Source organism: Proteus sp. fly-1089 (assembly GCF_040138965.1).
Taxonomy (GTDB): Bacteria; Pseudomonadota; Gammaproteobacteria; order Enterobacterales; family Enterobacteriaceae; genus Proteus; species Proteus vulgaris_B.
Genome location: NZ_JBEETS010000005.1, coordinates 173,015 through 230,685 on the forward strand (window position 1 = coordinate 173,015; position 57,671 = coordinate 230,685).

Below are 57,671 nucleotides of genomic sequence, written 5' to 3' on the forward strand. Positions count from 1 at the left end.
ACAACGTATTTGGCGTGTTGCTGAAAATTTAGAATACGGCATGGTGGGAATTAATACCGGTTTAATTTCCAATGAAGTGGCACCATTTGGCGGTATTAAACAATCAGGTTTAGGTCGTGAAGGCTCTGAACATGGCATTGAAGACTATATGGAGATGAAATATCTCTGCCAAGGATTATAAATAATCGCTATCCCCCCTATAAAAGTAAGTCAGCATGGATGCTACTGCTTTTTCCTTTACTATTTTCTCTTATTATCGAAAAAATCTAGCATTCCTTTGCTAAAGATTTTTTATTATTTTATTTTCTATTTATTTTACTTAAATCAGTGATAAAGCATGTCATGAACAATATCATCTGCTTTCATTGAATAAGGGTAATATGTTGGCCAGTTGCTTAATTCTTTAAGTAATTCATCTTGCGATGTATTGCCCATATATAAATGGAAGTGCTCTGCTTTCTCTGGTGCAATAATGTGGTCGCTAAATTGAATAAATTTGGGCGCTTGGCTTTTGGCATCATCACAGCGAAAAAGATAACGTACTCCTTTTTTACCTGATTCATAATGTAGAATACGATAACCATCATAGTGATATTCACAGCTATCTACGTTTTCACCACGATGGAATTCAATGATGTTATTTTCAATACCAATCATATCAATGTCTGTTTTATACCCTTGTGTGTAATAAGCACGATATTCTTCAATTGTCTTATCTTTTTTCACTTCTGCTTTTTTCTGTAAGACAATATCGAGTTCGCCACTATGAAGGTAAGGCTCCACTGATTGCCATACACCTTCCCAGTCACTCAATTGACGATTGAGAACATCCTTGTCCTCAAAAATTCCGTTAGCAGCATCGCGTTGTGCTTGTGTTTTTACTTTTTCATGATGATGCCCATGAGCTAAAACAGACATCGCACTACTCAACAATCCCATAATTAAAACACAAGAAAGTATCGAACTTTGCATAATCTTACCCCTGAACTGCTTTAAAACGTGGATTTGACTTACAAATCACATAAAGACGACCACGGCGACGCACAACCTTACAATCAGGATGACGCTGTTTTGCACTTTTTAATGAACTTAATACCTGCATTTTTCTTTCCTTTTTATTTAACAAAACGGCCAAAACGTTTATTAAAGCGCGCCACATTACCTTCTTGAGAATGTGTTTTTTGCTTACCGGTATAAAATGGATGAGATTGAGAAGAGACATCTAACGTGACATAAGGATACATCTGCCCTTCATACTCTACCGTTTTTTCCGTCTTAATGGTTGAACCAACTTTAAAGTAAGCATCTGCACTTGTGTCATGAAAAATGACAGTTCGATATTGTGGATGAATGCCTGGTTTCATATAAAACTCCAACTCATGTATGTAATGTTATAATATAACAATATTGAATTGCAGTAATGTAGCGCTTTTTAATTTCCTTGACCAGTTTTTTTTAGTCTGTTTTTTATTTTAGGAAAAAGTAGGTTGTTTTAGGTATGTACTTTTTAAGTGATATAAGTGGATTTTCTGGCCTTTTTTTATCCAGCTTTTCTATTTTCCGCTAGAGTTATACTAAGACGGCAAAACAAATAGGACATATTATGACTAATTGGCGCGATAAGCTTTTCAGTAAGTCACCTCTGTCTATCGATCTCAACATAGACTTTCCTAATGTTTTTCCTGCTTTTACTCCTTCACTTTTTTCACTATTAATTCCTTATGAAATAGGCGATGTACCTTTACCTGATGAATTAAATCTATTGTCAGAAAGCCACTTAAAAGAAAAATCAAATAATGAGTCTATTCCTTTCAGTTGGTCAGCAGGAGCTCGTGAAGGCATTATTCTGCATCAACGGATAGGTCGTGCGATCGAACAGCAACCTTCACAACAATCATGTGAGGAATTTGCCCTATCACTCTATAACGCCATCAAACATGTTGTGCTTTTACCCGATAAAGATCATATTACTTCTTTTTATGCAATTGCCTGTCAGGATAAACTCGCCCCGATAACTTATCTTTCCCAGTTGAACGAGCAAATAGAACAAGATGAAGCACTGTTTAAAAATGAGATCTATTTTCAGTTGATCTTATGGATCTTGAAACTGAGCCCTGATAAGAATCCAGTTAAAATCGCTTTAGGATTATTAAGATCATTTCGTGATAATACATCTCAACGTTTACTTTTATTGTTTGCTCTTCATCCTGAATTTACACTCTATGCTATTCGTTCACTAAAAAAACGCCTTCCCTGTGAAGAATTTGAGCCTTTTTTATATTCATTTGGTCAACGTACTAAGGGTTGGGGACGAATTCAATTTATTGAATATCTGCCAACAATGCTTTCGGTGAATAACCGTTATTGGTTACTCACGGAAGGCTATAAGAATAATGTAATGACAGAATATGTTGCCTATGACTGTGTAACGAAAGGCAAACTTTTAGAGATGCTCCATACGCATCCTTTAGATAACACACTGCTACTAGGTTGTAGTGATTTACTGCGTGCATTGCTTAATGGTGGCCCCGCAAAAGATATTTATGATTACATTGAAGGAGCTCAGGTTTGCAAAGCGTTTATTTCACAAGTCGATGTGCTGCCACCCAAAGAGCTAAAATTACTTCATTGCGTTTGTGAAATCGCTGATTTTGTACAAAATAGTGGTGAAGATTGGTTATTACTCGAAACATTAGGGTGGGATGACCATGGCCAACAGCAAATTATGTCTGTTTCACAAAATATTATTCAAAAACCAGAGTGGTCAACACTCATTATTGAAGCATTACAACATCCCTCTCGCTCAAAAAATTACCAAGCAAGTTTGGTTGCAAAATCTCTTCGTCTTGATATTTGGGAATTGCTTTTTTCACTGCAAAAAGATAATCCCAATGCAGACTGGTGGCATCAATTAATGCAAACAGATGCCTCTCATAAAATAGAAAGAGTAGTCAAACTTGCAGAACAACAAATTGAATTAACACAATTAAATAGCACAGATGATCCATTAATAGCTACTGACTCTGAATATCAACCTCATCATGCCGTTGAATACATTATGCAAGATCTTGGTGGTTTTCCCGGTATCGGCTGGTCACTCATCAAACGGCAGTTACGTAGCCCGACATTGCGTGATAGAAATATGGCGCTAAATGTTCTTTCAACTTGGTCTGATACTTTATTGCCTCATGATCTTTATGGTGAATTAACACAAGCCTTAACCATAGAAACCGATAAAAATGCTTATCAACGTATAAAGTTATTTTTAGTTAACCATCAAGGAAACGAAGAACATTAATGGTTAGAGTGAATAGATAATTCTGAAAAGAATTCAGGGAGCAGGTTAGGATCATGGTTCGTGCTAGTATGGCTACAAGGAATAAAAAAGATGTTACAGCAATTCATAATACTGATTCACAGATCAATAATGAGGTGAATATGGGCAAATTCCCTGGCTTACATCGTCGAGCAATACTGGTTATTGCCGTGGTTTTGTTGGTCGTATTTTTTTGGCCAACAAGTGAAAATAACGGTGAGCCACCTCAACCGTCATCATCGACGCAAGATCTTCCGGTACCCATTGCACCATCAGTCACTAGCGATGATCCAATTTATCAAGCACCGATCCCTCAAGCACAAGATAGCTTAGATGCCGATCAAGGAGCGGAGCTTCCTAATGAGAACTCAACGACAAACAATATAGATGAAGGTGTTGCTCAAACAACACAACAACAAGGTTCTGCTTCAATATCCGCACAAAAATGGCAAACATATACCATTAAAGAAGGGCAGACCTTAGCGCAGCTCTTTAGAGATAATCAACTTCCAGTAAATGATGCTTTCTCTATGGCAAAATCTGAAGATCAACAAAAATCATTAAGCCAACTACGTTCAGGGCAGGCAATTCGATTACAACGTAGTCCACAAGGTGATGTAAGTATGCTGGAAGTCACAAACAGTGCTGGCACAGTTATCACTTATACACGTTTAAGTGATGGTAGTTATTACCGAACACCTTAGTCAAAAATTGAGTTAAAAAAAACGCCAGCTAAGCTGGCGTTTTTCTTTATCAACATTCACTGTTTAATCAAAGATTATTCAGCAACGATGATAACATTCAGTTCAGCGAATACGTCACTGTGAACTTGGAAGTGAACTTCGTGGTCACCAGTAGTACGCAGAACGCCATTTGGCAGGCGAACTTCGCTCTTACACATTTCAACGCCAGCTGCAGTTACTGCATCAGCGATGTCACGAGTACCGATTGAACCAAACAGTTTACCTTCGTCACCCGCTTTAGAGCTGATAGTGACAGAACCCAGTGCATTGATCTTCGCTGCACGAGCTTCAGCTGCTGCTAAAGTTTCAGCTAATTTAGCTTCTAACTCAGCACGACGCGCTTCGAAAAACTCGATGTTTTTCTTAGTCGCAGAAACAGCTTTACCCTGTGGGATTAAATAGTTACGAGCATAGCCCGATTTTACGTTAACCTGATCACCCAGGCTACCCAGATTCGCTACTTTATCAAGCAGAATAATTTGCATTACCTTATCCTCTACAAGTCATTAATGGACTATATACCTATTACTGATGACGATCAGTATAAGGTAATAAAGACAGGTAGCGTGCGCGCTTGATAGCACGAGCCAGCTGACGCTGGTATTTTGCACGAGTACCGGTGATACGACTTGGTACAATTTTACCACTTTCAGTGATATAGTTTTTCAGCGTAGCGATATCTTTATAATCGATCTCTTGTACGCCTTCTGCTGTGAAACGGCAGAACTTACGACGACGGAAATAACGTGCCATATGGCTAGTCTCCAGAATCTATCAATTCAATCTGCTCGGCATGAAGCACCAATTTAAACAATCCATTTCGCGCCTGATGGCTACTAATGAATCCTGAAACGGTGATTTGGCTGCCGACCGTTATACTGTGAGTAACTGCTTGTAACGCTTTCCCGCTAGCAATAATGGGCATTCGACACCATGATTGTCTTTTTAATCCCGCCTCTTCTTGCATTGAACGATGTTCAATAACAAATTGACAGTGCGGGATCCCAGCGGGGCTAACTTTTCGTATTAATGCTTTGCACACTGTGCCAGTTAGCACCAAATGATTATTAGCCGTCACAGCACTAATTACTCTTCAGAATCCTCTGCTACATCATCAACTTCATCTTCTTCATCGAGGTCATCAGCGATATCACGACGGCGTTCGTCTTTTGCTTTAACCATTGGAGAAGCTTCAGTTACTGCGTGTTTAGTACGCATGATCATGTTGCGGAGAACGGCATCGTTGAAACGGAAAGTAGTTTCCAGTTCATCAATCACTTCCTGCGGAGCTTCAACGTTCATCAGAACGTAGTGTGCTTTGTGCAGTTTGTTGATTGGATAAGCTAATTGACGACGACCCCAGTCTTCTAGACGGTGGATCTGACCATTTGCATTAGTGATAGCGGTTTTATAACGCTCGATCATGCCCGGAACTTGTTCGCTCTGGTCAGGATGAACCATAAAAACGATTTCGTAATGACGCATTTGATATTGCTCCTTACGGATTTATCAGCCTCCTGTCAGGGTCAGTCACCACCCATGGAGGCAAGGAACTTGTTTAAGTTGTGACTGAAAAAATTGACGCGTAACTATACCCCCGCGACCAATAAAACTCAAGGGAGTATAGAGAATAAAATAAGCTAAGCGATTATTTCACAATAATACGCTGACGCATTGCTTCAAATAAGCAAACACCCGTTGCGACAGAAACGTTGAGCGAAGACACCGTACCCGCCATTGGAATACTAATAAGTTCATCGCAATGCTCACGCGTTAAACGGCGCATTCCTTCACCTTCAGCCCCCATCACCAAAGCCATAGGACCAGTAAGTTTGCTTTGATATAAAGTATGGTCTGCTTCCCCTGCTGTGCCAACAATCCAAACGTTCTCTTCTTGCAAAAAACGCAATGTACGAGCAAGGTTAGTCACTTTAATTAAAGGAACACTTTCCGCTGCACCACATGCGACTTTTTTCGCTGTAGCATTTAATTGTGCAGAACGATCTTTGGGAACGATGACAGCATGTACACCGGCTGCATCTGCGCTACGTAAACATGCGCCTAAATTATGCGGATCTGTTACGCCATCTAACACTAATAAGAAAGGTGTACCGACTTTAGCTAATAAATCGGGTAAATCTTGCTCTTGGTACTGACGACCAGGTTTCACTTTTGCAATGATACCTTGGTGAACAGCACCTTCCGTTTGGCTATCTAACCACTGACGATTAGCCACTTGAACTAAAATCCCTTGGGATTCTAATTCATGGATAACGGGAGTTAAACGGCGATCTTCACGCCCTTTTAATACATAAACTTCTTTAAATCGTGCAGGATCACGCTCAAGTAATGCTTTTACTGCGTGAATACCATAAATAATTTCTTCGCTCATAGCGGTGATTACTCATTAAAAAAATAAAAGGTATAAAACAGATAAAAGGCGGGGTCTCCGCCTTTTAAAAAAGAACTAGAAGAACAAATCTTATGCTTTATCGCGTTTAGCCGCGCGCTTAGCTTTCAGCTTTGCTTCTATCTTTTTGGTTTGTGATGATGCTTTCTTGCGCTTACTACTCGCTTTATCTTTGGCAACTTGGTCTTTTACAGCTCTGTCTTTGTTTGCATTACTTTTAGCTGATTTTCCTTTTTTAAAGGCGCTATCTGGCTCAAAGTTTTTATCTTTGCTTGCATCACGACGTCGAGACTTACTAGAACTTGCATTTTTCTTGTCTTTTTCGCCCTTTAAGCCACGAACTCGTGCTGTTTTACCAGGGTTACGCGCTGTGCGTGTTGTTGAAATTAAGGAGAAGTCGATAGTACGTTCATCCATACTGACGGCTTCAACTTTAACTTCAACTTCATCACCGAGACGATAGACTTGTCCTGAAGACTCGCCAATTAAACGCTGCCCCACATTATCATATTGATAGTAATCATTATTTAATGTAGAAACATGCACTAATCCATCGATAAATAGATCATTTAAGCGAACAAAGAAACCAAAGCCCGTTACACTAGTGATAATACCGGTAAATTGTTGACCAATTTGATCCAGCATAAAGTCACATTTTAGCCAATCAGCCACATCTCTTGTTGCTTCATCAGCACGACGCTCCGTTAAAGAACAGTGCTCACCTAATTGCAACATAGTATCCATATCACTATGGTAGCCGCCTGTTGGGGTCCAACGCTGTGAGCCGTGACCTTCTTGTTTAGCAATTTGATATTTAATTGCTCGGTGCAAGGCTAAATCAGGATAACGACGAATTGGCGAAGTAAAGTGCGCATAAGACTTCAATGCTAAACCAAAGTGTCCACGATTTTCAGGATCGTAAATCGCCTGTTTCATTGAGCGCAAGATCATAGTTTGTAGCATTTCACGGTCTGGTCGGTCTTCAACCTCTTTCATGACACGTGCATAATCTGCTGGTTCTGGTGTTAATCCACCCGGTAATGTTAAACCTAATTCATTAAAGACTGAACGTAAATTCAGTACACTTTCTTCTTTCGGTTTATCATGAATACGGTATAACGCAGGCTCTTCATTTTTCTCAACAAAACGAGCTGCGGCGATATTCGCTAAGATCATGCACTCTTCAATTAATTTGTGTGCATCGTTACGAACAACAGGCTCGATACGTTCAATACGGCGCTCTGCATTGAAGATAAATTTCGCTTCTTCAGATTCAAACCCAATCGCACCACGTTGCTCACGCGCTTTATCAAGCGCTTGGTATAACTCATATAGATGCTCAATATCTTTAACGATAGGCTTATAGTGTTCACGTAACTCTTCATCGCCTTGAATAATCTTCCACACTTTGGTGTATGTCATTCGTGCATGAGAGCTCATCACCGCTTCATAGAATTTATAAGAAGAGAGACGCCCTTGCTCAGAAACGGTCATCTCACAAACCATACATAAACGATCAACTTGTGGGTTTAGTGAGCACAGCCCATTAGACAGAATTTCTGGCAACATTGGGACAACTTGAGAAGGGAAATAAACGGAGTTTCCTCGACTACGTGCTTCTGTATCTAATGCCGTTTGTGGACGCACATAGTAACTAACATCAGCAATTGCGACCCATAAACGCCAACCACCGCCTTTTTTACGTTGGCAATACACTGCGTCATCGAAATCTCGCGCATCTTCACCATCAATTGTAATTAAAGGCAAGCCACGTAAATCAATACGACCTTCTTTGGCAGAATCAGGTACTTCTTCTTTTAAATCAGCAACTTCCTTTGTGACTTTTGCAGGCCAAGTATAAGGGATTTCATGAGTACGTAATGCGATTTCTACCGCAATACCCGTTCCCATCGTTTCACCTAAAATCTCAACAATACGACCTACAGCTTGAGTCCGTCGCGTTGGTCTTGTAGTGACTTCAACCACCACCACATTACCCATACGTGCACCCATGATATCTTCTTTAGGAATAAGAATATCAAAACTTAAACGGCTATCGTCCGGTACAACAAATCCCATACCAGATTCAATAAAATAGCGACCAACAATTTGGTTATTTCTTGGTTCAAGAACACGCACTACGCGACCTTCACGACGACCTTTTCTATCCATACCTAAAGGTTGCGCTAAAATCACATCACCATGCATGGTTTTTTTCATTTCATCTTGTGAAAGATAAAGGTCATCTTTTTGACCTTCCGCACGTAAAAAACCATAGCCGTCACGGTGACCGATAACCTTACCTTTCCATAAATCAAGGCGTTCAGGCAATGCGTAACACTGACGGCGAGTAAACACTAACTGACCATCACGCTCCATCGCTCTTAAACGGCGACGTAACGCCTCTAGGTCTTCTTCTCCAGAAATTTTTAACGCCTGCGCTAAATCTTCACGGCTCATTGGAGCCGTGCGTTTTTTCATTTCTTCTAAAATATATTCGCGACTAGCAATTGGAGAGGCGTATTTCTCAGCTTCTCTATCTTGAAAAGGATCTTTTGACATTATGACCTCCAAGCTATCAGATTTAATGAAATAGTAGACTCAAATATCTTCTAATAACAATTTATATAAGGAGCTATTGTTTTCAACTAGCTCTGCGAGTGTGTGACGGTCTAACTCTTTCAAAAACTGCTCAATCGCCTGATTTAAAACCAGTTTTAGCCGACAAGCTGGGGTAATGTGACAAAACTCAGCACTACAGTTTACTAATGAAAGTGGCTCTAAAGCACGGACAACATCACCGACAATGATGTCTGTTGCAGGCTTGCCTAAACGGATCCCTCCATTTTTACCGCGAATAGCCTCAACAAATCCCAAATGGCTCAGTTGATTAATAATTTTCACCATATGATTACGTGAGACACCATAAACTTGCGTCACTTCTGTGATGCTCGTCATTTTGCCTTCTGGCAGTGAAGCCATATATATCAATGCTCGCAATCCATAATCTGTAAAACTGGTTAATTGCACAATGACCTCTGAAAAGTGGTTTTCCCTATTAAATGTGTTAAGGGATAAGTAATTAGTAATGAGAATATCATTTTATTAAGCAATATTATGTTTAATTTTTGGACATTTAGCAAAGATATGCTCAAAAGTGAGTCATTTCCGTCTCTCACTTGACTACTAACAAAATAATAGCGACATCACAGGCAAAGAAAAAGCGATACTGTCGATTTTCAACAGATCGCTTTTCTATTTCTGGCGTTACAATAATAACATTGTCTTATTGTTTTTACTCATTACAGACAAAACAGAAGCAAAACCGAGTGTAAAGCTGTCTTATCTTATTATGTAACGTGTATTTTTGTCTTTAATTCACTAACAAACAGATACGAAAAAATCGCCCCTGTCATTTTCAGGGACGATTTTCACATCAAACCTATTTAATGCAAATTAAGCATCAAATGGATGACGGAGAATAATAGTCTCGGAGCGATCTGGTCCTGTAGAAACGATATCAACAGGAACACCAGTCAACTCTTCTACACGTTTGATGTAGTTCAGTGCTGCTTGTGGCAATTGAGCGTGATCTTTCACACCAAATGTCGTTTCGTTCCAACCCGGCATTGATTCATAGATAGGCTCAATACCTTCCCAATCATCAGCAGCTAAAGGCGTTGTATCAATCACTTCACCATTTGGTAAGCGATAACCTACGCACAATTTCACTTCTTTCAGACCATCTAATACATCCAGTTTAGTCATGCAGAAGCCAGACAGTGAGTTGATTTGAACAGCGCGACGAATAGCGATGATATCTAACCAACCAGTACGACGGCTACGACCAGTGGTTGCACCAAACTCTTGGCCTTTCTCACGCAGGAAGTCACCCACTTCATCAAACAGTTCAGTTGGGAATGGACCTGCACCGACACGGGTAGAGTACGCTTTGATAATCCCTAATACGTAACCAACATAGCGAGGGCCTAAACCTGAGCCAGTTGCCACGCCACCTGCTGTGGTGTTTGAAGAGGTTACATACGGATAAGTACCATGGTCGATGTCTAATAAAGTACCTTGTGCACCTTCAAACATCACTAACTCACCGTTTTGTGTTGCTTTGTACAGTAAGTCAGAAACATCAACAACCATACCTGTCAGAATATCAGCGATTGCCATGATATCGTCTAAGGTTTTTTGGTAATCAACCGGTTCAACTTTGTAGTAGTTCACCAGTTGGAAGTTATGGTATTCGATGATTTCTTTGAGTTTTTGTGCAAATGCTTTTTTATCAAACAGATCGCCAACACGTAAACCACGACGAGCAACTTTATCTTCGTAAGCAGGGCCAATACCGCGACCTGTTGTACCGATAGCTTTCTCGCCACGTGCTTTCTCACGCGCATTATCTAATGCGATATGATAAGGAAGGATTAATGGGCAAGCTTCAGACAGAAGTAAACGAGAGCGAACAGGAATGCCACGATCTTCAAGTTGGGTCATTTCCTTCATCAGTGCTTCTGGTGATAAAACGACACCGTTTGCTATGATGCTAACAACATTTTCACGGAGAATGCCTGATGGGATTAAATGAAGAACGGTTTTTTCACCGTCGATGACTAGAGTGTGACCCGCGTTATGGCCACCTTGGTAGCGAACAACATACTTAGCGCGTTCTGTCAGCAAATCGACTATCTTGCCTTTGCCTTCGTCACCCCACTGGGTGCCCAATACGACAACGTTATTACTCATTTCAAAATACACTCGGTTGCTTAAAAAAGGATTCTACCATCTCAAATCAAGAGTTACAGTAGATTTTATCTAATTATGTCATCCCCGCTTTTAAGCAATAGATTATCTTGCCATTGTCAATATTTTTGCCCGAAAAATCCGCACAACAAACATATTGTGACTTTCATCAACAGTTTTGATCGCAAAAATAGGAAGCAGAGTGACATAAAAGTGAAAATGGCGAAGAAGACGCTTCGGAATTGCCGAAGGTTTATCTTGAAATGCAATTTTCACTTTATACTATCCCAGCTAAAGCCATTTTGGAAACCATTAAGGGTAATTTTTCATCTTAATAAGCACAATTATTTATTTTGCTACTAAGTAATTCTTTTTATCTTATTGATATCAAAAAAAACCTCCACTTATTAAGGTGGAGGTTTTTTATTATTTATTCAGTCAACCTAATGCGTTTTAATTACTCTTCAATCGCACGCGCTTTGGTTGGTGCTTTCATATAGCGTAAGAAATCGCTATCTGGGCTTAACACCATGACGTCATTGCCGTCTTGATTAAAGCTCTTCTCATAAGCACGTAAGCTACGAATGAATGCATAGAAGTCAGGATCTTGGTTGAATGCATCAGCAAACAGTTTTGTTGCTTGTGCATCACCTTCACCACGAAGACGTAAAGATTCACGCTCAGATTCAGCTAATGTTTCTGTTACTGTCTTATCCGCCGCTGCACGAATTTTCACCGCTTGCTCTTGGCCTTGTGAACGGTGACGACGAGCAACCGCTTCACGTTCTGCACGCATACGTTGATAAATCGCCTCAGAAACTTCCATAGGTAGGTTGATTTGCTTGATTCGAACGTCAATCACTTCAATACCTAATGCCGCCATACTGTTCATATTGATAGCAGGAGCTTGACCTTTAGTTTCTTCAGCTACTTTCTTCGCTGCAATGGCAATTGCATCATCAGCAGCACTTGTATCTCGCGAAGGTGTACCTTCATTCAGTGCATTACGAACATCAATGGTTAAACGACCACGAGAATCCGTAATAATTTGATTTACGCTCATACGACCAATTTCAGAACGTAAACGGTCACTGAATTTACGACGCAGTAAAGTTTCAGCTTGCGTTGTATTACCACCACCTGTTGCCAGATAGTAAGTACTGAAATCACTGATACGCCATTTTAGATAAGAGTCAACTAATAAGTCTTTATTCTCACCAGATAAGAAACGGTCTTGCTGGATATTCATAGTTTGAATACGCGCATCCAGTTTTTTCACATTCTCAATGAATGGAATTTTAAAATGAAGACCTGGCTCATAAACAACAGGTTTATTTTCAGCATCACGAACAACTTTTGCGAAGCGTAAAATAATACCACGCTCATATTGTTGAACGACAAATACAGAGGAGTACAACAACGCTAAAATAATAACTGCAACAACAGCGATAACTTTACGCATGATTATTGTCCTCCTTGATTATTGCCGTAAGGCTGACCATAACCGCCATTATTACTACCATATCCACCATTACCATAAGTCGTTGTTGCTGGTTTTTGTGTCGGTGTTGGATTTACAGTTGGAGCTGGTGCGGGCATACGAGCCGGCGCCTCAAGGGTATTTGATGCACCCGATTGAGATGGCTGACGTAGCATTTGCTCTAAAGGTAGCACTAACATGCTGTTACCTTTATCATTTGCAATGACTTTACGTGTTTTCGATAGCACTTTTTCCATCGTTTCAATGTAAAGACGCTCGCGAGTAATTTCAGGAGCTGCACGATACTCAGGTAAGATTTTAGCAAAGCTAGCTACCTCACCCTCTGCTCTCATCACCACACTGGTTTTATACGCTGTTGCTTCTTCAATCATACGTTGTGCGTTACCTTTAGCTAACGGTAACACTTCGTTTTTATAAGCTTCAGCTTGACGAATTGTTTTTTGTTCTTCTTCACGAGCCGCAATTACGTCATCGAATGCCGCTTTTACAGCTTCTGGAGGACGCGCTACTTGGAAGTTGACGTCCACAATAGAGATACCCATATTATAAGGGCGGATAGTCTCTTCTAATTCTTGACGCGTCTGGTCACGAATTTCTGAACGGTTTGAAGTCAGAATTTTTTCCATTTCTGAACGACCAATAACACCACGTACAGCACTGTCAGTTGCTTGACCTAAGCTGTTAATAGGTGTTGTGAGGTTAAACAGAAATGTTTCTGGATCAGAGACAACGTACTGCACGTTTATCTCAACTTGAACCATATTTTCATCTGACGTTAACATCATGCCACCCGTGGTTAAATCACGGATAGTTTTCACGTTAACAGGCTGAACCTCATCAATAAAAGTCGGTTTCCAGTTCAGACCAGGTTCAACGATTTGGTAAAATTTACCAAAACGAGTCACAACACCCTGTTCTGCTTCTTTAATGGTATAAAAACCACTGGCAGCCCAAACTACGACAACCGCACCTAATGCAAGAGAAATCAAAAGATTTCCAGCATTACCACGAGGCCCGCCATTTTGCCCAGAAGAGGAGTTCCCACCTTTTTTACCGCCGAAACCACCAAGTTTTTCACTCAGTTTACGGAACATATCATCGAGATCTGATGCTCCACGATTCCGACCTCCTTGATTGCCGTTGGAGTTACCGTTACCATCGCCATTATTATTGCCGCTGTTTCGGTTACCCCACGGGTCGCGGTCTTGTCCGTTGTTACCGGGCTGATTCCACGCCATGTTCTAGCTCCATTATTATGATTAGATTTATCAGGCTTAAGAGCCGATTTCGTCGCCAGCTCTCAGTTAATGTTCTTTTTTATGGCCGAATATCAGACCACGTAATCCAATAAATTGGGTTCCTGCTTGCAAAGGCGATGCCAGTCTACCATAGGCATACGTATGATTAGCCCAACTTTACCGTCTTTTTCAATCCATTCACGTTCTATTGACTGTAATTGATAAAAACGACTACGCAAGCGCCCTGTATCTTCTGGCGGTAAACGTAATTCAAAGTGTGCGATCTCACCTGAAAGACGTTCTGTCAACGCCTGATATAACAGAGGAATACCTTCACCTGTTTGTGCTGAAACCCAAACCCTAATGGGTAAGTTTTCTTCATTTCGATCAATTCTTGGAGTGAAATCTTCAAGAAGATCAATTTTGTTCATGACATGCAGTGTGGGTATTTCTTGAGCATCTATCTCTTCTAATACACTTTCAACTGCATGAATATTATCCTCAAAACGACTATCCGCCGCATCAATAACATGAAGAAGTAAGGTTGCTTCTCGTGTTTCTTGCAACGTCGCTTTAAAAGCAGCAACAAGATCATGAGGCAAATGTCGAATAAATCCAACGGTATCAGCCAATACAACTGTTCCTACATCATCAACTTGAATACGCCTTAATGTGGGGTCCAATGTTGCAAACAACTGATCTGCTGCATACACATCAGAACAGGTAATATGATTAAATAAACTCGATTTCCCTGCATTTGTGTAACCAACAAGGGATAATGTTGGAATATCAGCTTTACTCCGCGCTTGTCTTCCTTGTTCACGCTGACGCTCAACCCTACCCAATCGCATTAGAATTTGACTAATTTTACCTCGGAGTAAGCGGCGGTCTGTTTCTAGCTGAGTTTCACCCGGTCCTCGTAACCCAATCCCTCCTTTTTGTCTCTCAAGGTGAGTCCACCCTCTGACTAAACGAGTTGATAAGTGACGTAACTGGGCGAGTTCTACCTGTAGCTTTCCTTCATGAGTTCTTGCTCTTTGAGCAAAAATATCAAGGATAACTCCCGTGCGATCAACTACACGGCATTCACAAAGTCTTTCCAGATTTCGTTCTTGTGCCGGTGTCAGTGCATGATTAAATAAAACAACATCTGCACCACTTGCTTTTACAGCCTCGGCAATTTCTTCTGCCTTACCTTCACCCACATAATATTTGGGATGAGGCGCTTTACGATTTCCTGTAATAATTTGAACTGGCTTAACACCCGCAGATGTCACCAAGGATTCAAATTCTTGCAAATCATCAACATCCTTTTCTTGAGAAAAGAAGACGTGCACTAAGACGGCGAGTTCGCCACCTTCATAACGATCAAACAAAGGCGAAACCTCTTGGACTTTATAAAAACAGGAAAAAACATAGGTAAAGTCTCCCTACCTATGTTTTTCTTATATCAAGAATAATAATGGATAATTATTCTGCAACATCATCCTGCTGAGTAGCGCTACCGCTGTAACCTGTACCAGTTTGATTCGTACCTGTATTGCTATGATGAGAAACAGGACGCGAAGGTACCACGGTAGAGATAGCATGTTTATATACCATCTGGCTTACTGTGTTTTTCAGCAAAATAACAAATTGGTCAAAAGATTCGATCTGACCCTGCAATTTAATACCGTTTACCAAATAGATAGAAACGGGAACCCTTTCACGACGTAATGCGTTCAGGAAAGGATCTTGCAAAGATTGCCCCTTAGCCATTCTATGTTTTCCTTATTTTGTTGTTTTATATTAGAACCCAATTGGTTCGAAAAATGAACTACTCAAAAATTGCGCTTTGGCAACTATCAATTTTACACAAACCTACCATCTATGCACTAACTACCTGCAAAACAGTGTCAAGAGATTGTTTCGGTTCTTCACTATCAAGCCAGTGAATATCATTCCAGCCTCTTAACCAGGTGATTTGTCGCTTCGCTAATTGCCGGGTAGCACAGATCCCTCGATAAACCATCTCATCATAATCTATTTCGCCTGATAAATATGACCACATCTGGCGATAACCGACACAACGTACAGAAGGTAAATCTTCATGCAAATCACCCCGTTCATATAATGCTTTTACTTCATCTTCAAATCCACACGTTAGCATCTGTTTAAAACGTGCTTCAATGCGCTGGTGAAGAACATTTCTATCTTTCGGAGCAATCGCAAATTGATAAACATCATAGGGCAAAGATTCGCCTGATATTTTTGTCAACTCTGTCATTGTTTTACCTGAAATCAGGTAAACTTCTAGCGCACGAGAAAGCCGCTGAGGATCATTAGGATGTATTCGTTGCGCAGCAACGGGATCGACTAATCCAAGCTCTTTATGTATTGCCTCCCATCCTTGCTCTGCTGCTTTTTTCTCTATTTCAGCACGAACCTCAGGATTGGCACTAGGCAAAGGCGATAGGCCATCAAGTAACGCTTTAAAATATAGCATAGTCCCACCCACTAATAGTGGAATTCGCCCAGCAGCTGTAATTTCTTCCATTGCACTTAATGCATCTCGGCGAAAATCTGCTGCTGAGTAAGGTAATGCCGGGTCTAGAATATCAATTAATCGATGTGGCGCAAGCGATTGCTCTATCGCATCTGGCTTAGCTGTTCCAATATCCATTCCACGATAGATAAGAGCAGAATCCACACTAATAATATCTACAGGTAATTTTTGTCTTAGTGCTATTGCTAATGCTGTTTTACCTGACGCTGTAGGACCCATTAAAAAAATAGCTTTAGGTTTTATTTGTATGTTTACATCGCTCATTATTTAATGCCGCTACCACCGGTTGTAATTCTATTAATTGTAATAAGTTTTTTGCTGGCTGTCTGACATATTGAGGACAAAGTCTTTCAATATCGGCCAATAGCCCAACTGCTTGAGCTTGTGACCATATTGCTTGCTCTACGCTTATCTGTTTTGCAAACCATTGCCCAAGCTGTTGTTTTGTACATAATTTTTCAATCGACAAATACGCCAATAATGCGGTCAGTAACGCGGGTAAATTTTGCTGACGCAAAGGCAACGGCACTGCATATATTGTTGCTTTACCTTGTGAAATTTCAATAGTAATACCAAATTCACTGATTAATGCGTGAAACTGATTGAATACATTAATTTCTTCTTTACTTAATGCTAATTTTAAAGGCACTAACAAAGGTTGGGGCTTTAATGTTTCATCTTTAGGCAATAATTGCGCACATTTTAACAGAAAATCAGCTTGTTCCAATGATAACAGCCCAAGACCTTGTGAAGATTCTATTAACGCATATTTCTGCTGATAAATTGCCAATACTCGCCCAAAAGTATAATCAGTTTGCCCTTCTTTCGCATTGACAGAACGAGGCATCACCGAAATCGCATCTTCTTTAATATTATTAGTTGTATGAACGATTTCATCTAAATTCAATGGGGCACGCTCAGGAAATAATGGTATTTTTTCTTTATCATTTAATGTAGAAGCACTTTCTTGCATCATTTTTTGATAAAGCGCACCTTGTGTACGTTGATAGCTTTCACCAAACTGACGATTTTCACCGAATTGGCGAGATTGTTTTTGATGATGAGTCTCCCGCTCATTAACTTGATGTGACTGGGATCTATTGGCGGGGTTCTGACTAACTGGTGCTTGATAAGGCTGTGAGAATACGTTTTCACCTGCAACTTGACGATTTTCAGGAAAACTCAACGTGATTTCATTATCTTCTTCATCTAAAGTCTGTGATAAAGGTGTCTGCGTGGCTTGTCGTAAAACACTCAACACACCCTGATAGATAAAATCATGCACTAAACGTGATTCATGAAAACGGACTTCATGTTTCGCCGGATGAACATTAACGTCCACTTGATGAGGATCAACGCTCAAATAGAGGATATAAGAAGGCTGTTGTTCTTCTTTCAAATATCCATCATAAGCCTGGCGAATAGCATGATTAATCAACCTATCACGCATCATTCGTCCATTAACATAACAATATTGAATATCACTACATTGTACTGGCGATAAGGGGTGTTCCACCCAACCTTTTATTGCTAAATCACCGTGTTCCCACGATAAATGCATTGATTGATTGACAAAATTATTACCGCAAATCGCACTCAAACGGCGATTTTGCTGGCTTTCATCTTTTACTGCACGGTATTGACGAACACGTTTGCCATTATGGGTAAGATTAATAGAGACATCAAAGCGCGATAACGCAATTCTGCGAACCACTTCATCAATATGTGCAAATTCTGTTTTTTCAGTGCGTAAAAATTTTCGCCTTGCTGGTGTGTTATAAAACAGATCAAGGACTTCAACCGTACTCCCCACAGGATGAGCTGCTGGTTTAACGGTAACGGTCATATCTCGGCCTTCAGCATAAGCTTGCCACGCTTCATCTTGAGATTGAGTACGTGAGGTCAGCGTTAGGCGAGAAACAGAGCTAATACTGGCTAATGCTTCTCCACGAAACCCCATACTTATTATGGCTTCAAGATCATCAAGACTTGATATTTTACTAGTTGCATGGCGAGCAAGTGCTAACTTCAAATCATCACGAGTGATACCACATCCATTATCACGAATGCGGATAAGTTTGGCGCCACCTTTATCGATATCAATATCAATTGTAGTCGCCCCCGCATCTAAACTATTTTCGAGTAACTCTTTGACCACAGATGCAGGTCTTTCAACAACTTCCCCTGCGGCAATTTGGTTTGCAAGCTGAGGAGGTAATAAATTTATCGCCATTACCTTTATTTCCTTTTACTCAATCAATTGGGTGCATTTTGTAAAGGATGAGCCAGAAAATAATTTCTTAAACCCGCATGAATAGAAGCAGCAAGTTTTTCTTGATAGGCATCAGAAATCAGTAACTGCTCTTCAGCTGCATGACTAATAAAGCCCGTTTCAACTAAAATTGAAGGGATATCCGGTGAACGTAACACGCCTAAACTCGCATGTTCTGGTGTCTTTTTATGTAAAGACCCCACTTTTCTCAATTCAGATAACACAGCAACTGCAACGTCATAACCCACACGCTGTGAATTACCAAATTGTAAATCAAGTACCGTTTGACTTAAATAAGGATCAGCCCCATCTGATAAAGCATCACCTGCACCACCCAGTAATTCAGATTGCTTTTCACTTTGTTCAAGCCATTTACCTAATTCACTGTTTGCTCGACGATTAGAAAGCACCCACACAGAAGCACCTCTTGCACTGCGATTAGGGGCCGAGTCTGCATGGATAGAAACTAACATATTCGCATTTTGCTTACGGGCAACTTCCGAACGTCCAGCAACGGAAATAAAATAGTCACCATTACGCGTTAATACAGGTTTAAACATCGGATCGTTATGTAAACGAGTTTCTAATTTTCTTGCCACACTTAAAGTGACATCTTTTTCACGATTACCTTTCTGGCCTATCGCACCAGGATCTTGTCCACCATGACCTGCATCTATCGCAATAATAATTTGACGAGAACCCACTTGTGGTTTTGATGGAGTGGTACGTGGTTTTACAATAGGAGCAACTGGGGCAACCTCTGCTTTGGGTGTCATGGTTAAAGGCGCCATTTCTCTATTTGTATTTGAGGCTGACGCCGTCATTGTTGTCGGTGCTAAAGCGACCACATTCACGGTGGATTGAGAGTGATTATTTTGTCGAGCATTTATTGGTTTGATAGTAAGCACTAACTTATAATTCCCGCTTACATTCATTAGCCTTTCAGTCGCAACAACTGGCTGGGCAAGTTCCACGACCATACTTTGGTATTGGCTATCTTTTGATTGCGTTGCACGAATTTTATGAACTAACTGCCCATTGCCTAATGTTGCAGGCAACCCTGTAATTTTTGTGCTCTGTTTAAAATCCATCACCAAACGGTCAGGATTTTTTAATGAATAATATCGATAGCTAGGCTTCCCACCACTAAAAGAGAATGTGAGGGTTGTTACTGAACTACCATTTTCTGCTTTTACTTCTGTCACAGTGGCAGCTTGTGCGATTTGCACAAAGAAAAAAGATAAAACAACCAACAGAAAGGCAACAAAATAGCGCTGACTTTGACTCACAATAGTGATGAGACTCGACATAATCAATATTCCTTTATGCAGACTGAATATGGGATAAAACAGTATTCCCTCTTTGTGAAAGGGCAACAAAACGCGCTTTTCGACCTTCATCTTCATAGCTTAAATGAAGTTCTAAATCGGCATTAGGTAAAAAGCCTTCGCCTTGCGATGGCCATTCAATAAGGCATAACGCGTCTTGCTCAAAATAGTCACGTATTCCCATAAATTCCAGCTCTTCAGCTGATGCTAAACGATAAAGATCGAAATGATAAACAGGATTTGGCGAAAGCATATAGGGCTCAACTAATGTATATGTTGGGCTTTTAACATGCCCTTGATGACCAAGCGCTTGCAAAAAGCCTCGGCTAAAGGTTGTTTTTCCAGCACCAAGATCGCCATATAAATAAATGATCAATCCGCTATGATTAGTCGCCATTGCAACAGTACGCCCAAGTTCAACTGTTGCCGCTTCATCTTCTAATGTAACAACCCATTCTTTCATATTTATATAATCTATTGTTAAGTTATAACGGCTTAATAAAGAGAGATCGTTGGATAACCTCAAATACCAAGCTTTATATGTTCTCTTAAGGCAAATAGTTATCGAAATAACTATCAAATAACCATACCATAAATCTATTTATTGCGAGGATTTTTCCTACTGACTCACTATGATACACTGCGCGCTCTTAGGACTCACCTCTTACCTATTGATTCGGTTTATTCATGTCATCACTCGATCTTAATCTTCTCGCTCAAAACATTAAATTATGGGGTTTTGAGTTAGGTTTTCAACAAACAGGGATATGTGATACTGACTTATCACTTGAAGAGCCTCGCTTACAAGCTTGGTTAGATAAACAATATCATGGCGAAATGGCATGGATGGCGAAATATGGCATGACACGCGCAAGACCTCATGAGCTTGTGCCTGGCACATTACGGGTTATTAGCGTGAGAATGAATTACCTTCCCACAGATGCCGCTTTTGCTCGAACATTAAATAACCCAGAACAAGGCTATATTAGTCGTTATGCACTAGGTCGGGATTATCACAAAGTATTAAGACAGCGTCTTAAAAAACTCGGCGAAAAAATTACACAATATTGCCAACAATATGAATACCAAGGGATCGTCAATTTTCGTCCTTTCGTTGATTCAGCACCTATAATGGAACGCCCTTTAGCGGTTAAAGCTGGGCTTGGCTGGGTTGGTAAACACTCACTTGTTATCAACAACCAAGCTGGCTCTTGGTTTTTTCTAGGTGAGTTACTTATCGATTTGCCTTTACCTACAGATAGCCCTGTCGAAGAACAATGTGGTAAATGTGTCGCTTGCATGACAACGTGCCCGACTGGCGCCATTGTCGAGCCTTATACTATCGATGCACGGCGGTGTATTTCGTATCTTACAATAGAGCTTGATGGCGCGATCCCTGAAGAATTTCGCCCATTAATGGGTAACCGCATCTATGGTTGTGATGATTGTCAGCTTATTTGTCCTTGGAATCGCTTCTCATCATTGACAGGTGAAGAAGATTTCTCTCCCCGCCGAGCACTCCATACACCTGAATTACTCGATCTTTTTCAATGGAGTGAAGAAAAATTTCTTCGTATAACAGAAGGTTCACCGATCCGTCGTATTGGTTACTTACGCTGGCTTAGAAATATTAGCGTAGCGTTAGGAAATGCACCTTATCAAGATAAAATTATACTTGCCTTGAAAGAGCGCTTTGGATTAAGTGATGTTTTAGATGAACATTTGAATTGGGCAATAGCCCAGCAGACAGCAAAACGAAATGAAAAAGAGGTAAAAATACAGACTTCGCAACAAAAACGTCTAGTAAGAGCAATAACTAAAGGCTTACCGAGAGATGCTTAGTTTTTAACAGAATAAACATATAATGAGTAATCTTTAATTTTACCTGTGAATAAAATAAAAAACCCTTGCCTATCAACATGAAAAAAAAATTCAAGCGAACTAAGACCCAAATTTAAAAAAATTAAAATAAACTTAGTTATCAAGTAGATATAAAATCCAATTGATTTATTAAAGAGAATAGTATTCTTATCACTTAATGATAAGTCTCTGTGGATAACTCTGTGCAGTAAAAAAATAAATAATGCTTAGATGCAGTGGTTATTAGCATCTCTCTGTGGATAAATCAATTTGGGAAGATTTTAAGAATAGTAGAATATTTATTACATTTTTTTAAAGAAAAGCGCCTAAAACCCTTTCTTTTTTCTAAAATACTATTCAATGCGTGTTTAACAGAATAAAGGCCTAAAACCAAAAAAGTGATCTCGCCTTTTATTTCCCCCTTAAATGAGGAAAGGCGCACATTCTAGTGCCGTCAAAATAGAAAAGCAAGCAAAGATCAAAGATAGATCACAAAAAAATAGCTTGATCTTACATGCATTAACGGCATTTCTTTTTTTGCACAATAATCACTCACACTCTCTTTACGTGTATTAAGTAAAATTCCCTAATTTAGGATCCTAAAACAGTGTAGTCGATATTTAAAAAAGCGAGAGGAAAAACTTAAAATTTTCTTTATGAGGATTAAAAAATGAGATTTGATAAAACAGAATAGAAAAACTTGGAGCGGGAAACGAGACTCGAACTCGCGACCCCAACCTTGGCAAGGTTGTGCTCTACCAACTGAGCTATTCCCGCGTCGCATAATACTACTAACAATTGTCTAAGAAAGATTGGAGCGGGAAACGAGACTCGAACTCGCGACCCCAACCTTGGCAAGGTTGTGCTCTACCAACTGAGCTATTCCCGCGTCGCATAATACTACTAACAATTGTCTAAGAAAGATTGGAGCGGGAAACGAGACTCGAACTCGCGACCCCAACCTTGGCAAGGTTGTGCTCTACCAACTGAGCTATTCCCGCGTCTTTCTTACACCCGTACAAATAAAATTCTTCATCGGTACGGGAAGCGCATTATACGAGAAAAATGCTTAACCGCAAGCCCTTATCAACAAAAAAATGCGTTTTTTTGATTGCGTGCCGATAAAATCATCACAATGATGCAATATCAATCATGAATGCACATTTTTTACTCTTTAATAAAGGTCTTACGATAATAGTCTAGCTCTGCAATAGATTCACGAATATCATCTAATGCTTGGTGAGTATTCTTTTTCTTAAAGCCGTCTAAAATTTCAGGCTTCCAACGACGCGCTAACTCTTTTAGTGTACTTACATCAAGATAGCGGTAGTGAAAGTATTGCTCTAGCTCTGGCATATAACGGTACAGAAAACGTCGGTCTTGGCCCACACTATTGCCACAAATAGGTGATACCCCTTTAGGTACCCATTTTTCTAGGAATTCAATTGTCGCTTTTTGTGCTGAATTATCATCATATTGACTGGTTTTCACACGTTCAACTAAACCACTACCCGTATGAGTGCGTGTATTCCATTCATCCATTAAACTCAGTTGTTCATCAGATTGGTGTACAGCAATTACCGGACCTTCGGCTAAAATATTAAGTTGAGGATCTGTCACAATGGTGGCAATTTCGATGATACGGTCACATTCAGGATCAAGACCGGTCATTTCCAGATCTATCCAGATCAGATTGTTCTCGCTTTTTGACATAATATATCCTAGCTGTTTCTAAGTGTGAGACATGATATTTTAGCGTTTATCATAGCGCGTTTACTCAATAAGCACGACAGAAGAACATCTAACCGAATAATACAAGTGAGGATCGGTGACAAAACGTAAATTATCTAAAGGCCAGCAACGTCGAGTACAAGAAAATCATAAAAAGCGTTTGCAGAGCAAAGAGAAAAAGAACCACGTTGAATTAGACGATACACAATTAGGCGAAGCTTCCGAAGGTTTAGTCATCAGCCGTTTTGGTCAACATGCAGATATTGAAGCGACTGACGGCACGATTACTCGATGCAATATCCGACGCACAATTTCATCCTTAGTGACGGGTGATAAAGTTGTATGGCGCCCTGCGCTACAAACACAAGAAAATGTCCGTGTGAATGGTATTGTTGAAGCGGTACATGAGCGTACCTCTGTACTAACACGCCCTGACTATTATGATGGCATTAAACCTATTGCGGCAAACATTGACCAAATTATTATTGTCTCCGCTATTTTGCCTGAATTGTCTTTAAATATTATCGACCGTTACCTTGTCGCTTGTGAAACGTTAAATGTTGAGCCACTGATTGTACTCAACAAAATCGATATGTTAGATACACAAAGCCGTAAAACAGTAAGCGAATGGATGCAGACTTATAAAGATATTGGTTATCGTGTCCTTGAAGTCTCTAGCTATACTAAAGAAGGACTAGAAGCGCTCACACAAGAACTTATCGGTCGTATTTCTATTTTTGCTGGACAATCTGGTGTGGGTAAATCAAGCTTGCTTAACACGCTACTACCACCGATGGAAGAAAGCATTGTTGTTAATCAGGTCTCTGATAACTCGGGTTTAGGGCAACATACAACAACCGCATCACGTCTTTACCATTTCCCACAAGGCGGAGATGTGATTGACTCTCCAGGAGTCCGTGAATTTGGCTTATGGCATTTAACGCCGGATCAAGTGACAAAAGGGTTTGTTGAATTTAGACCGTACCTTGGTGGTTGCAAGTTCCGCGATTGTAAACATTTAGACGATCCGGGTTGCTTAATCAATGAAGCCGTAAAAAAGGGTGAAATATCAGAAACACGCTTTGAAAACTACCATCGTATTTTAGAAAGCATGAGTCAGGTGAAAGTTCGTAAGAACATTAATTTAGACTCTTAATAATTGATTCACTGACAACCCGATTAAGGGTGGGTACAATAGACCCCTTTTGTCTATTTTTTATCGTTTAATCCCAGAGGTTGCCATTTTGGACAAGCTAAAAATTAAACTACAGTATTTATTGCCTAAATTATGGCTCACACAGCTAGCGGGTTGGTTTGCAAACAAAAAAGCGGGTGCAATCACCCAGTTTGTTATCAAAGCCTTCGCAAAAGCCTACAAAGTCGATATGAATGAAGCGAAAGACAGTCAGTTCCAAGCTTATTCAACATTCAATGAGTTCTTTATTCGTGCTTTAAAAGACGGCATACGTCCTATTGTTGAAGGTAATGACAAACTTGCATTACCTGCAGACGGTGCTGTCAGCCAACTTGGTCTTATTCAAGACGATCAAATTCTGCAAGCTAAAGGACATCATTACACTCTTGAAGCGTTACTCGCGGGTAACTTTATGTTGGCAGATAAATTCCGTAATGGTCAGTTTATTACGACATATCTTTCGCCTCGCGATTACCACCGTGTTCACATGCCTTGCGATGGTTTATTAAAAGAGATGATTTATGTTCCAGGTGATCTCTTCTCTGTTAATCCATTGACGGCGGCCAATGTACCAAACTTATTTGCACGTAATGAACGCATTATTTGTCTTTTTGAAACGCAGTTTGGTCCAATGATACAAATTCTGGTAGGTGCAACTATTGTTGGTAGTATTGAAACGATTTGGTGTGGCATGGTAACACCACCTCGTGAAGGTATTATTAAGCGTTGGACTTATCCTCAAGCAGACAAAGCAGGAGCGATATTCTTGAAAAAAGGTGAGGAGATGGGCCGATTTAAGTTAGGTTCAACTGTTATCAACCTTTTCCCTGAAAATACCGTTCAATTGAATAAAGATCTTATGAATGGCTCCGTTACATTAATGGGGGAACAATTAGGTTCCATCATCAATGTTGCTGGCAATGACGTTAACGCCATCAGTGAATAATACGTAATTCGGAGTAACCTTTGTGCGCCTGATAATCAGTCTTTTTTTCTCGCTCTTTTTGACTTTTTCGTTAAGTACGTCTGCAATATCAGCAGATGTAGAAAAATTACGTCAAGATATTAAACAACTTGAAGGAAGTACTAATCCTCAAGATATTGAGACTGTTCAGGCGCTACAAGGCACTATCAACTGGATTAATGATGGTGAAAAAGCACAAACAAATGCAGACAACTATCAAAAAACCATTGATGATTATCCAGAGATCACAAAAGAACTCAGAACTAAGCTTCTTGAAGAAAGTCACGCAGTTCCAACTATCCCAGAAAAAATTAGCATTCCTGATTTAGAACAGAAAATTATTCAAGTCAGTAGCCAATTAATGGAGCAAGCAAGGCTTCAACAGCAAGAACAAGACAAAAGCCGTGAAATCAGTGAATCTTTAAATTTATTGCCTCAACAACTCTCTGAAGCACGTCGTTTATTAAGTGACGCAACAGCAAGACTAGCCTCTGTGAGTGCATCAACAACCCCGTTAACAGAAGCTCAAAATAAACTGACTCAAGCTGAAGTAACAGCGCGTAAAGCGATGGTTAATGAACTAGAAATGGCGCAACTATCAGCTAATAATCGCCAAGAAATCGCACGCCTTCGCTTAGAGTTATTTAAAAAACGCTATCAACGCCTTGATGTACAACTACAACAATTACGTAGTTTATTGAATATAAAACGCCAAGAAGTGGCTGATCTTGCGTTAGAAAAAACAGAGATGTTGGCAGAACAAGGTGGTGAATTGCCTGAGTTTCTGACAAAACAGATCCAAACCAACCGTGAGCTTTCACAAATCCTGAATAAACAGACACAGGAAATGAGCGATCTCTCTGAAAAACAACGGATTACTACACAACAAACACAGCAAGTTCGTCAAACACTCACCACGATCCGCGAACAAGCACAGTGGCTAAGTGGCTCCACCGCATTAGGTGAAGCGTTAAGAACACAACTTTCTCGTTTACCTGAAATGCCTCGCTCACAAGAACTTGATAGAGATATTATTCAATTACGTGTTGAGCGTTTAGGTTATGAAGATATGCTGGAGAATTTAAGCAAGATCCAGCCACCTGAAACGGCGGATGGCTCTAAATTACCTGAAGCTCAGCAATATATCTTTGATTCCCTTATTCAAGCTCGCCATGAGCTATTAAATTCATTACTATCAGGCTATGACTCTCAGATCCTTGAATTAACAAAACTCAAAGTCGCCACAACCCAATTAGCGGATGCTTTAAAAGAAACAAAAGACGCAACAAACCGCTATATGTTCTGGGTTGCCGATATCAGCCCTATCAAATTCAATTATCCAGTTTTATTAGTCAAAGATATCACTCGGCTACTTTCATTAGATACCTTTTCACAATTAGGCCATGCTGCTGTTAGCATGCTTAAAAACCAAGATACGTTTCTATTCTTGTTTGTTACCTTATCAATTGTTGGTTTTAGCCTTCGTACTCGAAAACACTACAACGCTTTTCTAGAAAGAGTCAGTAATCGTATTGGTAAAGTCACCCAAGATCATTTTTCACTGACAATACGTACCGTTTTTTGGTCTATTTTAATTGCACTTCCGTTACCTCTATTATGGTCTGCAGTCGGTTATGGCTTACAAAGTGTTGAATGGCGTTATCCAATGGCCGGCGCGATTGGTTATGGTGTAACAGCAGCTGCTCCTGTGTTATGGCTATTTATGATCAGTGCGACCTTCGCACGTCATAACGGTTTATTTATCGCTCAATTTAAATGGAAAGAGAGTCGAGTCAAAAAAGCAATGCGCTTTTACCAGCTTTCTATTTTTGTCATCGTCCCACTAATGATGTCATTAATTACCTTTGAATATTATAGTGATAGAGAATTTGCACCAACCGTCGGTCGCTTCTGTTTCTTGCTACTCTGTATAGCCCTAAGCTTTATTACTTCAAGCCTTAAAAAAGCCCATGTTCCCCTTTATCTTGATAAACATGGGTCTGGTGATAATGCAATAAACACTATCTTATGGTGGTTCTTACTTCTTGCCCCTGTTATTGCAGGCTTAGCCGCTGTTTTAGGTTACCTTTCTACTTCGATTGTCTTGCTTGGACGTTTAGAAATGTCAGTAGCAATTTGGTTTGCTTTACTGATTATCTATCACATTATTCAGCGGTGGATGCTTATTCAACGTCGTAAATTAGCTTTTGAACGCGCAAAACAAAAACGGGCTGAAATTCTTGCCCAACGTGCGAAAGGCGAAGATGAAAATACCATAGTGGGCAGTAGCGGTGAGAGTACAGTAGGGCTTGAAATTGAGGCTCAAGAAATAGACCTTGATGCAATCAGTGCGCAATCTATTGGCTTAGTTCGCTCTATTCTGACCATGATTGCATTAGTATCGATGATTTTATTATGGTCTGAATTAAATACCGCATTTTCCTTTGTCGATAATATTCGTCTTTGGGATGTAACCTCATCGGTGAATGGAGTTAACACCATACAACCTATTACCATGGGCTCTATTTTAGTGGCGATCCTTGTAATTATTATCACTACGCAATTGGTGAGAAATTTACCCGCTTTACTTGAACTGGCTATTTTACAACATTTAGATTTAACGCCAGGTACAGGCTATGCCATTACTACCATGACTAAATACAGCATCACTCTAATTGGTAGCATTGTAGGCTTCTCCTTATTAGGGATTGAATGGTCAAAATTACAATGGTTAGTCGCAGCAATGGGGGTTGGGTTAGGCTTTGGTTTACAAGAAATTTTTGCCAATATCATTTCCGGGCTGATGATCTTGTTTGAAAAACCTATCCGTATTGGCGATACCGTAACCATCCGTAATTTGACGGGGAATATTTCTAAGATCAACACCCGAGCGACTACGTTGACCGACTGGGATAGAAAAGAAATTATCGTACCTAATAAAGCCTTTATTACGGAACAATTTATTAACTGGTCTCTGTCGGACTCTGTTACCCGTATTGTGATGACTATTCCTGCTCCAGCAGACTGTAATAGCGAGCAAGTCACAAATGTTTTATTAGAAGCCTCAAAACGCTCTACAATGATTTTAGAAAACCCAGCACCTGAGGTTTATTTAGTCGATTTACAACAGGGTATTCAAATTTTTGAATTGCGTGTTTATGCAGCTGAAATGGGACACAGAATGCCCGCCAGACATGAAATTCATCAAAATATTCTTTTAGCCTTTGCAGAACATGGTATTCCACTGCCTTTCCCACCATTCCAAGCAAGAGTGGACATGATGGGTAATACAATTCGTAGCTCTATGCGAGCGACACCTAGAGAAGTTGGGGGATTATAATCCGCTGATTCCAATTAATTTGATATAAAGCCATTGTTTTATCGAAAAAATACGAAAGGCAATGGCTATGTTCTTTTATTTCTCTCCTTTTTCATCCTCTTTACTGGTGCTTTTATCAGCCTATTCTGTTGCTTTGCTTCACTTATAGCTCATTGATTGTATAAAATTAATCCATATTTTCTTCCCAGCGTCTTATTTTTAGAAAAAAAAGAGATTATTTTTTAATTTTTTGTTTAATAAAATTGATAAATAGTAACGTTAGGAAACTACTCTTCAATCAATGATAATATGAAGATAATAAAACGAACATCATAAAAAGATCGCCAATTCTTGGGAAAACTATTTTTAAAGCAATATACTTTCTAACAAAGTATCCAATTAACCAAAGAACAAAGTGCTATTTTGGACAAGGCATTTAATCTACTTTAATATAAAATATATTTTTCTTACCTTTATTATTTTTTATCTCTGTCAACAACATCGAACATTTAACGGAAAACAACCGCTAATTATTGATCCAAGTCACGCATTTACGTTTTTATACTTAATCTCACTCCTAATGTGAGTGAAAAGACACTTTCATGGGATTTTAATTTTCAAGTTGATATCTCTAACGGAAGATTTTCTTTTTTAAGTTAAATAAGTTAAGTTGTTTATAGGTCAACAAATTTAATATTAGCATTTAAAATAATGGTAGTTTTACATATCGAAACACTTTATTATTTCAATATATAAAACCTAATTTCATCTAATTTAGACTGAACTGTAGTATTTAAAATTATAAGTAGTCTTTTATATTTTAGTAAAACCATCTTAAGCCAAATATGAGATATTTTTATTTTTTAACAAATCACAATTAATAAATAAGAAAAGAACTTAAATTCAAATAATAAAAATAGATAGAATATAGATTAACGAGCATTACGGAAAAAAAAAATAAAAAAAAATAAAAATAATTAATAAATAAAATCAAATAACATTAATTATATAAATAAAAAAAGAGAAATAAATATTAATATAATTAAAAATTATCTCAACCCATATTAAAAACTCCTTCTTATTTATATAAATTTAAATAATAAAAAACAAAAAAAGCCAACTTTGTCTATTTTATGAAAAAACACTTCAAATAACGGAAAATAAAAAAGTATAAATATTTTTATTAAAAGTATATTGATTATTAAACAATAACACTATCTATTATAATGTTAATATTTTTTAAACTTGATTAAAAAATGAGTATTACTACCTATTAACAATGCTAAGATATATTGCTAGCTTCATTTTTAATGAGTATTAAATAAACAATAATAAGAAGGTTCCATCATGGAAAAATCCCGAACGACTCTCGATCAGTGGATTACCTTACAAGCCGTCGTTGATTATGGTGGCTTTGCCCAGGCTGCAGATGCACTGCATAGAACTCAATCATCGATTAGCTATACAATCAATAAATTAGAGCAAACTTTGGGCATTGAAATTCTCTCTTTAGAGAAAAGGCGAGCAGTACTTACGCATGAAGGCAAATTATTACTTGAGTTATCGAGAGAAATCACTGAAAAGGCCATTTCGCTAGAAAAGGAAGCAAAAAAATTAATATTTAACAATAAGTTAAAAATAAATATGCTTATCGACCCTTTGTATGTTTCAGACTTATTTTTAGATAAAATCTCTCAATTTATTAAAGAGAATAAACATTATGATATTAATATTCATAAAATCGCACTGAGTCAATCAGATGTATTATCGCAAAAAGATCATGATTTAGTGATAACACACCACAACATAAAATCATTACAACCCATTGATTTAGAATGTATAAAAACAGTATTAGTTACACATCCTGAGAGCGTGTTACAACATATCAACAATAATGACTTATGCAAGGAATTACAAAAACATACATATATTTCATTATCCCGTAATAGCATAGACATAGACCATCATAATCAAGTGATTCATGTTGGTTCAATAGAAACAGCGATAAGCCTTGTTAAACATGGCCTTGGCTATTCTCGACTCCCATTCGCAGCCATTCAGGAAGAATTGAATAAAAATTCGATTAAACAATTAAATACACATAATAAAGATAAAGAATATCGTTTTTATCTTTATTTGAATAAAAATTCATTTCCTATAGAAGATATAGAGAAATTATTATTAGCAATAAATAGTTCGCCTTGTGATTTAATTAATGACTAATTAAACATTATCCTTAATTAAAAAAACAAACATTAAACATTTTGATATTAAGACAAAAAAACTCATGTAAATCTTCATTAACTTAAATTTTTTGTAATGCTATATTTTATTGGCATATCTTCTATGCGAATAAACCTATACTTAAATTTATACTTATAAATAAATTAAAAAGTAAAAATAATTACTTTTTAAACAGGACTGATCATGAGCAAATTAAATAAATCTCTCTATTTATTAGGGATAAGTTTCTCTCTACTTTCTGCACCAGCTGCTTTTGCATCGGGCACTATTAATTTTACCGGAGAAATAACAGACCAAGCCTGTACAGTAGACAGCTCTTCTAAAAATCTGACTGTAGATTTAGGAAAAGTGTCTTCAAAAAGCTTAGCCACTAAAGGCGAAGTCGCAGGCCTTAAAGATTTCACGATTAAACTGATTGATTGCCCTGTTGATACCACTGTTGCCGTACGCTTCGGTGGTACTCGTGATGCAATTGATAGCGATATTTTAGCCATCGACCAAGCCTCAGGTGGTGCAACAAACGTCGGTATCGCACTATTTGAGAAAGATGCTGTATCTCAAATTAATCTATATGACGACTCTAAAGAGGTCGAAATTAAAGGTACAGAAATTAACTTAGATTATGTTGCTCGTTATAAAGCAACAGCACAAGCAACACCAGGTCCAGCTAACGGCTCCGCCGTCTATAGCATCCAATACAAATAATAAAAAATGAGGGTAATACTGATTACCCTCTTATTTTTTCTTAACTTTATAGCACCAATATGAAAAAGAATATTTTTCTCACATTATTTTTTTGTTTTTCTCTCATAACGGTATGCCATGCAGCAGGGATAAGTGTGGGTGGAACGCGGTTTGTTTATAACGATAATGCTCGTGAAATCAGCATTCCTGTTCTAAATACTGATAAAGATAAACCTTATCTGATCCAAAGTTGGGTTTCAGCTTTTCAAGGTAATGACAGAGCACCTTTTATCGCAACCCCTCCTCTTTTTCGTATTGAGCCAGATAGTACTGGTACAGCACGTATTTCTTATACAGGAGAACCCTTAAATTCAAATACCGAAGTTGTCTATTGGCTTAATATCAAATCTATCCCTCCCGTTGAAAAAAGCCCTGAAAATCAACTTCAACTGGTAATCAATTCTCAATTTAAGCTTTTTTTACGTGCTCATGATATTGAGCCACTTAACTTTAATAACATCGAACTATCAAAACAAAATCAAGGCTTAGTGCTTAAGAACAACACGCCTTATCACTTAACCATTAAACATATTTTTATTGATGACAAACGCTACCCTTACGATCCTTTAATTCAGCCACATCAAGAAGTGATGTTGCTAGAAAAAACACCCACTTATCATAAAGTTAAAGTTCAGTTTATTAATGACTACGGTGCAACTGTAGATAAAGTATTAAACTAAGGGTGTATGGCGATGACTTTATCCATAATAGCGTTATCAACAAAACGATTATTCCTATTTCCTAACAATAATCTCAATCACCACGGTTTACTGGCCATAGCGATCGCCACTATTTTATATCCTTATCAGGTAATGGCTGAAGAGCAATTTAACCCTGATGCACTCAATTTAGGAATAGAAAATCAAGTTGCGGATATTAATAACCTTGATTATTTTTCTTATGCTGGAGGTCAACTTCCAGGTGTCTATTCTGTTGATATTTATCTCAATAACAAATTAATTGATAACCGCCAAGTACGTTTTATTTTTAACGAAGAAAAAAAGACACTTACACCAGAGATCACTAAACAAGACTTATTAAATTGGGGTGTCAAAGGATCTGTAATACCACAATCTAATCAACAAATTAAAAATGAAACGATCACTGATATTGCTCGCATTATTCCAAATGCAACATATCAGTATGATTTTTCACGAGCACGACTGTCATTTTCTATACCACAAATTGCTTTATATAATTATGGACATGGCTATATCTCACCCACGCAATGGAATGACGGTATTAATGCTGCCTTTGTGAATTACACCTATCGACAAAATAAGTATTGGTATCATGATCAACATAATAGCAACTCTCTTTTTTTAGGGTTACGCAGTGGTGTTAATGTGGGTGCATGGCGTTTACGTAATCACAGTAACTATAATAAAAACAGTGATAACTCTTCACAATGGAATAGTTTGCAAACTTATGTTGAGAGAGATATTCGTAGTTTAAAAAGCCGTTTAACCATCGGTGAAACTGCCTCTGATAATGATGTATTAGAGAGTATTCCATATCGTGGCATTAAACTTGCCTCTGATGAAAGTATGTTGCCACAAAGTCAACGGGGATTTGCCCCTGTTGTAAGAGGGATTGCTCAAAGCAATGCTGTGGTTACTGTTCGTCAAAATAACAGCGTGATTTACCAAACTTCCGTTCCACCGGGTGAATTTGCTATTTCAGATTTATATCCCACTTCTTACAGCGGTGACTTACAAGTCACAATTGAAGAAGCAGACGGAACAACACGTACCTTTTCACAACCCTTTTCAGCAGTTCCCATGATGCAACGTGCGGGTAGCTTAAAATACAGTGTAGATATCGGTAAATATCATGCTGATACGGCGGCGAAAAAACCTAATTTCTTTCAAACCTCGGCTATTTATGGGCTCCCTTATAATTTATCTATTTATGGCGGCACATTAATTTCTGCTGATTACCAAGCTTATGCATTAGGTACTGGAGTTAACCTTGGTTATTTAGGTGCTGTTTCTGCCGATATTACTCATGCGAAAACAACCTTAATCAATGACGATGAAGCCCAAGGGCAATCTTATCGTATTCAATATTCTAAATATTTACCTGATACCAAAACTGGTTTTTCACTGGCATCTTATCGCTATTCAACAAAAAATTACTATGATTTCTCAGCAGCTAATGAGCGTTTTTCTCATCTTTATCGTAAGAAAAAGCAGTTTCAGTTATCTGTATCGCAATCTTTAGGTGATATGGGTTATCTCTCATTAAATGGTTATCAACAATATTATTGGTATCAAGACAGAGTTGATCGCAATGTGAATGTGAGTTTTAACTCAAATTATCGTGCACTAAGTTATAGCGTCTCTTATGCCTATAACAAACGTCAAGAAAGTGGATTAACCGATCAGATTTTATCTATTAATTTTAGTCTTCCGTTTAATATTGCTCAGAATAACAATTGGTTAAGTTATCGCTATAACAGTAGCAAACAAGGTGATTCTATTAGCTCTGTAAGTTTAAGTGGCACTCAGTTGGAAGATAACAACCTACAATATGATATTTCACAAAACTACAATCATTCTCGTCAAGAATACAGTGGCTCTGTTAATGGCAACTACAGTGCTTCAGGGGGAGAGATCAGTGCGGGTTACAGTTACGACAAACGCTATCAATCAATGAATTGGGGAGCAAATGGCGCACTCTTAATTCATCAAGGTGGAATAACGCCATCCCGTACAATCTATGATTCTGCAATTTTAATTAAAGCAGAAGATGTTGATAACTTAAAGGTCAGTAGTGCACAGAGTCTTTATACCAACAATCAAGGCTACGCGGTCATTCCTAATGTTTCACGTTATGAGCGCAATAAAGTAACCGTCGATCCTGCCTCTTTAACGGGTAATAACGATGTTGAATTAACATCAACGACAGTTATACCAACCAAAGGAGCAATTGTCTTAGCTGATTTCAAAGCAAGAAAAGGGGCTCGTGTGCTTGCAAACTTACACTACAACGGAACACCATTGCCATTTGGTACTCAAGTCGAGATTTATCAAAACGGGCAAGTGCTTTCAAGTGGGATTGTTGCCAATGATGGTGAGGTTTTCTTAAATGGTGTGCCTGAGCAGAGTCAATTACGTGCCAAATGGGGTAACAGCGCCGTTGAACAATGCCAAACTACTTTAAATGTGGATCTCTCGTTAGAAAAGATCCAATTTTTACAACTAGATTGCAGATAGGTGATAACAATGAATAAATATATAACTCTAGGTTGTCTGTCTGTTCTTTTGTATACATCAACCACTAAGGCTGAATTTAGGGCAGATCTCACGACTAAGACAGTAACTTATTCAGCACCTATTTATGTATCGCGTTCAGCACCAATTTTAACGGAAGTCGCCACAATTCCGTTAGGAACAATGAATGCATGGACATGGTGGAACCTTTCTGGAGGCGAAGTTAGGCCAGGGATTTATTTACCTGGTTCGTTTAATGCTTCCAGCCCTAGAGTCAATGGGGCTTATGTTAGAGAACTCAATAGCAGTGGTATTGGCTATACGTTACATGGCACCATTAGCGGAAGTTGTAGTGGATCTGCTTATGTAGATGGGCAGCAAAATATTGATGGTAACTATAGTAACAGGCTTATTTGTTCATCTAACACCACCAGCGGTAACTACTCTGTTACATTAGAAATGAAGCTATATAAGCTACGTGATAATGTAAAATCGCAAACCATTCCGGGTATATGGGCTGCAATGTTGATTGTCTATAACAATGGTTTTATCACCAGTGACTATACAGGTAAAACGGAGCCAAGAATTAATCTTTCACCGTTAACCATTATTTCTAGTGGTTGTGATGTGGTGAATAATAATATTAATGTTCCTCTTGGCGCTGTACCTAAATCCAGTTTTAATGGCGTGGGCTCTGTAAGTACAGAGAGTATTAAAGATTTCAATATTGATTTAAGTTGTGATCCTGTTTCACCGATTAAAATTCGATTTGATGGTGTTGCTGATAGCCAACAAACCGCAGGAACAATTGGTTTAAGTAATCCAACAGACAGCAATACTGCTAAGGGTTATGGCATACAGGTTAAGTATCAAAACCAGCCAATAAAGCTGGGTCAATTAATAACAGTAAGTGAAAAAAACAGCAGTGCAGGAAGTTATTCTATCCCTTTAGAAGCGGGTTATATCCAAACATCTGATACAACGAGCGCGGGTAAAGCGAATGGGACATTACAATTTACAATGCAATATCACTAACAAAGTTTAGGCTGATTTAAAAAGATAAAAAGAAGGCGAACACTATTATCTTGTTCGCCTTTTTCTTTAGAGAGGATCACACTTGGTATAACTTACGTAAATAATGAGGAACTGCTTCATCCGCATTAGCACCAATGACTTCCATATTGGGTAGGAGATCTTTTAATGTCTGGTGCGCATTTTCCATAATGCAACCTTTACCCGCCATCTGTAGCATCTCTTTGTCATTCATACCATCACCAAATGCGATAGCATCTTTCGCAGAGTGTTGCATCAGTTCAGCCACTTGCTCTAGCGCCTCACCTTTAGATACGCCCCCTGCCATCACTTCTAAGCAATTACGTAGTGAGAAACTCACATTGACCTTATCACCCCAAAGCTGATTAATTTCATTCTCTAGTTTCAGTAATAGCTCATGATCATCAGAGGTAAAAAAGACCTTACAGACATTGGTGGTCGGGAATCCTGTTTTACAATATAATTCATAGCTAAAGTCTGATTCTCGAAAAAACTCACAAGCCCCCGGCATCTCTTTATTAACATACCAGTAGTCACCCGCATAAATATTAGTTTCAATTTCAGGATGATCAAAAACCATCAGAGCCAAGTCATAAGCGATTTCAGGCTCAAGGTCTTGGCTAAAAATAAGGTCGCCATGCGTGTTATGCACTCTTGCACCATTAGACGTTATCATATAAGCGTTAATGCCTAATCCATCACGAATTTGAGCAACATCAACATGATGACGGCCTGTTGCGAATACAAAATGCACCCCTTTATTAATAAGTAGGTGTAGTGTTTCTTGCGTATAGGGAGTTAATACATGATTAGGTGATAACAACGTGCCATCAAGATCTGAAGCGACTATCGAATACATACACATTCCTGATTAAAATAAATGCTTATCATAAAACTCACAGATTTCATTCAATGCTTGTGAGCGTAGCTTATCTATTTCGAACAAGATTTCATGATGCGCACCCTTAATCACCAGTGGCAATTTTTGCTTTTCTTCTCTTGTTCTGGACTGACTATAACGTTCACAGAAAGCCCTTAGCTCTTGATTATCGACCACCTTGTCATGCTCAGCTTCAAGCACTAATAAAGGGGTATCAATCTCTCCCGCATGTTCAATTAACCAATCTCCTGTTTTCAGGCTTTCGCCCATCCAATGATAAGTAGGGCCACCTAATCGTAGCTCAGGAAAATCAGCGTAATAACGTAAATAACGACGGTATCGTTCATGGCTATGTGTTAACACATTAAGAATAAAAGGTAATGGAAACCATTTACCTGTTGATACTGCGTAGTTATTTCTTTCAGATTGACTTTGTTCTGCTCGATTGACTAAAAAATTAGCCACCCAGCGAGGTATCGGTAATTTAATACCAAACATCGGCGCACTTAATGCGGCGGCTTTAAAAACATGAGGATATTTTAGAAGATATCCCGTTAAAATAGCACCGCCCATTGAATGAGCTAATGCAAAATAATGTTGGTATTGATAAGGCAACACTATCGTATCAATGAATGTTGAGAAGTCATCAATATAATCACTAAATTTTTCTACATGACCTTTTTGTGTGTCTTCTAATAGTCGGTCTGACAGGCCTTGTCCTCGATGATCAAGCAAAAAAACATCATAGCCAATATGGAAAAAATCAAATGCAACTTCAGGGTACTTTACATAGCTTTCACTACGGCCTGAAGAAATTACTAGTGCTTTATTGTGCGATGGTGAACGCCAATGAACATAACGGATCTTTACTCCATCGACACCCGTAAATTCACCTTCTTCACGCTGGTTCCAAAAATCCAATAAAGTGCCATTCGTAAAAGCAGAAAACTGCTTTTCACGAGATAACCACGAATGTTTAAAAAGAGTGGTTGTCATTGGCTCTCCTTGTTGGCGTTATTCGAAGCCCTCAATATGGTCACGGATCAGTGTCATAAAAGCAGGTCCAAATCGTTCTAATTTTCGTTGGCCGACACCGTTTATTAATAACAACTCATCAGGATAAACAGGACATTGCTCTGCCATCTCTATCAATGTGACATCATTAAAGACCACAAAGGGCGGAATATTTTCTTCATCAGCAATAGATTTACGTAATTTACGTAGTTTCGCAAATAATTTTCTATCGTACTGTCTATGCGCATTTTTTGTTTGTTGATTACGGCTTTTTGTTGGACTTAATAATCTAGGCACGGCTAATTGTAATGGAACTTCACCTCGTAAGATGGGTCTTGCCATCTCAGTAAGCTGTAATGCAGAGCGGTGTACAATATTTTGTGTCACCATACCCAAATGAATAAGTTGGCGTATCACACTCACCCAATGTTCATGACTTTGTGCTTTACCAATACCATAAACAGGTAATGTATCGTGTCCTGCATCGCGAATACGTTGATTATTCGCTCCTCTTAATATTTCAACAATATAACCAATTCCAAAGTGTTGCCCCGTACGATAAATGCAGGATAAAGCCTTTTGCGCATCGATCAACCCATCATATTGCTTAGGAGGATCAAGACAAATATCACAGTTACCGCAGGCATTTTGCCGATGTTCATCGAAATAATTAAGGAGCACTAGTCGTCGGCATGTTTGTGCTTCAGCAAATGCCCCCATTGCGTTGAGCTTATGCATTTCAATCGATTTTTGGTCACTTTCCGGCTTTTCATCTAAACAACGACGTAACCATGCCATATCAGCGGGATCGTAAAATAATACGGCTTCTGCAGGTAATCCATCCCGCCCTGCACGCCCAGTTTCTTGGTAATAAGATTCAATATTACGAGGTATATCAAAGTGAACCACAAAACGCACGTTAGGTTTGTTTATCCCCATTCCAAACGCAACGGTTGCAACAACGATTTGCAAATCATCGCGCTGGAACGCCTCTTGTACTTTAGCTCGCTGTGTCATCTCCATTCCGGCATGATAACCTGCAATACTCAATCCTCGCTTACTGAGTCGCTCTGCGGTTTCTTCTACTTTACTGCGACTATTACAGTAAATAATGCCTGACTTTCCTTTTTGGCCACGAATAAAGAGCCAAAGTTGATCAAGTGGTTTGTATTTCTCGACTAAAGTGTAGCGGATATTCGGTCTATCAAAACTGCTGATATGAATTAAAGGATCACGTAAGACTAGCTGATTTATAATGTCATAACGTGTTGTGTTATCTGCTGTTGCTGTCAGTGCAACAATAGGAACATCGGGAAGATATTGCCTTAATAATCCAATGCCACGATACTCAGGGCGGAAGTCATGCCCCCACTGTGAAATACAGTGTGCTTCATCAACAGCTAGCAATGCAGGTTTCCACTGCACTAATTGGTGAAGAAAGCTCTCCATCATTAAACGTTCAGGAGCAATATACAGCAGTTTTATTTCACCCTTTTGACACCGCATTTGAACATCAAGTTGCTCTTCACGGGTTTGTGTTGAGTTTAAATAAGTAGCTTCAATGCCATGAAGACAAAGCTGATCGACTTGATCTTTCATCAAGGAGATCAATGGCGACACAACGACGGTTAATCCATCTAACAATAATGCCGGAATTTGATAGCAAAGGGATTTTCCACCCCCTGTCGGCATCACAACAAGGCAATCACGTCCTGTTGTAATAGTATGGATGATCTCTTGCTGACCAGGACGAAATTGCTGATAACCAAAGGTTTCTCGCAAAATAGTCTGTGCTGATGGCATTGAATTAAGAACTTCTGCTGTGGACACGCCGTTCCTCTGAAAAGCTGCTGATAAAAACTATGATGAGGAGTCAAAGAAAAGGCACCAATATGAAGGTGCCGTCATCATTTATAGCGTTATGCTACCCCAGAACGAGGAAAATTACAGCATATCATTCAGCATCACACCCACACCAACACGTGTCTGGCGAAAATTATAGTCAATCATCGATTCACCATAACCGCTAAATACTTGGGTATAAAAGCGAACATGCTTAGTAATTGGATAGCTCCAACCTAATTCAGCGGCGCCATAACCACTGTTCCAGTTATAGCGTCCTGTTGCAGTGATCACACTCTCACCTAATCGATAACCTGCTTTTAAACGATAATAGCCCATGTAACGATTAATTTCTGGATTATCATCACGTTGTGCACTTTCGCTAAAGCGATACCATGGTTTTAAATCGAGCTGCAAATTACCTTTTTGTGCCATAAATCGCGCATAAACTCGATTCCAACTACGAGATGTAGGATCTGAACGCCCATTTGATTCATGATTAAAACCTGTCTCAATTTCACGAAGTGTCCAACCTGCAAATTTATAGTCAGTAGCCCAACCTAGAAAGAGTTGTGGCTCATAGTTTGTCTCACGGAAAGGAGCTGATTCTTTCTTATTACTTAATTGCCACCAAGAACGTTGAGTATAAGACGCTGCTAACACAGAGTTTTCACCCGCAATACCACGCCATAAAGGAAAAGCCAAACTAAGCTGAAATTTTACCTCATCTTTTTTAGCCTTATTACCCCAATCATAACTTTGAATCGCCTCTTTATTCATATCAGAGGTATCAGTGTAAATAATATAATTGGATTCATAAGGATAAAGAACAAAAGGTGAGTCGTATTCTTGTAATAAACCGGAAATAATACTGCCCTGAACAAGCGGTGCAGGAGATGATGATGTTTGAATTTCGGATGCAAATCCCCATGCTGGATAGAATAAAGCCACCGCAAGTAAAGAACGGATGTAACGCATAGTTAATTATCCTGTTTCATTATTGAATAATATAGAAGTTAGTACTTACTTTATAATTAGTTCTTATAAATGTGCTTTATTACACTTAAGCCACCATATTTTACACGTAATCGCCATTAAATCTCGTATATTTTTACACCATTATATTTATAGCACGAATGGGAAATTACGGTTTCGTCATGTATCATTAACATTATATTAACTTTATGACGTAATATCGGAGGTTCTAAAAATGGAAAAGCAATTAACATTAGAAGAGGCTCAAACCTTAATTGGTCATGTTTTTGTGTATAAAATGCCGTTTAACCAGTTGATTGGGTTAGAGCTAGTTCGTTTTGAACAAGATTATGCAGAAATTCAATTCCGCTACCAAGATAAATTGGTCGGTAATATTGCTCAACGTATTTTACATGGAGGCCTTATTGCTTCGGTGCTTGATGTCAGTGCAGGATTAGTTTGTGTTGGTAATGCATTAACACGTTTAGCACCTATATCCCAAGAGCAGTTAGAACAGAAACTTGCTAAAATGGGTACGATTGATTTACGGGTTGATTATTTACGACCTGGACGTGGGGAGTGTTTTACTGCAAGTAGTCATATCTTGCGCAGTGGTAATAAAGTCTCTGTTGCTCGTGTTGAATTACATAATGAAAAACAAGTTCATATAGCAAGTGGAACAGCCACCTACATTGTAGGTTAAGTCTTTGTTAAAATTCATTATGCGCTATGATGCTGAGAATGTTATTAATTACTTGTAAAAATGCATGCCTAATGACACATTAGATAATGTCATTGGGTATGATAACCCCGTCACACATTTCCTTTCCATCAATTCCAGAGATAGCATGAGCCAGAAAAACACGATGAAAGGCGTTTTATGTGCCTTAGGCGCCTATTTGATCTGGGGTATTGCCCCTGTCTATTTTAAAAGCATTCAAGAAGTGCCCGCAGAAGAGATCCTTACACACCGTATCCTATGGTCATTCTTTTTTATGTTGATTTTAATGACGATTAGTCGTCATTGGCCTTATTTACGACAATTAATACGTCAACCTAAAAAAATCCTACTCTTGGCACTGACAGCTGTCATTATTGCAACTAACTGGCTTACCTATATATGGGCTGTTAACCATGGCTATATGCTAGAAGCTAGTCTTGGTTACTTTATTAACCCCCTTGTTAACGTCCTGTTTGGTATGCTTTTCTTAAGCGAGCGTTTTCGTCGTATGCAATGGGTAGCGGTGGGTTTAGCCTTTACGGGGGTATTTATTCAGTTATGGCACTTTGGTTCTGTACCCGTGATTGGTTTAAGTCTTGCCGTAACTTTTGGGCTTTATGGTCTACTGCGTAAAAAATTAGGTGTCGATGCACAAACAGGAATGTTGGTCGAAACATTATGGCTATTCCCTGTCGCATTAATTTACATCTTATTTTTTACCCACTCACCAACAAGCAATATGCTTGAAAACAGTTGGTCATTGAATACCTTGTTAATCGCAGCCGGTATTATTACAACTGTACCATTATTGCTCTTTACTGAAGCTGCTCATCATCTGCGTTTATCAACCTTAGGCTTCTTCCAATATATTGGCCCAACTTTGATGTTTATTCTTGCCACAATGGTATATGGCGAGCAAATTGATGCAGAAAGATTAGTAACCTTTGGCTTTATTTGGGTTGCCCTTATTTTATTTACCTTAGATGCACTCTATACGCAACGTCGTTTAAGACGCGGTTAATCCCCCAAAACTGACTCTTCCGCTAAATTACCAATTTGTATAAAAGCGGGAGAGCGTTTCTTCTTATTTTTCTTTAGCAAATGCACACTCTTTGAGAATTCTTCCGCATGGCGATATGAACGCCTAAATAACGTAAACATCGCGTTATTAATCACTTGAATATGGTTAATCACAACACTGTAATTAAGATTGATACGAGGAATATAATCACGCTGGTGTCTCAATAGCTTACAATACAAATCTTCTTCGAATTCATTGATGGATCCACTGGGATGATAAGTATCACAAAGAACTTCCTCAGTATCTTCGATCAAAAATTCATAACTAGAAGAAGATGTCGGAGAAATTCGCGAGCTAGGCGATACAAAAGTGTAAGTGTGAAAAAATAGACTAGAAATTTTCATCAATTAATTAATTCCGTTAAATAAGAATAGATAACGAGATTATTAAGCAACCAAATCGAACTTCCCTTAAAAAAAAACACCTTTACTTATTTGATAGACAAGTAAGGGTGTTTTTTATATTAAGATAGTAACTGCTCACTTTAAATGACGACTTACTCTAGTCGAGCAAATGCAGCCACCAGCCATTTAATACCTTCGCCATTAAAGGCAATTTGTAATCGACAATGCTCACCACTACCTTCTATATTAATAATGGTTCCATCACCAAATTTAGGATGTTTCACTCGTTGTCCAAGAGAATACCCCGTATCATTACTGATAATCGGAGTTCCTAAACGGCTATGATTGACAGGACGTGAAACTGTCGCGCGTAAACGTACTTCTTCGACACACTCTTTGGGTAACTCGCCAATAAAACGAGATGGCCGATGACTTACTTCTTTTCCATATAGGCGACGGTTTTCGGCGTAAGTAAGCGTTAACTTTTTCATTGCACGAGTGACACCAACATAGGCCAAACGACGCTCTTCTTCTAAACGCCCACCTTCATCTAATGACATTTGGCTTGGGAACATGCCTTCTTCAACACCCACAATAAAGACTTGTGAAAACTCAAGTCCTTTAGCTGAGTGAAGCGTCATTAGTTGAACCGCATCTTGATACGCATCAGCCTGGCTTTCACCCGATTCCAATGCCGCATGTGAAAGAAACGCTTGCAATGGCATCAAATCTTCGTCTTCATCTTGATAACTAAATTGACGAGTTGCGGTGACAAGCTCTTCTAAGTTTTCAATACGAGCTTGGGCTTTTTCACCCTTTTCTTGCTCATACATCGCTTTCAAACCTGAATCACGAATAATTCGGTCTGTTTGTACATGTAACGGCATATCTGCCGTTTCAGATGCTAATGTCTCAATTAACTCTAAGAATCGCTGTATCGCTGCTGTTGCTCGCCCTGCTAACATTTTATGTTCGATAACCTGCAATGCACTTTCCCATAAAGTAATTTGGTTATCTCTTGCAACTTGGCGAACAATATCTAATGTTCTGTCTCCAATACCTCGTGTTGGTGTATTTACAACACGTTCGAAAGAAGCATCATCATGGCGATTCGCGGTTAATCGCATATAAGAGAGCGCATCTTTGATTTCTTGGCGTTCAAAGAAACGTTGCCCGCCATAAATACGATATGGCATTGCCGCTTGTAGTAATGCTTCTTCCATTATACGAGATTGGGCATTACTACGATAAAGAATGGCACAATCTGTCAGCGCGCCACCTTCTTCTTGCCAGCGCTTAATTCTGCCAACTACATAACGCGCTTCATCTAAATCATTAAAAGCACAATACAGTGAGATAGGCTCGCCTTCTGCACCTTCAGTCCACAGATTTTTACCTAATCTATCACTATTGTTTGCTATTAGTGCATTCGCAGCTTTTAGAATATTGCTTGTAGAACGATAATTTTGCTCTAATCGGATAGTTTCTGCACCAGGAAATTCATTTAAGAAGTTTTGAATATTCTCAACTTGTGCACCACGCCAACCATAAATGGATTGGTCGTCATCGCCTACAATCATCACTTTACCCGTTTGACCCGCCAACATTCTAATCCATGCATATTGAATACGGTTAGTATCTTGGAACTCATCAACCAAGATATTAGTAAAGCGATTTTGATAATGTTCTAAAATTTGTGGCTTATTCAACCAAAGCTCATGAGCACGTAATAAAAGCTCTGCAAAGTCCACCAGCCCCGCACGATCGCATGCTTCTTGATATGCTTGGTACACTTTTAACCACGTAGATTCAACAGGATTACCATAGGTTTGAATATGCTGAGGGCGTAATCCCTCATCTTTTTTACCGTTGATGTACCACATTCCTTGTCTTGCCGGCCATTGTTTATCATCAAGATTCATCGATTTAACAATGCGACGAATCAGACGATATTGATCGTCACTGTCAATAATTTGAAAATCTTGTGGTAGGTTTGCATCAAGATAATGTGCGCGTAATAAACGATGAGCCAAGCTATGGAAAGTCCCAATCCACATACCACCTTGACTGGTACCAATTAAATCTTCGATACGATGACGCATTTCTGCAGCCGCTTTATTGGTAAACGTCACAGCCATAATAGAAAAAGGGGAAGCTTGCTCAACAGATAATAACCAAGCGATACGATGTACCAATACGCGTGTTTTACCACTGCCTGCGCCAGCAAGCACCAACATATTTATGCGAGGTGCGGCCACGGCTTCGCGCTGTTTATCATTAAGGCCTTCTAGCAGATATGAGACGTCCATAATTACCAATCATTTAGTGAGGAAAATACTGTGGATATATACAGAAATAGTGCGTAAGCAACAAACTAACAGGATTTCATCCGCGATGCAAAGTAAAGCCTTTTTCAATTGCGTTTATCTCTGCCATTTCGACCTAAAATCACATTAAATCAACTCTATCAGTTTACTTAAATCTGTAATTTCAATATGTGGCATCACGCGAGTTTCGCCTTCTTCAAGCAAACTACGGTTATCAAGGTTAATCCAGCAAGCTTGTAATCCACTATTAACAGCACCTTCAACATCAGTCACAAGATGATCGCCCACATGTAAAATTTGTTGATGAGGCATTTTTAAAAGCGTTGCTGCTTTATCAAACATATCAGAATAAGGCTTAGAGCGACCGTCAGGGCCAGCTTTCAAAATATGTGAAAAATACTGCCCTAAACCACAACTTAGCGGATTTGCATTACCATTTGTAATGGCAATTAACGGAATTTTTTCTGCTAATTGAGTAAGAACTTGATGTGTATTTTGAGGCACATTAATACGACTACGCCAATAAGCAAAGTGCGCCATAATCTCATCTGCACCTTGCTTTGCTTTGGCTTCACTGTAGTTGTAATCTAACAACATATTCCTAGCGGCAAGCCAACGCCACTGTGTAATATCGTGAAATATCTCTGGATTATTTTCTATAAGTGGCTTTTTATAAGCATTCACATCTTCTTCTGTAAAATGGTTAAAACGCAGATCATATTGACGAATAAAAGCCAGTGTCTCTTTTTCCGTTTTATCCATCACTGGCACATTGTCATACAGCGTATCATCTAGATCAAAAGTCATCGCTGCAATTGGCGTCAGAGTTCTGTAAAAACGCATTATGATTTTTCTCTCTTAGCTCTCGGATGAGCAGCATCATAGACTTTCGCTAAATGCTGAAAATCTAAATGGGTATAAACTTGTGTCGTTGATAAATTAGCGTGCCCTAATAATTCTTGTACCGCACGTAAATCACCACTGGATTCCAGTAAATGTGTAGCAAATGAGTGGCGTAATTTATGAGGATTCACATGGCTATTTAGTCCTTGCTTTATCCCCCAAAGTTCAAAACGTTTTTGTACGCTACGCACTGATAAACGCTTACCACTTTGAGTTGAAATAAAAACAGCCTTGTCTTCTGGTGCATAAAGTTCTCGCATCGGAAACCAATTTTGTAACCATTCTATCGCTTTTCTTCCTAAAGGAACTTTACGCTCTTTACTTCCTTTACCTAATACACGCACTTCACCTTCATTTAGATCAATATCATTAATATTGAGATTGGTCAGTTCAGATAAACGCAAACCCGCACCATACATCACTTCTAGCATGGTTCTATCTCTGACAGAAAGGGGATCGTTTAAGTCGATATTCATTAATTGATTGACTTCATCTACATCCATATTTTTAGGAAGATGACGACCTGATTTAGGTGTACGAATACCTTTCGCTGAATTAACATCCAGCATACCTTGTGCTACTTGCCAATCAAGAAAGCTACGTAACGCAGAAAAACGCAAAGCTAGACTGGTCGGCTGTAACCCGCTTCGATGGCTTTTTGCCAATAACATACGTACATGTTGGCTTTCAAGTGATTGCCATTGCGTTATTTTTATCTCAACCATCATTTGCACTAAGGCCATCAATTGGCGATGGTAATTTTCTACTGTGACAGGACTTAATCTACGTTCAACTTGAATGTAACGCAGAAATTGCTCTATAGCCGTAGTGAGTGTTTCTGGAAGATCACTTGGTTGGCTCATTGTCTTGCCACCCAACGTGTTAATAATTCCGGTAAGATATGAGCTAATTTATCCAACATGACGGTTCCCATTCCTTCCTGAAAATGTTGATTATCTCGGCTATTAAAAATAATCACACCTAAATCACCATAATGTCCTAATAATGAGAGAGCAACAGAACCAGAACGCCGTACATTAGGCATCAACAACATGATCTCTTGCCCATTGAGCATGCCTAAATAGTGATTATCATCACCCATATGCTGAATGCGGAAGTGTTCAAAAGCTTGGCGAGAGAGTGCAAGTGCCTGTGCATCTAAAGGCGGTTGTAATTGCCAACGATCGGTAAATAAACGCAATTGAACAGAGTACAGACCTAGTTTTTTAGCCCAGAGGTTTAAACGCTCTAACATTTCATTAAGAGAGTCACTGCTGGACAATTCAGAAATTAATAATAAGAGTTGGCTAAACAAAGATTCATTCTCAGAAGCTTGCTCTATCAATAAACGCATATCTTCTTCAAGATAGTGAATGCGATTACGTTGGCGTGACATAATCCACTCAACTAATGAGACAGTACCTCGAATGGGATGAGGAACTTTCATTTGCTCAATGTAGCTTGCATTACGGATAAAAAAACCAGGATGCTCTGTAAGGTAACGAACCACTTGTTGATCATTAAGTTCGTTTGTTTCAGGGCAACAGAACTGCTTATTTTTATCCGTCATACAGATAGCCTCTCAAAAAATAATATTATAGCTGGATGATCCCATCATAAATATGTGTCGCAGGCCCGGTCATATAAAGAGGGTTACCCACTCCTTTCCATTCGATAAACAGCGATCCGCCAGGCAACGTGACTTTCACACGTTTATCTAATAAACCTTGGGAAATACCGATCGCAACAGCGGCACAAGCTCCGCTACCACAAGCATTCGTTTCACCCGCACCCCGTTCAAATACTCGCAAATGAAGATTATTTCTGTCTACGATTTGCATAAACCCAATATTAGCACGTTCAGGGAAACGTTCATGTTGCTCTAATACTGGTCCTAATAATTCCACTTCGGCTGTTTTGATATCTTCAACTTGTATAACACAATGGGGATTTCCCATTGAAACTACACCACATAATACAGTACGTTCCATTGCCCTGATAATATAGGTCTTTTCCGCTTTTTGTGCACGAAAAGGGACTTTTTGAGGATCAAATTCAGGCTCACCCATGTTGACGCACACATCATCATTATCCATAACGTGTAAGGTCATTCTGCCAGACTGTGTACTGACTTTTATCTCTCTTTTATTTGTAAGCCCTTTTAGTCTCACAAATCGAGCAAAACAACGCGCGCCATTACCACATTGTGCAACTTCACTTCCATCCGCATTAAAAATACGATAATGAAAATCAAGTTCAGGATCATAAGGTGCTTCAACCACCAACAATTGATCAAACCCAACACCAGTATGGCGATTGGCTAATCGACATATCAATTCTGGTGAAAAATAAACATTTTGGGTCACGGCATCGACCACCATAAAGTCGTTACCAAGACCATGCATTTTTGAAAATTGCATCTTGCCCCTGCCTGAAACGAAATTACCGTTTCTAAGATTGACTAATTGGTCTGAGTTGAGGCGCTCTCAACTTGCTGGCTTGGCTGGGATGACTGCGTCATTTTTGCCTGAGTATCTTCAGGAGGGAAATAAAGAGGGCCTTTCAAGCCACAACCCGAAAGAGAAATCAGTGTTATTATAGCAAGAGTGCAACGTAAATACGTTTTCATTCGAAATCTGCCTGTCATTTATTTGGTTAATATCCTCTATAATCGCAGTTAGATCTCGAAAAGCAAATAGGAAATGAAGATGAACGACAGTGAATTTCACCAATTAGCTGATGAACTCTTGTCAGAAATAGAACAAACTATTGATAATTATGAAGGTGAAGCTGATATTGATTGTGAAATCAATGGTGGCGTAATGACATTAACCTTTGAAAATAATAGTAAAATTATTATTAATCGTCAGGAAGCGTTTCATCAAATTTGGCTAGCGACACGCTCTGGTGGCTATCACTTTGATTGGAAAGATGATCAATGGATTTGTGATAGAAGTGGCGGTGAATTTTTAACCATGCTAGCACAAGCAATAACAGAACAAAGTGGGGAAGCGTTTTCTTTCTAAAAAGCACTGTTAGTTACACAAATGGGAGCTATCATAGAGCTCCCATTTGTGTTTATAAACTCGTATTCAATTAAGAGTGTTGCACAGCTTTATAATCCGTAAATCCGTGGGCAACAACATTCATTTCAGGTTGAACTTCTTTACTACCTAGATCGGATAATTTACCAAATGATCCACCAGCAAAAGGTAACACTTGTGTTGATCCTTCCACTTTCACAATTTGATAAAACTGTGGCAAGTTAAAATTAATAAAGCTTGAGCCATATGTGAATCGATCATGAGAGGAAGAGTAAAAACGGCTAACATCTTTCACTAACTCTTCTTTGCTTCCTTCACAATGGGAATAAATTTCGACGCGATTTGCTTCATCTAAGATATAGATATTAAAGACATTATTATCTTCTGTGGTTTCAAAGAAGAATTGGATAATCCCTTCACACGCAAAGCCATCAATGACCGCAGGTAAATAACGAGCGTCTTTATCCAGCTTAACAGGCAATCCATGAAGTTTGTTATATGAAATTGCACCATAAAACTCGATAGCATTTTCTAATTTTTGTACCGACACATTGAGGCGTTCAAAAAACAATCCCCAAGTTTGCCCTGCAATACGTAAAGCTTTAAAACGTCCCGGCTCTAAACGATTCGTTGATAAGCGTAGCTCAATACATTCTGATACCAACTGTTGCACACGGGTACGAATTAAACCACGTAGATGTTGGCTATAGCAGAATACTTCAACAGAGGCCGGTGGTGCCGCATCTTGGTGCATTTTACCTAAAATCGTTTTTAACGATTCCAACATAGACTGTGTGCCACTGAAATGAAGAGTTCTTACCTCATTCCAAGAGTTGCGGTACAACAAATCGATACTACCAACAAGGCATTGCTCTTTTTCACCAAAGCTAAACACATCCAGTTTTCTAAAATCAAAGTGAACCACTTGATCAGAAAAACTCTCTGTTGGATCTGTTTCCAAATTGACAATAATGGCTAGATGTCTAATCTCGCAAGGGCTATACAATGCTTTTGGCGTTGGTGCTGGTAAACGAATAGGGAAATGGCTCGACATATCCCTGACTAATTCATGTAGTTTGATTTCATCACAAGAGGAATCCCCTTGATGAATATAAACACGAGACTCTTTTGTTAACAACCCATTAAAGTAAGACCATGCCACTAATTTATTTAGATAACGATTATATTCTAATGGTTGATGTCCAACGATATTTTCAAAATCAGGGGCACGATTATATAAATACCATCCGCTACGATTTGCTCGGCCTTGTGGTACATAAATAAAGGTTAAATGTGACTCTGATAAATCAGGTGATATTTGCGGGTTAACCAGTGTTACTTTGCCAGGTAATGCTTCGAATGCCGCATAAAGTTTACGTGTTAATACGCCAATATCTTGTGGGCTTGCACTGACACTTAAATTATTGCGGCGCGCGAAACGGATAAGATTACGATAGCTTTGCATCATCGTATCTAATAGTTCGTTATGCGCATCTCGTACTCGCTCGATTTTCCAGCTATCACGGGTATCGAGTATCGTTAAACGTTCGTTATCCCATTGCCACTGAGTCACTAATTGCGATAAGACTTGTCGTCTCCAACCCTCGGATTCATTTTGTGTTTTTTCGTTAGATAGTTTTTCACACACTTTCAGGTAGAAACAGCGACGAATAAGATCAAGGCGAGTTAAATCATTGATAGAAACTAAATAACGCGTAACACGCTCAAGCATCATACAATAAGCATCTAAACCGTAATTAACGATTTCACCACGGTGAAGATGTTGCTTCATCTCTAATGCCAGCAGTTTTCCATTAGGATAATCCGCTGAATAAGCTTCTAATAAAATACTTTTTAATACCGCTTTATATGGTGAATCAACGCTTTTATAAAGCTGCCATAAACTTGCACCAAAATACTCTTCTGCTGAAAGTTCACCTAACCCCCCCAAATCTAACCACTCATTGGGTGTTAATACGCCCTGAGCATAAAGGGAGTTAACATATTCATCATAATGGTGCTCTTCTTCTACTGGCACCATCGTCCATAGCAAGCGTTTACCTGCAAGACGTACTGCAGTACGGTAAAATTCGTCAAGTAAAAGAATATGTTGAGTAGAACCACAATCTTCTCCACCTAAGCTACCGCTTGCATGATGGCGAAATCTATTTTCATCGATTAAGAAAAATGTAACGTCAATGCCTAGCTCACCAGCCCACTGTTCAATCAGTTGGCACTTACGTTGTAAAAGTGCACGCTCATCCTGATCCAGCCATGATTGATGGCAGACCCAAATATCAATATCAGAGCAGTGACTTTGCCCAATAGAAGAAGTGCTACCCATCGAATAGATGCCAGTAATTGGCAACTCTCCGCTGGCGTACCCTTCCATTGGCTCATCACATAATGCGTTAATCAGCTTATTGGCCCATTGACGTTGCATGTCATCAGGTTCAAAGAAACATGTACCGTGAGGAACATTTCCTTGTAAGTAGCCGGGTAACTCAGGATGGTGGTAATGCAATAAAACAGGAATTAAACCATAGACCTGTTTAAAAACATCACACATCGATGCAAATGCTCGTTCCAGTCTGAGTTGATTAATCGCATCCAGCCGTTGCTTCAGTGTTTCAATATAAAGATACAAGAGTTTCGCCTGAACAATACTAAGAAGATAGTAGAATCTGAGTTTATAAGTGACCGAGCCTGAGTTAATCCATTATTAATAGATAAAACTTTACTAACAAAATCTCGGAAACGTGATCAATTTAACACCTTGAGCGCAAGGCGTAAAGAGGAACTCAAAATATAGCACCAAGATCTAAAAATGATATTTAAGGGCTTAATCGTGTAAAGCTTCATAATTAATATCATTATAATCATATAGATAAATCATTTTATTTGTAAAAAAAATGACGATAAAAATATCTCAATCCATCATTTACCCTACAAAAACCCCTGCTTACTTGATGATGAACAACAAAATAAATACTGACAAAGCTTAGAAAATGGCTAAAAAAATGAAAATAAAAACAACTAATTGATAAATATAGTTTTTTTATATTTTTTATTTTTATATTCAAATAATGAAATATTTTTTCATATTAAAATAATAATAATAAAATAAATATTTAATATTCATTAGATATTTATTTTATTTAAATCTTAATCTATTTTTCTATTTTTTATTATTTCTTTTATTTTTATTTAATAATATTTTTGTTAAATTTTATCGTGTCTTTATATATGAGAAAGTAATCATCAAAAAAATGTCATTTGAAATAATGGTTGTTTTATCAATGCGTTCAGATTGGGTGTTACATTTATCTTATTTATCGGTCATTACATGTTAACAACAATAGATCAATGTTTTATTTTTGTAAATAACCACACTGTTTATATAGATATAAAAAGAATAAAACTCAGAAAATAAATAAATTCATCGCAATAGATCACTATTTTACTTATTTTTTATTTTCTTTTTCTTTTCTTCTTTTTCGATTACCCCCCTATTTCTTTCATTGTTATCACTACTCAAAACGCCTTAACTGGAAAATTGAGCCTTAAAGTGTTAAAACAATGCCTTATTTCTAAACAAAAATATCGCTAATCGCTCGGAAGAGATAATACTATTATGTCAAAAAGTACCATCCGTATCGCTACCCGCCAAAGCCCTCTTGCTATGTGGCAGGCGCTTTATGTGAAAGAACAACTACAACTTGCTCATCCAGGTTTAGTCGTCGAATTAATACCGATGGTCACTAAAGGTGACATCATTTTAGATACACCTTTAGCTAAAGTGGGTGGTAAAGGGCTCTTTGTAAAAGAATTAGAACTTGCTCTACTTGGATCACGCGCAGATATTGCCGTTCATTCTATGAAAGATGTTCCAATTGATTTTCCCGAAGGTCTAGGATTAGTGACAATTTGTGAACGCGAAGATCCTCGAGATGCCTTTGTTTCTAACCATTATGATTCATTAGAGCAACTCCCAGCAGGTAGTATTGTGGGCACATCAAGTTTACGTCGCCAATGTCAATTAAAAGCACAACGCCCTGATCTGATTATTCGTGATTTACGAGGTAATGTAGGTACTCGCTTAAGTAAATTAGATAACGGCGATTACGATGCCATTATTCTTGCTGTTGCAGGCTTAAAACGTCTTGGTCTAAATGAACGTATCCGCACACCATTATCCGCCGAGCAATCCTTACCTGCGGTTGGACAAGGTGCTGTGGGAATTGAATGTCGTTTAGATGACGATGATACTCGTCAGTTATTAGATGCTCTCAATCATTCCCGAACAGCAATTTGTGTTAAAGCAGAGCGCGCAATGAATACGCGCCTTGAAGGGGGTTGCCAAGTTCCAATTGGAAGCTATGCTATTTGGCAAAATGACAAAATTTGGTTACGGGCTTTAGTCGGTTCACCTGACGGCGAAACTATTTTACGTGGTGAGCGTTTAGTTCCCCCACAAGAAGCTGAAACCGCAGGTATTTCTCTAGCTGAAGAGCTTTTAGATAAAGGTGCCAGAGCCATTCTAACAGCGGTATATCAAGGCAATACACCTGCATGAGTATTTTAATCACTCGCCCTGATCCTGCAGGAAAAGCATTAACCCAGCGTTTAATTAATGCAGGGAAAATAGCATTTCAAGCACCTTTAATAGAGATCATCGCAGGTCGTGAGCTTCCTTTATTAGATACTAAGCTAAAAGGATTAAAGGCGGGTGATTGTGTCTTTTTACTTTCTAAAAATGCGGTGTCATACGCAAACTGGCAACTAAATCAATTACAACAATCATGGCCAGATACGCTATCCTATTATGGAATAGGTCAAAGCACAGCAAAGGATTTCCAACATTTAAGCGGTCTTTCTATTCACTATCCTGAGCAAGGAGAAACTAGCGAAGATCTTCTCGCGCTTCCTACTCTCAATCAGGTGAAAGATAAACAGATCTTACTGCTTAGAGGTAACGGTGGTCGCGACTTACTTGCAACAACATTGCGCCAACGAGGTGCAATGATTGATGAATGCGAATGTTACCAACGCCTATTTATTCATTACTCCCCTGACGATTTTGCACTTCAGTGGGAAAAAGCACAGGTTGATACACTTGTTGTCACTAGCGGTGAAATGTTACAACAACTCTTTGATCTGGTCGCTGAATCTAAGAAAGCATGGCTGTTAAACTGCCATTTACTGGTGGTGAGTGAACGATTAGCAACAATAGCAAAAAGATTAGGGTGGGAAACCGTCACCGTTGCTGAAAGTGCCAATAATGATGCTTTATTTCATGCATTAATATAGAACCTAAATGAGACACCGATATGACGGAACAGAAAAATACAAATGATAATGACTTACCAAAAGATACAGCTAAAGCTGATGAGAATGTCCGCTATCAGGAAGTCAAACCTGTTAATAATAAGCGCTCAGGCCTAATTGGAAGTGCTGTTGCTATCCTTGTTATTTTGGCAATCGGTGGTGGTCTTTACTATTACACCAATCAACAAGCTTCAAAGTTAAGTGCAGAAAATCAATCACTTAAATTAGAGCTAACTCAATTACAGCAGCTACAAAATACCTATCAACAACGCTTTGATAATATTGATAGTTTGTTTAACTCACAAAAACAAATTATTGAGAAATTACAAAACGAACGCCAAGCCACAGATAATCAAATTCAAGATCTACAAACTCGATTTGCGGCTATTTCCAGTGCTGATGTCAAAAGTTGGTTATTAGCACAAGCCGATTTTATGGTGAAAATGGCGGGCCGTAAGTTATGGAATGATCAAGATGTAGTGACCGCAGTAAGTTTACTAAAAGGCGCTGATAGTAGCTTGGCAGAAATGAACGATCCAAGTTTACTTGAAATTCGTCGTGCTATTAATGAAGATATCAGCAGTTTAGCCGCATTAACCAAGATTGATAATGACGGCACTATCTTACAGATAAATCAGTTAGCTAATCAGGTTGATAATCTTCGTTTAGCAGATCTTGAGCGTAATGGCCCCCCTATGGATAAAGATGACGAAACTATTTCAGGTTCGTTGTCAGATTGGAAACAAAACCTAAGTAAAAGCTGGAAAAGCTTTATGGATGACTTCATTACTATCCGTCGTCGAGATACTGAAGCAGTGCCTTTATTAGCGCCAAACCAAGATATCTATTTACGTGAGAATATTCGTTCACGTTTATTAATTGCTTCCCAAGCTGTCCCTCGCCATCAAACTGAGATCTATCAGCAATCGCTTGAGGCTGTATCCACTTGGGTTCGTGCTTATTTCGATACCTCTGATCCAAGTACAACCGCATTTTTAGAGACTGTCTCTGAATTAGAAAAACAACCTATCACGCTGACAATGCCTACAGAATTAAAAAGTCCAGTACTGTTAGAAAAACGTGTAGAAAGACAGATCCGTAACTTACTGGCGCAAAATGAGTATACTCAACCGAAAGCTGTTGAAGCTCAAGATGCGCAAGCAGTAGAAGCTGAACAAAGTACATCAGAAAGTGCACAAGATGCGGCTGCCGATAGTACAGCAGCTGATGCACCAGTAGCACAACAAGGGGAATAAGCTTATGTTAAAAATACTGCTCCTTTTTGTGGTGCTTATTGCGGGCATCATTTTTGGCCCAATATTGGCAGGACATCAAGGCTACGTGCTTATACAAACAGATAATTGGAATATTGAAACCAGTGTTACCAGCCTCGTCATTATGTTTATTTTACTGCAATTGGCGCTGTTGCTGATTGGTTGGAGTTATCGCCGTTTTATTGGTACAGGTTCAAAAGCCTATAGTTGGTTTTCTTTCCGTAAACGTAATCGTGCTCGTAAACAAACGAGTATGGCGTTAATGAAATTAGCAGAAGGCGACTTTAAAGAAGTTGAAAAACTGATGAGTCGCAATGCAGACTATGCGGAACAACCTGTTGTAAACTATCTATTAGCGGCAGAAGCAGCACAACAACGTGGTGATGAATTCCGAGTTCAGCAGCATCTTGAACGAGCCGCTGAACTTGCCGATACCAATCAACTTCCAGTTGATATTACTCGAGTGCGTATTTTATTAGCACAAAATGAAAATCATGCAGCGCGTACTGGAATTGATGAATTATTAAATCAGGCCCCTCGCCATCCGGAGGTTTTACGTTTAGCTGAAACGGCTTATACACGAACCGCAGCTTGGCAAGCATTACTTGATATCATTCCATCTATGCAAAAAATTGCATTACATACGGATGATGAATTAGAACAATTACGCCAAAAAGCCTACATTGGTATTATGGGACAAAAAATGTCCGAAAGTGGCTGTGATGGGTTAAAAAATTGGTGGAAAGCACAACCACGTAAAGTACACCATGATAATGCATTACGTGTTGTTTTAGCTGAACATCTTATTGAGTGCAACGATCCTGTTACTGCCCAAACGATCATTTTAGAGGGGATCAAACGTCAGTATGATGAACGCTTGATCTTACTGTTGCCACGTTTAAAAAATACAGATGCTAATGTGATTTTAAAAGTGCTAAATTCACTTATTAAGCAACATGGTCCTACACCATTACTCAACAGTACATTAGGGCAAATTGCCATGCAACAAGGGCAATGGGTGCAAGCAGAATCGGCATTTCGTAATGCGTTAAAACAGCGTCCTGACGTTCATGACTTTGCGTGGCTTGCTGATGCCTTGGATAAACAGAAAAAATCTGAGGAGTCGGCCAAAGTTCGTAAGGATGCTTTATTAATGACGCTTAAAAAAGATTCTGTCATTTTTGAAGAGCCGAAAAAAAGTAAATAAGCGCATTCGATAAGAATGTGATCATAAATCGTTTAATCACCTGATCTAAAAACCCTCTTTATTATTGAGGGTTTTTTTATGTGATTTAAAAGCCATATTGAAATAACAACACCACTTCTACACATAAAGTCAAAAAGAGATATATCCAAGCAATACGGTAAAAACGACCGGGAATTCCTTTCACGTTTTCTTGATTAAATGACAAGTAATATTTTCTTGCTTGGTAAAACACCACGATATAAATCAGCGCAATCCCCTGACAAAGAAAAGCCACATACTTAGCCCATGATTTGCCACCAAT

The 57,671-nt window shown here is 38.8% G+C and carries 52 protein-coding genes and 3 tRNA genes (2 of these 55 running past the window's edge); 19 read left to right on the plus strand and 36 right to left on the minus strand.

Features of this window, described 5'->3' with window-relative positions:
• Positions 1-181: the 3' portion of an NAD-dependent succinate-semialdehyde dehydrogenase gene (locus tag ABN080_RS12785; protein WP_349441209.1), read on the plus strand. The gene continues 1,268 nt to the left of window position 1, outside the view; 181 of the gene's 1,449 nt are visible here — the last part of the coding sequence; the start codon falls outside the window, past its left edge; it ends in the stop codon at positions 179-181.
• A 143-nt stretch (positions 182-324) separates the two neighbouring features.
• Here ABN080_RS12785 and zinT read toward each other — a convergent pair whose 3' ends face one another.
• From zinT to ABN080_RS12800, 3 genes are read right to left on the minus strand one after another with little or no spacing between them, the layout of a single operon-like run.
• A complete protein-coding gene (zinT, locus tag ABN080_RS12790) occupies positions 325-972 on the minus strand; it encodes a metal-binding protein ZinT (RefSeq protein WP_197269650.1) in 648 nt (215 codons plus the stop codon).
• A 4-nt stretch (positions 973-976) separates the two neighbouring features.
• Entirely contained in the window at positions 977-1,102 is a 126-nt protein-coding gene (gene ykgO, locus ABN080_RS12795) for a type B 50S ribosomal protein L36 (protein WP_006535739.1), read from the minus strand.
• A gap of 13 nt (positions 1,103-1,115) precedes the next feature.
• The gene (locus tag ABN080_RS12800) at positions 1,116-1,364 is read right to left on the minus strand and encodes a type B 50S ribosomal protein L31 (protein WP_196554257.1); all 249 of its coding nucleotides are present in this window, start codon (positions 1,362-1,364) and stop codon (positions 1,116-1,118) included.
• A 239-nt stretch (positions 1,365-1,603) separates the two neighbouring features.
• Between ABN080_RS12800 and ABN080_RS12805 the strand changes: the two genes are divergently transcribed.
• Together ABN080_RS12805 and ABN080_RS12810 are read left to right on the plus strand one after the other, a co-directional pair.
• The gene (locus ABN080_RS12805) at positions 1,604-3,298 is read left to right on the plus strand and encodes a hypothetical protein (RefSeq protein WP_349441210.1); all 1,695 of its coding nucleotides are present in this window, start codon (positions 1,604-1,606) and stop codon (positions 3,296-3,298) included.
• Positions 3,299-3,351: 53 nt separating this feature from the next.
• A complete protein-coding gene (locus ABN080_RS12810) occupies positions 3,352-4,020 on the plus strand; it encodes a LysM-like peptidoglycan-binding domain-containing protein (RefSeq protein ID WP_349441211.1) in 669 nt (222 codons plus the stop codon).
• A 74-nt stretch (positions 4,021-4,094) separates the two neighbouring features.
• On the opposite strand, the gene rplI is transcribed toward ABN080_RS12810, so the two are convergent.
• The 16 genes from rplI to tsaE all read right to left on the minus strand — a co-directional run bounded on the left by rplI (position 4,095) and on the right by tsaE (position 20,568).
• Complete coding sequence (rplI, locus tag ABN080_RS12815) at positions 4,095-4,544, minus strand: 50S ribosomal protein L9 (RefSeq protein ID WP_023583606.1); 450 nt, start codon at positions 4,542-4,544, stop codon at positions 4,095-4,097.
• 40 nt (positions 4,545-4,584) lie between these two features.
• Complete coding sequence (gene rpsR / locus ABN080_RS12820) at positions 4,585-4,812, minus strand: 30S ribosomal protein S18 (protein ID WP_000135199.1); 228 nt, start codon at positions 4,810-4,812, stop codon at positions 4,585-4,587.
• A 4-nt stretch (positions 4,813-4,816) separates the two neighbouring features.
• Positions 4,817-5,137, minus strand: coding sequence for a primosomal replication protein N (priB, locus tag ABN080_RS12825; protein WP_036939458.1), 321 nt, complete (start codon positions 5,135-5,137; stop codon positions 4,817-4,819).
• 8 nt (positions 5,138-5,145) lie between these two features.
• Entirely contained in the window at positions 5,146-5,544 is a 399-nt protein-coding gene (gene rpsF / locus ABN080_RS12830; protein WP_072069598.1) for a 30S ribosomal protein S6, read from the minus strand.
• A gap of 163 nt (positions 5,545-5,707) precedes the next feature.
• A complete protein-coding gene (gene rlmB, locus ABN080_RS12835; RefSeq protein WP_196554254.1) occupies positions 5,708-6,451 on the minus strand; it encodes a 23S rRNA (guanosine(2251)-2'-O)-methyltransferase RlmB in 744 nt (247 codons plus the stop codon).
• 90 nt (positions 6,452-6,541) lie between these two features.
• Entirely contained in the window at positions 6,542-9,031 is a 2,490-nt protein-coding gene (gene rnr, locus ABN080_RS12840) for a ribonuclease R (protein ID WP_349441212.1), read from the minus strand.
• Between the two features lie 39 nt (positions 9,032-9,070).
• Positions 9,071-9,499 (minus strand): nitric oxide-sensing transcriptional repressor NsrR, encoded by a 429-nt coding sequence (nsrR, locus tag ABN080_RS12845; RefSeq protein ID WP_115351225.1) that lies wholly within the window; start codon positions 9,497-9,499, stop codon positions 9,071-9,073.
• Positions 9,500-9,925: 426 nt separating this feature from the next.
• Positions 9,926-11,224: an adenylosuccinate synthase gene (locus ABN080_RS12850; RefSeq protein WP_072069601.1), complete on the minus strand. Its 1,299-nt coding sequence runs from the start codon at positions 11,222-11,224 to the stop codon at positions 9,926-9,928.
• A 454-nt stretch (positions 11,225-11,678) separates the two neighbouring features.
• Positions 11,679-12,683, minus strand: coding sequence for a protease modulator HflC (gene hflC / locus ABN080_RS12855; protein WP_069369876.1), 1,005 nt, complete (start codon positions 12,681-12,683; stop codon positions 11,679-11,681).
• Positions 12,684-12,685: 2 nt separating this feature from the next.
• Entirely contained in the window at positions 12,686-13,960 is a 1,275-nt protein-coding gene (hflK, locus tag ABN080_RS12860) for an FtsH protease activity modulator HflK (protein WP_196554252.1), read from the minus strand.
• A 92-nt stretch (positions 13,961-14,052) separates the two neighbouring features.
• Complete coding sequence (gene hflX / locus ABN080_RS12865; protein WP_072069603.1) at positions 14,053-15,336, minus strand: ribosome rescue GTPase HflX; 1,284 nt, start codon at positions 15,334-15,336, stop codon at positions 14,053-14,055.
• Between the two features lie 94 nt (positions 15,337-15,430).
• Positions 15,431-15,718 (minus strand): RNA chaperone Hfq, encoded by a 288-nt coding sequence (hfq, locus tag ABN080_RS12870; protein WP_072069604.1) that lies wholly within the window; start codon positions 15,716-15,718, stop codon positions 15,431-15,433.
• 109 nt (positions 15,719-15,827) lie between these two features.
• A complete protein-coding gene (miaA, locus tag ABN080_RS12875) occupies positions 15,828-16,769 on the minus strand; it encodes a tRNA (adenosine(37)-N6)-dimethylallyltransferase MiaA (protein ID WP_072069605.1) in 942 nt (313 codons plus the stop codon).
• Positions 16,738-18,738: a DNA mismatch repair endonuclease MutL gene (mutL, locus tag ABN080_RS12880; RefSeq protein WP_349441213.1), complete on the minus strand. Its 2,001-nt coding sequence runs from the start codon at positions 18,736-18,738 to the stop codon at positions 16,738-16,740. Before mutL ends, miaA begins: the two co-directional genes overlap by 32 nt.
• 23 nt (positions 18,739-18,761) lie before the next feature.
• Entirely contained in the window at positions 18,762-20,087 is a 1,326-nt protein-coding gene (locus tag ABN080_RS12885; RefSeq protein ID WP_349441214.1) for an N-acetylmuramoyl-L-alanine amidase, read from the minus strand.
• A gap of 13 nt (positions 20,088-20,100) precedes the next feature.
• Positions 20,101-20,568, minus strand: coding sequence for a tRNA (adenosine(37)-N6)-threonylcarbamoyltransferase complex ATPase subunit type 1 TsaE (tsaE, locus tag ABN080_RS12890; protein WP_072069608.1), 468 nt, complete (start codon positions 20,566-20,568; stop codon positions 20,101-20,103).
• 224 nt (positions 20,569-20,792) lie between these two features.
• Between tsaE and queG the strand changes: the two genes are divergently transcribed.
• On the plus strand, positions 20,793-21,947 hold the full coding sequence (gene queG, locus ABN080_RS12895; protein WP_349439520.1) for a tRNA epoxyqueuosine(34) reductase QueG: 1,155 nt from the start codon (positions 20,793-20,795) through the stop codon (positions 21,945-21,947).
• 719 nt (positions 21,948-22,666) lie between these two features.
• Here the strand turns inward: queG and ABN080_RS12900 are convergent.
• From ABN080_RS12900 to orn, 4 genes are all read right to left on the minus strand, one after another.
• Positions 22,667-22,742: transfer RNA gene (locus tag ABN080_RS12900), tRNA-Gly, on the minus strand.
• A 36-nt stretch (positions 22,743-22,778) separates the two neighbouring features.
• A tRNA-Gly gene (locus ABN080_RS12905) sits at positions 22,779-22,854 on the minus strand.
• 36 nt (positions 22,855-22,890) lie between these two features.
• Positions 22,891-22,966, minus strand: a tRNA-Gly gene (locus tag ABN080_RS12910).
• 166 nt (positions 22,967-23,132) lie between these two features.
• Positions 23,133-23,678, minus strand: a complete 546-nt coding sequence (gene orn, locus ABN080_RS12915; RefSeq protein WP_109410158.1) for an oligoribonuclease — start codon at positions 23,676-23,678, stop codon at positions 23,133-23,135.
• A 115-nt stretch (positions 23,679-23,793) separates the two neighbouring features.
• Here orn and rsgA point away from each other — a divergent pair, with 115 nt between their 5' ends.
• The 8 genes from rsgA to ABN080_RS12955 all read left to right on the plus strand — a co-directional run bounded on the left by rsgA (position 23,794) and on the right by ABN080_RS12955 (position 36,412).
• On the plus strand, positions 23,794-24,852 hold the full coding sequence (gene rsgA / locus ABN080_RS12920) for a small ribosomal subunit biogenesis GTPase RsgA (RefSeq protein ID WP_197269655.1): 1,059 nt from the start codon (positions 23,794-23,796) through the stop codon (positions 24,850-24,852).
• A gap of 88 nt (positions 24,853-24,940) precedes the next feature.
• Positions 24,941-25,837: an archaetidylserine decarboxylase gene (asd, locus tag ABN080_RS12925; RefSeq protein WP_349439843.1), complete on the plus strand. Its 897-nt coding sequence runs from the start codon at positions 24,941-24,943 to the stop codon at positions 25,835-25,837.
• A 22-nt stretch (positions 25,838-25,859) separates the two neighbouring features.
• Positions 25,860-29,195: a miniconductance mechanosensitive channel MscM gene (gene mscM / locus ABN080_RS12930; RefSeq protein WP_196554244.1), complete on the plus strand. Its 3,336-nt coding sequence runs from the start codon at positions 25,860-25,862 to the stop codon at positions 29,193-29,195.
• Between the two features lie 1,326 nt (positions 29,196-30,521).
• Complete coding sequence (locus ABN080_RS12935; RefSeq protein ID WP_197269657.1) at positions 30,522-31,397, plus strand: LysR family transcriptional regulator; 876 nt, start codon at positions 30,522-30,524, stop codon at positions 31,395-31,397.
• A gap of 204 nt (positions 31,398-31,601) precedes the next feature.
• Entirely contained in the window at positions 31,602-32,123 is a 522-nt protein-coding gene (locus tag ABN080_RS12940) for a fimbrial protein (protein WP_196554242.1), read from the plus strand.
• A 134-nt stretch (positions 32,124-32,257) separates the two neighbouring features.
• On the plus strand, positions 32,258-32,842 hold the full coding sequence (locus tag ABN080_RS12945) for a fimbrial biogenesis chaperone (protein ID WP_502935117.1): 585 nt from the start codon (positions 32,258-32,260) through the stop codon (positions 32,840-32,842).
• Between the two features lie 12 nt (positions 32,843-32,854).
• Positions 32,855-35,380: a fimbria/pilus outer membrane usher protein gene (locus tag ABN080_RS12950; protein WP_349441216.1), complete on the plus strand. Its 2,526-nt coding sequence runs from the start codon at positions 32,855-32,857 to the stop codon at positions 35,378-35,380.
• A gap of 9 nt (positions 35,381-35,389) precedes the next feature.
• Positions 35,390-36,412: a fimbrial protein gene (locus ABN080_RS12955; RefSeq protein ID WP_349441217.1), complete on the plus strand. Its 1,023-nt coding sequence runs from the start codon at positions 35,390-35,392 to the stop codon at positions 36,410-36,412.
• Between the two features lie 76 nt (positions 36,413-36,488).
• Here the strand turns inward: ABN080_RS12955 and yigL are convergent, their stop codons facing one another.
• From yigL to pldA, 4 genes are all read right to left on the minus strand, one after another.
• Positions 36,489-37,289, minus strand: coding sequence for a sugar/pyridoxal phosphate phosphatase YigL (gene yigL / locus ABN080_RS12960; RefSeq protein WP_197269660.1), 801 nt, complete (start codon positions 37,287-37,289; stop codon positions 36,489-36,491).
• 12 nt (positions 37,290-37,301) lie between these two features.
• Positions 37,302-38,306: a lysophospholipase L2 gene (pldB, locus tag ABN080_RS12965; RefSeq protein WP_196554238.1), complete on the minus strand. Its 1,005-nt coding sequence runs from the start codon at positions 38,304-38,306 to the stop codon at positions 37,302-37,304.
• An 18-nt stretch (positions 38,307-38,324) separates the two neighbouring features.
• On the minus strand, positions 38,325-40,154 hold the full coding sequence (gene recQ / locus ABN080_RS12970; protein WP_349441218.1) for an ATP-dependent DNA helicase RecQ: 1,830 nt from the start codon (positions 40,152-40,154) through the stop codon (positions 38,325-38,327).
• 114 nt (positions 40,155-40,268) lie between these two features.
• Positions 40,269-41,144 (minus strand): phospholipase A, encoded by an 876-nt coding sequence (gene pldA / locus ABN080_RS12975; RefSeq protein ID WP_072070834.1) that lies wholly within the window; start codon positions 41,142-41,144, stop codon positions 40,269-40,271.
• Between the two features lie 232 nt (positions 41,145-41,376).
• Here pldA and ABN080_RS12980 point away from each other — a divergent pair, with 232 nt between their 5' ends.
• Together ABN080_RS12980 and rarD are read left to right on the plus strand one after the other, a co-directional pair.
• Positions 41,377-41,844 carry a thioesterase family protein gene (locus tag ABN080_RS12980; protein WP_036939522.1) on the plus strand — a complete coding sequence of 156 codons (468 nt, stop codon included), beginning with the start codon at positions 41,377-41,379 and terminating at the stop codon, positions 41,842-41,844.
• Between the two features lie 145 nt (positions 41,845-41,989).
• Entirely contained in the window at positions 41,990-42,883 is an 894-nt protein-coding gene (gene rarD, locus ABN080_RS12985) for an EamA family transporter RarD (protein ID WP_109410165.1), read from the plus strand.
• Here rarD and ABN080_RS12990 read toward each other — a convergent pair.
• The 7 genes from ABN080_RS12990 to lptM form a co-directional block, all read right to left on the minus strand.
• Positions 42,880-43,287: a hypothetical protein gene (locus tag ABN080_RS12990; RefSeq protein ID WP_349441219.1), complete on the minus strand. Its 408-nt coding sequence runs from the start codon at positions 43,285-43,287 to the stop codon at positions 42,880-42,882. The genes rarD and ABN080_RS12990 overlap by 4 nt on opposite strands.
• Positions 43,288-43,439: 152 nt before the next feature.
• Entirely contained in the window at positions 43,440-45,596 is a 2,157-nt protein-coding gene (uvrD, locus tag ABN080_RS12995; RefSeq protein WP_197269662.1) for a DNA helicase II, read from the minus strand.
• 144 nt (positions 45,597-45,740) lie between these two features.
• Positions 45,741-46,457 (minus strand): 5-amino-6-(5-phospho-D-ribitylamino)uracil phosphatase YigB, encoded by a 717-nt coding sequence (gene yigB / locus ABN080_RS13000; protein ID WP_349441220.1) that lies wholly within the window; start codon positions 46,455-46,457, stop codon positions 45,741-45,743.
• Complete coding sequence (gene xerC / locus ABN080_RS13005; protein WP_166540263.1) at positions 46,457-47,380, minus strand: tyrosine recombinase XerC; 924 nt, start codon at positions 47,378-47,380, stop codon at positions 46,457-46,459. The genes yigB and xerC overlap by 1 nt, the downstream gene beginning before the upstream one ends.
• Positions 47,377-48,087 carry a DUF484 domain-containing protein gene (locus tag ABN080_RS13010; RefSeq protein ID WP_197269664.1) on the minus strand — a complete coding sequence of 237 codons (711 nt, stop codon included), beginning with the start codon at positions 48,085-48,087 and terminating at the stop codon, positions 47,377-47,379. Before ABN080_RS13010 ends, xerC begins: the two co-directional genes overlap by 4 nt.
• Positions 48,088-48,112: 25 nt before the next feature.
• Positions 48,113-48,937 (minus strand): diaminopimelate epimerase, encoded by an 825-nt coding sequence (dapF, locus tag ABN080_RS13015; RefSeq protein ID WP_072070840.1) that lies wholly within the window; start codon positions 48,935-48,937, stop codon positions 48,113-48,115.
• A 41-nt stretch (positions 48,938-48,978) separates the two neighbouring features.
• Positions 48,979-49,146: an LPS translocon maturation chaperone LptM gene (gene lptM, locus ABN080_RS13020; RefSeq protein WP_072070841.1), complete on the minus strand. Its 168-nt coding sequence runs from the start codon at positions 49,144-49,146 to the stop codon at positions 48,979-48,981.
• Between the two features lie 79 nt (positions 49,147-49,225).
• On the opposite strand from lptM, the gene cyaY reads away from it, so the two are divergent.
• A complete protein-coding gene (gene cyaY, locus ABN080_RS13025) occupies positions 49,226-49,543 on the plus strand; it encodes an iron donor protein CyaY (RefSeq protein ID WP_349441221.1) in 318 nt (105 codons plus the stop codon).
• A 70-nt stretch (positions 49,544-49,613) separates the two neighbouring features.
• Here the strand turns inward: cyaY and ABN080_RS13030 are convergent, their stop codons facing one another.
• The gene (locus tag ABN080_RS13030) at positions 49,614-52,208 is read right to left on the minus strand and encodes a class I adenylate cyclase (RefSeq protein WP_349441222.1); all 2,595 of its coding nucleotides are present in this window, start codon (positions 52,206-52,208) and stop codon (positions 49,614-49,616) included.
• 987 nt (positions 52,209-53,195) lie between these two features.
• On the opposite strand from ABN080_RS13030, the gene hemC reads away from it, so the two are divergent.
• From hemC to hemY, 4 genes are read left to right on the plus strand one after another with little or no spacing between them, the layout of a single operon-like run.
• The gene (hemC, locus tag ABN080_RS13035; RefSeq protein ID WP_196554232.1) at positions 53,196-54,137 is read left to right on the plus strand and encodes a hydroxymethylbilane synthase; all 942 of its coding nucleotides are present in this window, start codon (positions 53,196-53,198) and stop codon (positions 54,135-54,137) included.
• The gene (hemD, locus tag ABN080_RS13040) at positions 54,134-54,871 is read left to right on the plus strand and encodes a uroporphyrinogen-III synthase (protein WP_196554231.1); all 738 of its coding nucleotides are present in this window, start codon (positions 54,134-54,136) and stop codon (positions 54,869-54,871) included. Before hemC ends, hemD begins: the two co-directional genes overlap by 4 nt.
• 20 nt (positions 54,872-54,891) lie before the next feature.
• Complete coding sequence (gene hemX, locus ABN080_RS13045) at positions 54,892-56,145, plus strand: uroporphyrinogen-III C-methyltransferase (protein WP_196554230.1); 1,254 nt, start codon at positions 54,892-54,894, stop codon at positions 56,143-56,145.
• A 4-nt stretch (positions 56,146-56,149) separates the two neighbouring features.
• Positions 56,150-57,370, plus strand: coding sequence for a protoheme IX biogenesis protein HemY (hemY, locus tag ABN080_RS13050; protein ID WP_196554229.1), 1,221 nt, complete (start codon positions 56,150-56,152; stop codon positions 57,368-57,370).
• An 85-nt stretch (positions 57,371-57,455) separates the two neighbouring features.
• On the opposite strand, the gene ABN080_RS13055 is transcribed toward hemY, so the two are convergent.
• On the minus strand, positions 57,456-57,671 hold the 3' portion of the coding sequence (locus ABN080_RS13055; protein WP_196554228.1) for a hypothetical protein. Its footprint extends 102 nt past the window's final position; the window shows 216 of its 318 coding nt (coding positions 103-318); its start codon lies off the right edge, out of view — the gene reads right to left on this strand; the stop codon is at positions 57,456-57,458.

Bases quoted from the DNA above. Each gene is read 5' to 3' on its own strand.
- miaA (WP_072069605.1), bottom strand. From the start codon at position 16,769: ATGAGCGATGTAAACATACAAATAAAACCTAAAGCTATTTTTTTAATG.
- rnr (WP_349441212.1), bottom strand. From the start codon at position 9,031: ATGTCAAAAGATCCTTTTCAAGATAGAGAAGCTGAGAAATACGCCTCT.
- ABN080_RS12885 (WP_349441214.1), bottom strand. From the start codon at position 20,087: ATGTCGAGTCTCATCACTATTGTGAGTCAAAGTCAGCGCTATTTTGTT.
- ABN080_RS12955 (WP_349441217.1), top strand. From the start codon at position 35,390: ATGAATAAATATATAACTCTAGGTTGTCTGTCTGTTCTTTTGTATACA.
- yigL (WP_197269660.1), bottom strand. From the start codon at position 37,289: ATGTATTCGATAGTCGCTTCAGATCTTGATGGCACGTTGTTATCACCT.
- rarD (WP_109410165.1), top strand. From the start codon at position 41,990: ATGAGCCAGAAAAACACGATGAAAGGCGTTTTATGTGCCTTAGGCGCC.
- zinT (WP_197269650.1), bottom strand. From the start codon at position 972: ATGCAAAGTTCGATACTTTCTTGTGTTTTAATTATGGGATTGTTGAGT.
- ABN080_RS12940 (WP_196554242.1), top strand. From the start codon at position 31,602: ATGAGCAAATTAAATAAATCTCTCTATTTATTAGGGATAAGTTTCTCT.
- hemC (WP_196554232.1), top strand. From the start codon at position 53,196: ATGTCAAAAAGTACCATCCGTATCGCTACCCGCCAAAGCCCTCTTGCT.
- hfq (WP_072069604.1), bottom strand. From the start codon at position 15,718: ATGGCTAAGGGGCAATCTTTGCAAGATCCTTTCCTGAACGCATTACGT.
- ABN080_RS12810 (WP_349441211.1), top strand. From the start codon at position 3,352: ATGGTTCGTGCTAGTATGGCTACAAGGAATAAAAAAGATGTTACAGCA.
- ABN080_RS12980 (WP_036939522.1), top strand. From the start codon at position 41,377: ATGGAAAAGCAATTAACATTAGAAGAGGCTCAAACCTTAATTGGTCAT.
- rplI (WP_023583606.1), bottom strand. From the start codon at position 4,544: ATGCAAATTATTCTGCTTGATAAAGTAGCGAATCTGGGTAGCCTGGGT.
- ABN080_RS12850 (WP_072069601.1), bottom strand. From the start codon at position 11,224: ATGAGTAATAACGTTGTCGTATTGGGCACCCAGTGGGGTGACGAAGGC.
- hemD (WP_196554231.1), top strand. From the start codon at position 54,134: ATGAGTATTTTAATCACTCGCCCTGATCCTGCAGGAAAAGCATTAACC.
- cyaY (WP_349441221.1), top strand. From the start codon at position 49,226: ATGAACGACAGTGAATTTCACCAATTAGCTGATGAACTCTTGTCAGAA.
- pldB (WP_196554238.1), bottom strand. From the start codon at position 38,306: ATGACAACCACTCTTTTTAAACATTCGTGGTTATCTCGTGAAAAGCAG.
- hemX (WP_196554230.1), top strand. From the start codon at position 54,892: ATGACGGAACAGAAAAATACAAATGATAATGACTTACCAAAAGATACA.
- lptM (WP_072070841.1), bottom strand. From the start codon at position 49,146: ATGAAAACGTATTTACGTTGCACTCTTGCTATAATAACACTGATTTCT.
- tsaE (WP_072069608.1), bottom strand. From the start codon at position 20,568: ATGAAAGAATGGGTTGTTACATTAGAAGATGAAGCGGCAACAGTTGAA.
- uvrD (WP_197269662.1), bottom strand. From the start codon at position 45,596: ATGGACGTCTCATATCTGCTAGAAGGCCTTAATGATAAACAGCGCGAA.
- hemY (WP_196554229.1), top strand. From the start codon at position 56,150: ATGTTAAAAATACTGCTCCTTTTTGTGGTGCTTATTGCGGGCATCATT.
- mutL (WP_349441213.1), bottom strand. From the start codon at position 18,738: ATGGCGATAAATTTATTACCTCCTCAGCTTGCAAACCAAATTGCCGCA.
- ABN080_RS12950 (WP_349441216.1), top strand. From the start codon at position 32,855: ATGACTTTATCCATAATAGCGTTATCAACAAAACGATTATTCCTATTT.
- rpsF (WP_072069598.1), bottom strand. From the start codon at position 5,544: ATGCGTCATTACGAAATCGTTTTTATGGTTCATCCTGACCAGAGCGAA.
- ABN080_RS12935 (WP_197269657.1), top strand. From the start codon at position 30,522: ATGGAAAAATCCCGAACGACTCTCGATCAGTGGATTACCTTACAAGCC.
- hflC (WP_069369876.1), bottom strand. From the start codon at position 12,683: ATGCGTAAAGTTATCGCTGTTGTTGCAGTTATTATTTTAGCGTTGTTG.
- ABN080_RS12805 (WP_349441210.1), top strand. From the start codon at position 1,604: ATGACTAATTGGCGCGATAAGCTTTTCAGTAAGTCACCTCTGTCTATC.
- pldA (WP_072070834.1), bottom strand. From the start codon at position 41,144: ATGCGTTACATCCGTTCTTTACTTGCGGTGGCTTTATTCTATCCAGCA.
- ABN080_RS12990 (WP_349441219.1), bottom strand. From the start codon at position 43,287: ATGAAAATTTCTAGTCTATTTTTTCACACTTACACTTTTGTATCGCCT.
- yigB (WP_349441220.1), bottom strand. From the start codon at position 46,457: ATGCGTTTTTACAGAACTCTGACGCCAATTGCAGCGATGACTTTTGAT.
- rlmB (WP_196554254.1), bottom strand. From the start codon at position 6,451: ATGAGCGAAGAAATTATTTATGGTATTCACGCAGTAAAAGCATTACTT.
- ykgO (WP_006535739.1), bottom strand. From the start codon at position 1,102: ATGCAGGTATTAAGTTCATTAAAAAGTGCAAAACAGCGTCATCCTGAT.
- xerC (WP_166540263.1), bottom strand. From the start codon at position 47,380: ATGAGCCAACCAAGTGATCTTCCAGAAACACTCACTACGGCTATAGAG.
- rpsR (WP_000135199.1), bottom strand. From the start codon at position 4,812: ATGGCACGTTATTTCCGTCGTCGTAAGTTCTGCCGTTTCACAGCAGAA.
- ABN080_RS12800 (WP_196554257.1), bottom strand. From the start codon at position 1,364: ATGAAACCAGGCATTCATCCACAATATCGAACTGTCATTTTTCATGAC.
- orn (WP_109410158.1), bottom strand. From the start codon at position 23,678: ATGTCAAAAAGCGAGAACAATCTGATCTGGATAGATCTGGAAATGACC.
- hflK (WP_196554252.1), bottom strand. From the start codon at position 13,960: ATGGCGTGGAATCAGCCCGGTAACAACGGACAAGACCGCGACCCGTGG.
- ABN080_RS13010 (WP_197269664.1), bottom strand. From the start codon at position 48,087: ATGACGGATAAAAATAAGCAGTTCTGTTGCCCTGAAACAAACGAACTT.
- queG (WP_349439520.1), top strand. From the start codon at position 20,793: ATGTCATCACTCGATCTTAATCTTCTCGCTCAAAACATTAAATTATGG.
- dapF (WP_072070840.1), bottom strand. From the start codon at position 48,937: ATGCAATTTTCAAAAATGCATGGTCTTGGTAACGACTTTATGGTGGTC.